Origin of the sequence: Phyllobacterium chamaecytisi, from assembly GCF_020164455.1 — a bacterium.
Lineage (GTDB): Bacteria > Pseudomonadota > Alphaproteobacteria > Rhizobiales > Rhizobiaceae > Phyllobacterium > Phyllobacterium chamaecytisi.
On record NZ_JAIQWW010000021.1, the window covers coordinates 1 to 57,530 of the forward strand.

The 57,530-nt window shown below is 57.1% G+C and carries 50 protein-coding genes, 1 tRNA gene and 2 pseudogenes (1 of these 53 running past the window's edge); 22 read left to right on the forward strand and 31 right to left on the reverse strand.

The features are described from left to right. Positions 1–145, forward strand: a 145-nt coding sequence (locus tag LB462_RS25150; RefSeq protein ID WP_224506381.1) for an NAD(P)(+) transhydrogenase (Re/Si-specific) subunit beta, incomplete at its 5' end; no start/stop codon positions are given. 56 nt (positions 146–201) lie between these two features. Here LB462_RS25150 and LB462_RS25155 read toward each other — a convergent pair. From LB462_RS25155 to rpsU, 3 genes are all read right to left on the reverse strand, one after another. Then, positions 202–807 carry an NAD(P)H-dependent oxidoreductase gene (locus tag LB462_RS25155; protein WP_224513700.1) on the reverse strand — a complete coding sequence of 202 codons (606 nt, stop codon included), beginning with the start codon at positions 805–807 and terminating at the stop codon, positions 202–204. Beyond that, positions 807–1,580, reverse strand: a complete 774-nt coding sequence (locus tag LB462_RS25160; protein ID WP_370637300.1) for a tetratricopeptide repeat protein — start codon at positions 1,578–1,580, stop codon at positions 807–809. The genes LB462_RS25155 and LB462_RS25160 overlap by 1 nt, the downstream gene beginning before the upstream one ends. Positions 1,581–1,807: 227 nt before the next feature. Beyond that, a complete protein-coding gene (gene rpsU / locus LB462_RS25165; RefSeq protein WP_112532314.1) occupies positions 1,808–2,059 on the reverse strand; it encodes a 30S ribosomal protein S21 in 252 nt (83 codons plus the stop codon). Between the two features lie 399 nt (positions 2,060–2,458). Here rpsU and LB462_RS25170 point away from each other — a divergent pair, with 399 nt between their 5' ends. The 5 genes from LB462_RS25170 to LB462_RS25190 all read left to right on the forward strand — a co-directional run bounded on the left by LB462_RS25170 (position 2,459) and on the right by LB462_RS25190 (position 9,882). Further along, positions 2,459–3,712 (forward strand): sarcosine oxidase subunit beta, encoded by a 1,254-nt coding sequence (locus LB462_RS25170; protein WP_224513960.1) that lies wholly within the window; start codon positions 2,459–2,461, stop codon positions 3,710–3,712. Positions 3,713–4,001: 289 nt separating this feature from the next. Next, positions 4,002–4,358 (forward strand): sarcosine oxidase subunit delta, encoded by a 357-nt coding sequence (locus tag LB462_RS25175; protein ID WP_224513704.1) that lies wholly within the window; start codon positions 4,002–4,004, stop codon positions 4,356–4,358. Between the two features lie 4 nt (positions 4,359–4,362). Continuing rightward, entirely contained in the window at positions 4,363–7,341 is a 2,979-nt protein-coding gene (locus LB462_RS25180) for a sarcosine oxidase subunit alpha (RefSeq protein ID WP_224513706.1), read from the forward strand. Beyond that, the gene (locus LB462_RS25185) at positions 7,334–7,888 is read left to right on the forward strand and encodes a sarcosine oxidase subunit gamma (RefSeq protein WP_224513707.1); all 555 of its coding nucleotides are present in this window, start codon (positions 7,334–7,336) and stop codon (positions 7,886–7,888) included. The genes LB462_RS25180 and LB462_RS25185 overlap by 8 nt, the downstream gene beginning before the upstream one ends. Positions 7,889–8,706: 818 nt before the next feature. Continuing rightward, positions 8,707–9,882, forward strand: a complete 1,176-nt coding sequence (locus LB462_RS25190) for an alpha/beta hydrolase (protein ID WP_224513709.1) — start codon at positions 8,707–8,709, stop codon at positions 9,880–9,882. 7 nt (positions 9,883–9,889) lie between these two features. On the opposite strand, the gene LB462_RS25195 is transcribed toward LB462_RS25190, so the two are convergent. From LB462_RS25195 to LB462_RS25205, 3 genes are all read right to left on the reverse strand, one after another. Continuing rightward, the gene (locus LB462_RS25195; protein WP_224513711.1) at positions 9,890–10,369 is read right to left on the reverse strand and encodes a MaoC family dehydratase; all 480 of its coding nucleotides are present in this window, start codon (positions 10,367–10,369) and stop codon (positions 9,890–9,892) included. Between the two features lie 78 nt (positions 10,370–10,447). After that, the gene (locus LB462_RS25200) at positions 10,448–11,737 is read right to left on the reverse strand and encodes an Hsp70 family protein (RefSeq protein ID WP_224513713.1); all 1,290 of its coding nucleotides are present in this window, start codon (positions 11,735–11,737) and stop codon (positions 10,448–10,450) included. Positions 11,738–11,855: 118 nt separating this feature from the next. Continuing rightward, entirely contained in the window at positions 11,856–12,767 is a 912-nt protein-coding gene (locus tag LB462_RS25205) for a LysR family transcriptional regulator (protein WP_224513715.1), read from the reverse strand. A 100-nt stretch (positions 12,768–12,867) separates the two neighbouring features. On the opposite strand from LB462_RS25205, the gene LB462_RS25210 reads away from it, so the two are divergent. After that, positions 12,868–13,872, forward strand: coding sequence for an aldo/keto reductase (locus tag LB462_RS25210; RefSeq protein ID WP_224513716.1), 1,005 nt, complete (start codon positions 12,868–12,870; stop codon positions 13,870–13,872). A gap of 46 nt (positions 13,873–13,918) precedes the next feature. Here the strand turns inward: LB462_RS25210 and LB462_RS25215 are convergent, their stop codons facing one another. After that, complete coding sequence (locus tag LB462_RS25215) at positions 13,919–14,587, reverse strand: hypothetical protein (RefSeq protein WP_370637292.1); 669 nt, start codon at positions 14,585–14,587, stop codon at positions 13,919–13,921. A gap of 41 nt (positions 14,588–14,628) precedes the next feature. Further along, positions 14,629–15,666 carry a phosphogluconate dehydrogenase (NAD(+)-dependent, decarboxylating) gene (gene gnd, locus LB462_RS25220; RefSeq protein WP_224513719.1) on the reverse strand — a complete coding sequence of 346 codons (1,038 nt, stop codon included), beginning with the start codon at positions 15,664–15,666 and terminating at the stop codon, positions 14,629–14,631. A gap of 172 nt (positions 15,667–15,838) precedes the next feature. On the opposite strand from gnd, the pseudogene LB462_RS25225 reads away from it, so the two are divergent. After that, a pseudogene (locus LB462_RS25225) lies at positions 15,839–16,084 on the forward strand (LysR substrate-binding domain-containing protein); the annotation flags it as partial. 40 nt (positions 16,085–16,124) lie between these two features. Here LB462_RS25225 and LB462_RS25230 read toward each other — a convergent pair. Both LB462_RS25230 and cpdR read right to left on the reverse strand, forming a co-directional pair. Beyond that, positions 16,125–16,199: transfer RNA gene (locus LB462_RS25230), tRNA-Val, on the reverse strand. 100 nt (positions 16,200–16,299) lie between these two features. Next, the gene (gene cpdR, locus LB462_RS25235; protein ID WP_008124673.1) at positions 16,300–16,662 is read right to left on the reverse strand and encodes a cell cycle two-component system response regulator CpdR; all 363 of its coding nucleotides are present in this window, start codon (positions 16,660–16,662) and stop codon (positions 16,300–16,302) included. 275 nt (positions 16,663–16,937) lie between these two features. Between cpdR and LB462_RS25240 the strand changes: the two genes are divergently transcribed. Continuing rightward, positions 16,938–17,828, forward strand: a complete 891-nt coding sequence (locus LB462_RS25240; RefSeq protein ID WP_224513723.1) for an N-formylglutamate amidohydrolase — start codon at positions 16,938–16,940, stop codon at positions 17,826–17,828. Between the two features lie 247 nt (positions 17,829–18,075). Then, on the forward strand, positions 18,076–18,849 hold the full coding sequence (gene hisN / locus LB462_RS25245; protein ID WP_224513724.1) for a histidinol-phosphatase: 774 nt from the start codon (positions 18,076–18,078) through the stop codon (positions 18,847–18,849). A gap of 4 nt (positions 18,850–18,853) precedes the next feature. Here hisN and LB462_RS25250 read toward each other — a convergent pair whose 3' ends face one another. Both LB462_RS25250 and LB462_RS25255 read right to left on the reverse strand, forming a co-directional pair. Then, complete coding sequence (locus LB462_RS25250; RefSeq protein WP_224513727.1) at positions 18,854–19,807, reverse strand: alpha/beta fold hydrolase; 954 nt, start codon at positions 19,805–19,807, stop codon at positions 18,854–18,856. 276 nt (positions 19,808–20,083) lie between these two features. Further along, positions 20,084–20,521, reverse strand: coding sequence for an antifreeze protein (locus LB462_RS25255; RefSeq protein WP_112531696.1), 438 nt, complete (start codon positions 20,519–20,521; stop codon positions 20,084–20,086). Positions 20,522–20,784: 263 nt separating this feature from the next. Between LB462_RS25255 and LB462_RS25260 the strand changes: the two genes are divergently transcribed. Beyond that, positions 20,785–21,255, forward strand: coding sequence for an Hsp20 family protein (locus tag LB462_RS25260; protein WP_112531695.1), 471 nt, complete (start codon positions 20,785–20,787; stop codon positions 21,253–21,255). A gap of 51 nt (positions 21,256–21,306) precedes the next feature. Here the strand turns inward: LB462_RS25260 and LB462_RS25265 are convergent, their stop codons facing one another. Further along, entirely contained in the window at positions 21,307–22,350 is a 1,044-nt protein-coding gene (locus LB462_RS25265; RefSeq protein WP_224513729.1) for a threonine aldolase family protein, read from the reverse strand. 530 nt (positions 22,351–22,880) lie between these two features. Between LB462_RS25265 and gltB the strand changes: the two genes are divergently transcribed. Both gltB and LB462_RS25275 read left to right on the forward strand, forming a co-directional pair. Beyond that, a complete protein-coding gene (gene gltB, locus LB462_RS25270; RefSeq protein WP_224513731.1) occupies positions 22,881–27,599 on the forward strand; it encodes a glutamate synthase large subunit in 4,719 nt (1,572 codons plus the stop codon). Positions 27,600–27,657: 58 nt separating this feature from the next. Next, positions 27,658–29,112: a glutamate synthase subunit beta gene (locus LB462_RS25275; protein WP_224513733.1), complete on the forward strand. Its 1,455-nt coding sequence runs from the start codon at positions 27,658–27,660 to the stop codon at positions 29,110–29,112. A 170-nt stretch (positions 29,113–29,282) separates the two neighbouring features. Here LB462_RS25275 and LB462_RS25280 read toward each other — a convergent pair whose 3' ends face one another. After that, complete coding sequence (locus LB462_RS25280) at positions 29,283–30,530, reverse strand: SGNH/GDSL hydrolase family protein (RefSeq protein WP_224513742.1); 1,248 nt, start codon at positions 30,528–30,530, stop codon at positions 29,283–29,285. A 242-nt stretch (positions 30,531–30,772) separates the two neighbouring features. Continuing rightward, positions 30,773–31,912 (reverse strand): annotated as a pseudogene (locus tag LB462_RS25285) (lytic murein transglycosylase); the annotation flags it as partial. A 305-nt stretch (positions 31,913–32,217) separates the two neighbouring features. Between LB462_RS25285 and galU the strand changes: the two are divergent. Together galU and LB462_RS25295 are read left to right on the forward strand one after the other, a co-directional pair. Continuing rightward, entirely contained in the window at positions 32,218–33,120 is a 903-nt protein-coding gene (gene galU / locus LB462_RS25290) for a UTP--glucose-1-phosphate uridylyltransferase GalU (RefSeq protein WP_112531715.1), read from the forward strand. A 115-nt stretch (positions 33,121–33,235) separates the two neighbouring features. Then, positions 33,236–34,789: an acetolactate synthase large subunit gene (locus LB462_RS25295; protein ID WP_224513753.1), complete on the forward strand. Its 1,554-nt coding sequence runs from the start codon at positions 33,236–33,238 to the stop codon at positions 34,787–34,789. Positions 34,790–35,004: 215 nt separating this feature from the next. Here the strand turns inward: LB462_RS25295 and LB462_RS25300 are convergent, their stop codons facing one another. Further along, positions 35,005–36,768 (reverse strand): outer membrane beta-barrel protein, encoded by a 1,764-nt coding sequence (locus LB462_RS25300; RefSeq protein ID WP_224513755.1) that lies wholly within the window; start codon positions 36,766–36,768, stop codon positions 35,005–35,007. A 135-nt stretch (positions 36,769–36,903) separates the two neighbouring features. Between LB462_RS25300 and LB462_RS25305 the strand changes: the two genes are divergently transcribed. Next, positions 36,904–37,899 carry a KpsF/GutQ family sugar-phosphate isomerase gene (locus LB462_RS25305; RefSeq protein ID WP_114430226.1) on the forward strand — a complete coding sequence of 332 codons (996 nt, stop codon included), beginning with the start codon at positions 36,904–36,906 and terminating at the stop codon, positions 37,897–37,899. A gap of 12 nt (positions 37,900–37,911) precedes the next feature. On the opposite strand, the gene LB462_RS25310 is transcribed toward LB462_RS25305, so the two are convergent. The 8 genes from LB462_RS25310 to hemH all read right to left on the reverse strand — a co-directional run bounded on the left by LB462_RS25310 (position 37,912) and on the right by hemH (position 41,977). Further along, positions 37,912–38,109 (reverse strand): type II toxin-antitoxin system HicA family toxin, encoded by a 198-nt coding sequence (locus tag LB462_RS25310; RefSeq protein WP_224513757.1) that lies wholly within the window; start codon positions 38,107–38,109, stop codon positions 37,912–37,914. Positions 38,110–38,112: 3 nt separating this feature from the next. Next, a complete protein-coding gene (locus tag LB462_RS25315) occupies positions 38,113–38,349 on the reverse strand; it encodes a DUF1902 domain-containing protein (protein ID WP_224513759.1) in 237 nt (78 codons plus the stop codon). Between the two features lie 61 nt (positions 38,350–38,410). Continuing rightward, a complete protein-coding gene (locus tag LB462_RS25320; RefSeq protein ID WP_224513761.1) occupies positions 38,411–38,869 on the reverse strand; it encodes an NfeD family protein in 459 nt (152 codons plus the stop codon). Positions 38,870–38,892: 23 nt separating this feature from the next. Further along, positions 38,893–39,885, reverse strand: a complete 993-nt coding sequence (locus tag LB462_RS25325; protein ID WP_224513763.1) for an SPFH domain-containing protein — start codon at positions 39,883–39,885, stop codon at positions 38,893–38,895. A gap of 71 nt (positions 39,886–39,956) precedes the next feature. Next, positions 39,957–40,268, reverse strand: a complete 312-nt coding sequence (locus tag LB462_RS25330; RefSeq protein ID WP_224513765.1) for a HigA family addiction module antitoxin — start codon at positions 40,266–40,268, stop codon at positions 39,957–39,959. Then, positions 40,246–40,584: a type II toxin-antitoxin system RelE/ParE family toxin gene (locus LB462_RS25335; RefSeq protein ID WP_224513766.1), complete on the reverse strand. Its 339-nt coding sequence runs from the start codon at positions 40,582–40,584 to the stop codon at positions 40,246–40,248. The genes LB462_RS25330 and LB462_RS25335 overlap by 23 nt, the downstream gene beginning before the upstream one ends. Before the next feature lie 3 nt (positions 40,585–40,587). Continuing rightward, entirely contained in the window at positions 40,588–40,857 is a 270-nt protein-coding gene (locus tag LB462_RS25340) for a type II toxin-antitoxin system ParD family antitoxin (protein WP_224513767.1), read from the reverse strand. 70 nt (positions 40,858–40,927) lie between these two features. After that, positions 40,928–41,977, reverse strand: coding sequence for a ferrochelatase (hemH, locus tag LB462_RS25345; RefSeq protein WP_224513769.1), 1,050 nt, complete (start codon positions 41,975–41,977; stop codon positions 40,928–40,930). Positions 41,978–42,365: 388 nt separating this feature from the next. Between hemH and LB462_RS25350 the strand changes: the two genes are divergently transcribed. Then, positions 42,366–43,841 (forward strand): NCS1 family nucleobase:cation symporter-1, encoded by a 1,476-nt coding sequence (locus LB462_RS25350; RefSeq protein ID WP_224513771.1) that lies wholly within the window; start codon positions 42,366–42,368, stop codon positions 43,839–43,841. A 91-nt stretch (positions 43,842–43,932) separates the two neighbouring features. On the opposite strand, the gene LB462_RS25355 is transcribed toward LB462_RS25350, so the two are convergent. Further along, a complete protein-coding gene (locus LB462_RS25355) occupies positions 43,933–45,813 on the reverse strand; it encodes a bifunctional metallophosphatase/5'-nucleotidase (protein WP_224513773.1) in 1,881 nt (626 codons plus the stop codon). Between the two features lie 160 nt (positions 45,814–45,973). After that, a complete protein-coding gene (omp10, locus tag LB462_RS25360) occupies positions 45,974–46,363 on the reverse strand; it encodes an outer membrane lipoprotein Omp10 (protein WP_112531683.1) in 390 nt (129 codons plus the stop codon). Between the two features lie 135 nt (positions 46,364–46,498). Here omp10 and LB462_RS25365 point away from each other — a divergent pair, with 135 nt between their 5' ends. Further along, complete coding sequence (locus tag LB462_RS25365) at positions 46,499–46,705, forward strand: hypothetical protein (protein ID WP_224513775.1); 207 nt, start codon at positions 46,499–46,501, stop codon at positions 46,703–46,705. 352 nt (positions 46,706–47,057) lie between these two features. Here LB462_RS25365 and LB462_RS25370 read toward each other — a convergent pair whose 3' ends face one another. The 3 genes from LB462_RS25370 to LB462_RS25380 form a co-directional block, all read right to left on the reverse strand. Further along, positions 47,058–48,503 carry a homospermidine synthase gene (locus LB462_RS25370; protein WP_224513777.1) on the reverse strand — a complete coding sequence of 482 codons (1,446 nt, stop codon included), beginning with the start codon at positions 48,501–48,503 and terminating at the stop codon, positions 47,058–47,060. Between the two features lie 152 nt (positions 48,504–48,655). Then, positions 48,656–49,558 (reverse strand): heme-dependent oxidative N-demethylase family protein, encoded by a 903-nt coding sequence (locus LB462_RS25375; protein WP_224513779.1) that lies wholly within the window; start codon positions 49,556–49,558, stop codon positions 48,656–48,658. Beyond that, positions 49,558–51,435: a M3 family oligoendopeptidase gene (locus tag LB462_RS25380; RefSeq protein WP_224513790.1), complete on the reverse strand. Its 1,878-nt coding sequence runs from the start codon at positions 51,433–51,435 to the stop codon at positions 49,558–49,560. Before LB462_RS25380 ends, LB462_RS25375 begins: the two co-directional genes overlap by 1 nt. A 424-nt stretch (positions 51,436–51,859) precedes the next feature. Here LB462_RS25380 and LB462_RS25385 point away from each other — a divergent pair, with 424 nt between their 5' ends. Continuing rightward, positions 51,860–53,722: a peptidoglycan L,D-endopeptidase MepK gene (locus LB462_RS25385; RefSeq protein ID WP_444359182.1), complete on the forward strand. Its 1,863-nt coding sequence runs from the start codon at positions 51,860–51,862 to the stop codon at positions 53,720–53,722. A gap of 187 nt (positions 53,723–53,909) precedes the next feature. Next, positions 53,910–54,290, forward strand: a complete 381-nt coding sequence (locus tag LB462_RS25390) for an endonuclease domain-containing protein (RefSeq protein ID WP_224513792.1) — start codon at positions 53,910–53,912, stop codon at positions 54,288–54,290. A 6-nt stretch (positions 54,291–54,296) separates the two neighbouring features. On the opposite strand, the gene LB462_RS25395 is transcribed toward LB462_RS25390, so the two are convergent. Further along, entirely contained in the window at positions 54,297–54,935 is a 639-nt protein-coding gene (locus LB462_RS25395; RefSeq protein ID WP_224513794.1) for a 2-dehydro-3-deoxy-phosphogluconate aldolase, read from the reverse strand. 157 nt (positions 54,936–55,092) lie between these two features. Between LB462_RS25395 and trhO the strand changes: the two genes are divergently transcribed. Together trhO and LB462_RS25405 are read left to right on the forward strand one after the other, a co-directional pair. Next, a complete protein-coding gene (gene trhO / locus LB462_RS25400; RefSeq protein WP_224513796.1) occupies positions 55,093–56,022 on the forward strand; it encodes an oxygen-dependent tRNA uridine(34) hydroxylase TrhO in 930 nt (309 codons plus the stop codon). Positions 56,023–56,251: 229 nt separating this feature from the next. Beyond that, positions 56,252–56,965 (forward strand): tellurite resistance TerB family protein, encoded by a 714-nt coding sequence (locus LB462_RS25405; RefSeq protein ID WP_183661662.1) that lies wholly within the window; start codon positions 56,252–56,254, stop codon positions 56,963–56,965. A 79-nt stretch (positions 56,966–57,044) separates the two neighbouring features. Here LB462_RS25405 and LB462_RS25410 read toward each other — a convergent pair whose 3' ends face one another. Next, a protein-coding gene (locus tag LB462_RS25410; protein WP_224513798.1) for a GntR family transcriptional regulator crosses the window boundary here: on the reverse strand, positions 57,045–57,530 show its 3' portion. The gene runs 231 nt beyond the window's last position; the window shows 486 of its 717 coding nt (coding positions 232–717); the start codon falls outside the window, past its right edge; the stop codon is at positions 57,045–57,047.

Sequence of the window (57,530 nt, forward strand, 5' to 3'; positions counted from 1 at the left end):
CGGCACCGTGCTCTTCATCAAGCGCGGCATGGGTTCGGGTTATGCCGGCGTCGAGAACGAACTGTTCTTCCGCGACAACACCATGATGCTCTTCGCCGACGCCAAGAAAATGGTCGAAAATATCGTCAAGGCACTCGATCACTGAAGCGGATCATTCGAGTTAAAAAAGGCCCGCCAGACTTGGCGGGCCTTTTTTTTTGATCAGATCAGTATTTGCAGTTTCTGTGTAAGCAGCCTCTCGAAGGTAGCCAGTCTACCCGCGGCAATCTTCTCTGCATTGTAAAGCGACACCATCGAAAAACGGGCCTTTGGAGCACATGTACCAATGATGGCGCGGGACAGGATTCTCCGAACGGGGCGGAACATGATGAACCAGTCGATCCACCAGGGCGAGCCAAGAGTTGTGATCGCAAAGCAGGACTGCAGCTGTGTGAGCTTCGGGATCATGCGGCCGAAATCAGGCGTGTGATCATAGGCAACGCCGGGCACGAATACCCGATCGATCCAGCCCTTTAGAATGGCGGGAAGCCCGAACCACCATGTGGGGAAGATGAGGACAAGCACATCGGCAGTTCGAAGCGCCTCGGCGTCCTCGGCAACCGCACTCGCATCATGCTCGGCATAATAGCTCCGCCGTTCGCTTGACGTGAGGCGAGGATCGAAATCACGCTCGTACAAATCGACGATCCGTAGATCGTGTCCTGCGTCAGCAATCAAAGAAGCAGTGAGAGATGCAAGATGCGCACAAAGACTATTCTTAAGCGGATGAGCCAGGACAACGACAAAGCGTTTGCCCTTGGCGTGCATCAAGAAGTCTTGCGTGTGCGAGCCAGACCGTCGCGTGCGGGCTTGTAATTGGGATCCAATTGCACGGCCCTGGCGTAGGATTTTGCAGCGCGGGCTTTGTCGCCGCGATGTTCATAGATCAGCGCCTGATTGGCCCAACCCTCTGCGATGTCACCATCAAGTTTGATTGCGGTATTAAAATCATCGAAGGCGTTGTCATCGTCGCCAAGCGCGACGTAGGAGATTCCGCGACCGTTATAGGGCTCGGCGGCATCGGGCTGCAGTGAGATTGCCGTCGAGAAATCCTCGATCGCCTGCTTGTGCTGGTTGCGCGCCTGATAGATCAGGCCGCGGTTGTGATAGGCGCGTGCGTCCGTCGTGCTCAACTGGATGGCTTGGTTGAAGTCATTCAGGGCCTGATCCAGTTGTCCTTGCTGGCGATAAAGGTTGCCCCGGCCAATATAGGCCGCATCATATTGCGGATTGATCTGGATTGCCTTGCTGTAGTCCGCCGCTGCCTGTGCCGTGTTACCCATGTTGCGATAGACGAGCGCGCGATTGGCGTAAGCTTGGTAGAAGTTGGGGTTGAGCTGCAGCGCCGTATTGAAATCCTTGATTGCGTCGCTGTTCTTACCGGCACGACCATAGGCCGATCCGCGGACATTATAGGCTTCCGGGTCTTTCGGATTGTTGCGGATAACGTCGTTGAGCGAGCTGATATTCTCGGTAGAACCCTGCGCCTTGTCGATACCAGTCATGTCGGTAGTCGAGGTGCTCTGGCATCCGGCGATCATGAGCGTGAGAACAGAGGCAATGACGAGTCCCGTGACACGCACTGTTTTAGGGGCCGCCCAGATTGCGCGATGTGAGGCCAGTTCAACCGGATGTGTCATGTCTTATGTGTCCCGTTCAATGAAAAGCCGTAGAGGCTTTATTGTTCCGATGGCACCAAACGAAAAAGGGCGGTGTGACGCGAGCCACTCCACCCCGTAATCGGGTCAAGGCGTCGATGAAACGAAGATCAACGAGCCGCTGAAGCGCGAACCGGTGTCTTTTTCACAGGCATCGGAAGAAGGCCTTCGCGCTGAGCCTGCTTGCGAGCAAGCTTGCGGGCACGGCTGATTGCCTCTGCCTTCTGGCGGGCGCGCTTGATCGAAGGCTTTTCGTAATGATCATGCATCTTCATTTCGCGGAACATGCCTTCGCGCTGCATCTTCTTCTTGAGAACGCGGAGAGCCTGATCAACATTATTTTCGCGTACGAGTACCTGCACGTTTTATCCTGTATCTCTTAGAATTTCGTTGAGCCTGACCTCAATCCCCAATCCTTGATTATGGGACAACAAACCAGACTTCGCGACGGTCATCCATCGCAAACTAGGGTGGCCATTATCAGAAAGCTCGGGGTATGTCCATGGTTCTGTTGCGGGCAATGGCGGATATTCGGATAGAAATGTCCTCGTCCCTCGTAATTTTAGATTAACCGGCATGCAGCGCCAATCTCCGTCGCAAAATGGCAAAAGAGCTTTAAGCGGATACGATACTGATGCATAAAAGCATGATCCTCGCTTTCAAAATCGATGTCGATTTCTGAACAGGCCATGCAAGTAAACTGGTTTGAACAATAGCTGTGCGATGGCTCAATTGCTGGGCCAAGTTGCTGGGAACGAATGATGCGGAAATATTCGGTGTTTGCCTTGGCCCGCGAGGCCATGCGTGCCCATAAAGGCTGGGATCAGCAATGGAGTTCGCCCGAACCCAAGCCGGAATATGACGTCATCATAGTTGGCGCGGGCGGACATGGGCTGGCCACCGCATACTATCTTGCCAAGGAGCACGGCATTACCAATGTCGCCGTTCTTGAAAAGGGATGGCTTGGCGGTGGTAACACCGGCCGCAATACGACAATTATCCGGTCCAACTATCTCTATGACGAATCCGCCGGTATCTACGAGCACGCTGTAAAGCTTTGGGAAGGTCTCAGCCAGGACCTCAATTACAATGTGATGTATTCGGCGCGCGGTGTAATGATGCTGGCCCACAACATCCACGACGTGCAGGTGTTCAAACGCCATATCCACGCCAACCGGCTCAACGGCATAGACAATGAGTGGCTGACCCCGGAACAGGTCAAAGAGTTCTGCCCGCCAATCAATCTTTCATCGGATGCCCGATATCCGATAATCGGCGCAGCGCTGCAACGGCGTGGTGGCACCGCCCGGCACGATGCCGTTGCCTGGGGTTACGCCCGTGCAGCAGCCGATCGCGGCGTGCATATCATCCAGAATTGCGAAGTGACGGGAATTCGCCGCGCACCCAACGGAGCAGTTGTGGGGGTCGATACCAATCGCGGCCCGATCAATGCCAAGAAAGTCGGCGTTGTGGCAGCTGGTCATACCTCCGTCATTATGAACATGGCCGGCGTGCGTATGCCGCTCGAGAGCTATCCGTTGCAGGCGCTGGTATCCGAGCCGGTGAAGCCGCTTATTCCCTGCGTGATCATGTCTAACACGGTTCACGCGTATATTTCGCAGTCAGACAAGGGTGAGATGGTCATCGGTGCGGGAACCGACCAGTACACGTCCTATTCGCAGACCGGTGGTCTCCACATCATCAACCACACGCTCGATGCGATCTGCGAGATGTTCCCGGTTCTTACACGATTGAAAATGCTGCGCTCCTGGGGCGGCATTGTCGATGTGACGCCGGATCGCTCGCCGATCCTGGCCAAGACCCCTGTGTCCGGGCTCTATGTGAATTGCGGCTGGGGCACCGGAGGTTTCAAGGCGACGCCGGGCTCGGGCAACGTGTTTGCCCATACGATCGCTCGCGATGAGCCGCACCGCATCAACGCGCCGTTCACGATCGAGCGGTTTACCACCGGGCGCCTGATCGACGAGGCCGCCGCCGCTGCCGTCGCGCACTGATTTGAGGCCGTGAACTTATGGATATGATCGAAATGGCGCCTGAAACGGCAAGAAGATGCGAGGAGAAGCGTGAGGGGCGGGGTCTTTCCCCCGGCCGAGCGGTTCGACACTGCAGCTTGCAGCCGTTTCGGCGTCTGGAGGATATGGTCTTTTCGGCCGGCTACTTTGTCGCAAAGGCTCGAAAATGGATAAACATTTCCATCGCCTTCGCTCCTCGTATCCGAACGAAAAGCCTCATACCATTTCGACCCTATCCATAAGTTTACGGCCTAAGAAACGAGATAGAACCATGCTTCTCATCAAATGCCCTTATTGCGAAGAAGAGCGCCCGGAACTCGAATTCCGCAATGCCGGGGAAGCGCATCTCGTGCGCGCCAACCCAATCATAGAGCAGTCGGACGACGATTTTGCCGGTTTTCTCTATTTTCGCCAGAATCCCAAGGGACTGCAATTCGAGCGCTGGCGTCATATTCATGGCTGCGGCCGGTTCTTCAATGCGGTGCGCGATTCTGTCTCGGACAAATTCTTGACGGTCTACAAGGCCGGCGAGCCACGCCCGGATCTCAACACCTTGCTGTCACCGGTTGCTGCCGAACCCGAACCGCCTGCGACGAAACGTACCCGTGCCAAGAAAGTGGAGGTTTAGGACCATGAGCACCGCCAACCACTCCGGCAGCAACCGTATCCCGGGCGCAGGCCGTTTGACCCCGGCGAAGACCGTTCGCTTTACATTTGACGGGCAGAGCCTGACCGGCCTCGAAGGCGACACGCTGGCTTCAGCGCTGCTCGCCAACGGTATTCATCTTGTTGGTCGCTCGTTCAAATACCACCGGCCGCGCGGCATTCTTTCTGCCGGCAGCGAGGAGCCGAACGCGCTGGTCGATATCGAGCGCGACAAATCGCGCAAGCAGCCGAACGTGCGTGCAACCGTGCAGGAGATTTACGACGGTCTTAAGGTCAAATCACAGAATCGCTGGCCGTCGCTGACCTTCGATATCGGCGCGATCAACGATGTTTTCTCTCCGATGTTGCCCGCAGGATTTTACTACAAGACCTTCATGTGGCCGAAGTTCGCGTGGAAGACGATCTATGAGCCGAAGATTCGCGCCGCTGCGGGGCTCGGCGTCGTTCCGGGCGAGCCAGACACCGATCGCTATTCCAATCGGTTTGCCCATTGCGACCTGCTGGTCGTCGGTGCGGGTGCCGCTGGTCTGACTGCAGCGCTCAGCGCAGCGTCGACTGGAGCAAACGTGATCATCTGCGACGAGCAAGCCGAGCCAGGCGGTGCACTGCGTTATGAAAGCGATGTGATCATCGACGGTGTCCAGGGCTACGAATGGGCAGCCGCAGCGATTGCGAAATTGCGCGCGATGAACAATGTCACCGTCCTGACCCGTACGACGGCGTTTGGCTACTATGCCCAGAATTTCGTCGGTCTGGTAGAGCGCATCAGCGACCATCTGAGCAATCCGGCGTCCGATATGCCGCGTGAGCGGCTCTGGCAGATTCGGGCGAAGAAGGTCGTGCTGGCCACGGGCGCCATCGAGCGTCAAATGGTCTTTGCCAACAATGATCGGCCGGGTGTCATGCTGGCGTCGGCAGCGCGAATATTCCTCAATCAGTATGGCGTTGCCATCGGCCGGAAGGTCGGTGTCTACACCTCCAACGACTCGGCCTATGCGGCGGCGATCGACCTCAAGCGCGCCGGTATCGACGTCCCCGTTATCGTGGATACGCGCGACAATCCAACACCGGCCGTCGTGGACGCTGCCCGCTCGCTCGATATCGAAGTCCTGACGGGCCACGCCGTTTTCAGTGCCGGTGGCAAGCGGCGCGTGTCATCGATATCCATCCAGCGGACGAGGGGCGGTAGCGAACGCAAGGTCGCCGTCGATGCATTGATCATGTCCGGCGGCTGGACACCATCGGTGCATCTGTTTTCGCAGTCCCGTGGCAAGGTCGCCTGGGATGCGGCAAACGAGCGCTTCCTGCCGGGCACCTACGCGCAGGAATGCGTTTCGATAGGAGCCTGCAATGGAACCGACGGTTTGCAGGCAACGTTAGACGAGGCTTTTGCAGCGGGCGGAGGCAAGGGCAAGGCTATCGTTGCGACTGGTGGCACCAATTGGATTGGCGGCATGATTGGCTCGGCGCCCGGCGCCGGCGCTGACACAACTGTCAAGGCTTTCGTCGATTTCCAGAACGACGTTACGGCCAAGGATGTGCGGCTTGCAGTGCGTGAGGGCATGCACTCGATCGAGCATGTCAAACGCTTTACCACCAATGGCATGGCAACCGATCAGGGCAAAACGTCGAACCTGCACGGCCTCGCGATCGCTGCCGAGGCTCTGAACCGGCCGATCCCCGCAGTTGGCCTGACGACATTCCGCGCTCCGTTCACGCCGGTTACCTTTGGCGCGATTGTCAATCATGCGCGGCATGATCTGTTCGATCCGACCCGCCGCACGCCTGTGCACGGCTGGCACCAGACGCAGGGTGCTGCCTTCGAGGACGTCGGCCAATGGAAACGTGCCTGGTACTACCCGCAGGCGGGCGAAGACATGCACACTGCGGTCAATCGTGAGTGCGTTGCCGTGCGCAATCAGGCTGGCATCTTCGATGCATCAACGCTCGGCAAGATCGAAGTGGTCGGCCCGGATTCTGCGAAATTCCTTGGGCTGCTTTATACCAATCCTTGGGAAAAGCTTGGCGTCGGACGCCTTCGCTATGGAATCATGCTGCGCGAGGACGGCTTCATCTACGATGACGGTGTTGTCGGGCGGCTGGCAGAAGACCGTTTTCATGTGACAACGACGACCGGCGGCGCACCGCGCGTCATGCATCATATGGAAGACTATCTCCAGACCGAATTTCCGCATCTTGATGTCTGGCTGACCTCGACGACCGAGCAATGGGCGGTGATTGCCGTGCAGGGCCCGAAGGCCCGCGAGATCATCGCACCACTGGTCGAAGGCATCGATATGTCGAACGAGGCCATGCCGCATATGAGCGTTCGGGAAGGCAAGATCTGCGGTGTGCCGACACGGTTGTTCCGCATGTCGTTTACCGGCGAAACGGGCTATGAAATCAACGTGCCGTCCGACTATGGCCGGGCCGTCTGGGAGGCCGTCTACGAACGGGGCAAGCCTTTGGGCCTGACGCCCTATGGCACCGAAGCGATGCATATCCTGCGCGCCGAAAAGGGCTACATCATCGTTGGCCAGGATACGGACGGAACCGTTACACCGCAGGATGCGGGGCTGACCTGGGCCATCGGCAAGAACAAGACGGACTATGTTGGCATTCGCGGCCTTTTGCGGCGGGACCTGGTAGCCAATGGCCGCAAACAGCTTGTCGGTCTGAAGACGGTTGATCCGACTACAATTCTGGAAGAGGGGGCGCAGATTGTCGCCAACCCGCACCAGCCGGTACCAATGACCATGATCGGTCACGTAACGTCGTCCTATTGGTCGGAAAATTGCGGCCGCTCCATCGCTTTGGCCCTGGTTATCGACGGATCAAAGCGGCTTGGCGAAACGCTTTACGTACCGATGCCGAATGGCGTGATCGAAGTTGAAGTCACCGGCACCGTATTTTTCGATGAGAAGGGGGAGCGCTTGAATGGTTGAGATCGTCCAGGCAACACGACGTCATCCGCTGCAGGCGGGCCAGCTGGATGTCGCTTCCGTCTCGGTCACCTTGGCGGATAACGCGACCCGTGTTTCGCTTCGCGCCAAGGATAATGCCGTTAGCGCGCTGTCCAAGGCTCTGGGTGTGACACTACCCATGAAGCCGAAGACTACCGCGACCAATGGCGGGCGTGCAGCACTCTGGATTGGCCCGGACGAATGGCTGATCATCGACAATGCCGAGAGTGGTGTTATTGCCGATCTTGCCAAGGCGAAAGTGCTGCATTCGGCGGTCGACATTTCACATCGCAACGTCGGGATCATCGTGAACGGCAGAGGAGCCGCCGCGGTCGTCAACGGCGGTTGCCCGCAGGACTTGTCGCTGAAGGCTTTCCCCATGGGTGCCGCGTCGCGGACAGTACTCGGCAAGATCGAGATTGTCTTGTGGCGGACAGGTGAAGACGCTTTCCGTGTTGAATGCTGGCGGTCATTCTCGAATTACGCCTATGCATTTCTGCAGGAATCCGCGCGAGACGTTGCTATCTAGCGCCTTCTGATTTTTCCTATGTCAAAGAACAGGGTGTGCTTCCCCCTTGCCACGCCCGCTTTCGCGTCTGGCCATTGTTTGGATGTTGGGAAGACGGGCGGTCGTCGAAGCGCGTCTTTGTAGATAAATAATGCGATCCGAAGACCGCCCGCTAACGTTTTCCCCCTGCCGGCCAGCTTCTGCTTGTTCCGCGGGGCGAGTGGATGAACGCCTGGAGTCCGGGCCCATCGTCGCCGTCGGTGCAGTGTCCGCACGATTGGCGTTGGCGTCAACAATGGAGGCAATATCTGCCTGTGGGCGCAGATTGACCTCCGAAGACGAACAGGTCGGCCAGCGCTTGGGTCCGTTGCCCGCCCGCTGACACGCCGTCCTTCCCCACTTTCGAACGGCTCCGGAAGCAGCTCCCCATGGAAAGGACACGGATAGAAGAATAACCGAGGTTTGGAGAGCGTGGATAAATGGCCATGGACTTTCAGCGAACGAAGCGCAGACAGCCGATGCCGATTATCTCTCCCCTTGCGGGAGAGAAAGCGATTTCAGCATCTTAGCCCTTGCTAAGTGCTAGAAATCGCAAGTGAGGGGATTTGCGATAGCGGGCAAACTTATCCCCTCTCTTGGATTTTCTAAGGGTTAGCTGCGCTAACACCAAGAAAATCCTTTCTCCCCCACAGAGGGGGAGATAAGGGAGTACAAACCGTAGCGATTATATGCTAGTGGCGCTCAACTTTGGACGGTCCACCACAATTGCGCCGCCGTTCGCCCCAATGAGATGCCCGGTGGCTGCAGTCTTACGCGGTCTCTTCGCACAGAGAATCGTGATGGCTGTTAGAAAGCGTCTGGTTATCAATTTTACCGGCTATGAAGGGTTGCATCCTGACAGGGTGCGCGGCCGGTATTTGAACAGCTCCGCCGACTTCAGCCGCCTCTGGAATGCGAAGACGAAGACCGGACCGATGCTGGCCGAGGGGTTGAACATCGCTTCGATGCATATCGAGACCACCGGCGCAAATTGGCAGACCGAAACGGAATTCTGCCAATATGGCAGCGCCGATATTTTCGACGCCTACGCTGCGAGAAACGTGGCGACGCGTTTTGCCACGGGGCTCATGGCATTCCTCGATATCATCTTGAGTGGTACGTTCTTTCGCTATCTCTGGACGAGTTGGCGGTTCTGCATCTTCTTCCTGTGGCCGTTTGCCTTCGCCTGCTTCGTCACGCTGGTGACAATCTGCCTTGGCCTGTTGCCATTGTTGGGCGGGTTCAACGCACTACATCTGATCTGGACAATACCACTGGCATTGCTGTTCGGCCGGCTGCTGGTCCGTTGGCCAGGCGACAAGGTGTTCTTCTCCTATCTGCTAGATGATTGGACCGCCGCCTCCGATCGTATTCACCACCGCAATCCGAGACTGTTGCAACGCAGACGCGAGTTTGCGGAGCATCTCGTGCATAAATTGCAAACGAGTGATGCCAATGAGGTTGTAATCGTCGCGCATAGCCTTGGGACGGTTCCTGCCGTGGAGGCCATAGCCGATGTCTGGCGCAGCAACCCGCAACTTCTAAAACAAAAGCCTGTATCTCTGCTGGCCGCAGGCTCATGCCTGCTGATGATCGCCTTTCATCCGCGCGCGACGAGCTTGCGCGAAGATACAAGGGTCGTCTTCGAGGAGACGCCGGTGCTCTGGGCCGAATTTCAGACCATCACCGATATCATTCATTTCTATAAGTCGGATCCCGCAGCTGCTCTTGGAATAACCCCGCTCGACCAGCCGATTATCCGGCAAGTTCGTTTCAAGAATATTCACAGTGCTACGCGTTATGCGCGTGCGAAGGCCAATTTCTTCAAGATGCATTTGTTGTTTCTGAAGGGCGCACAAATCCGCAATCCTTACGATATGGGGATGTTCGTGCAGGGCCCGTTCGCATTCAGGGATCTTGTGACGACCTATCGGGAAAGTGGTGTGCCGCTTGATGCAGCCGGCGCCTTCATTTGACGCCGGTTCAATCCATTTCCGGTGGATGCTCGAGCACCGCGATAGTCAGCCAATTGGCGACGAGCGCGGGCTTGAGCGAGTTTTCGATCTCGAGCGTTACTTCATAATTGTTGAGAACACGGCCCGAAGGGCGGATATCGGCATCCACGAGCTTGAAGCGGGCACGTACGCGCTTGCCGGATTTTACCGGCGCCATGAAGCGCACTTTGTCGAAACCGTAATTGATGCCCATAGTCGCGCCTTCGATCATCGGGAGCGCCTCATAGGCCAATGTCGACAGCAGCGAGATCGTCAGAAAACCATGGGCGATAGTGCCGCCAAAGGGCGTTTCCGCGGCGCGTTCCGGATCGGTGTGAATAAACTGATGATCATCGGTTGCGTCAGCGAACAGATTGATCATCTCCTGGCTGACGACGCGCCACTCCGAGCAGCCGATTTCGGTTCCGATGGCCGCCGTCAGTTGCTTGAGCGTAACCGCTTCTTTCATAATCCCGTTTCCAACTGCATTCTCGAAACTGTTCGATAGACCGTTGCGGCCAGATTGTCATCCCTCAAGAATTTGAGACTAAGCGGTCCACTGCTTGATGTCGTCGCGCTCGCCGATCAGTGCAAGGCCGTGAGCAATCGACAGAAGTTCGCCGCCGCTCTCGATTCGATCGTGGTCGAACCGCTCTGTAAAAATGCGACGGACCGCCGGAACGAAGGATGTACCTCCGGTCAGGAATATCTTGTCGATATGGGCAGGAGAGGTCTTCGTCTTTTCGAGCACATCATCAAGCGCGCCTTCGATACGTGCCAGATCGCTGGCGATCCAGCCTTCGAAGTCGGAGCGGCGGATAGTCTTGTGGCCCCCGCGCCCGAGAGGTGCAAATTCGAACGCCGCTTCGTCTGCCGATGAAAGCGCTATCTTGGTGGCAGACACGGCCTGATAGAGCGGATACCCTTCGTCGTGGTCGACCAGATCAACAAAAATCTCCAGCTTTTCCGGCTCAAGGCTGTCACGCACGAGTTTTTTCAAAGCGGCAAACTCGCGCGAGGTCTTGAAGATAGAAAGCTGGTTCCAGCGGCCGAAATTCGCATACCACGAGGCGGGGACTTCGAGGGTCTTGTCGAAGCTTCGAAACAAGCTGCCTTTGCCTATCTGCGGCGCGACGATCTGGTCGATCATGCGATAATCGAAATGGTCGCCGGCAACGCCTACGCCAGAATGGCCGATCGGTGTCGCGCTGAGCTTTCCGGCCGATGTTTCGAAGCGAATGATCGAATAGTCGGTCGTGCCACCGCCGAAATCGGCGACGAGCACCGTCGCGTCGGATTTGAGATTTTGGGCGAAATAGAATGCTGCTGCAACTGGCTCATAGACGAAGTGGATTTCTGGAAATCCAAAGCGCGTCAAGGCTTCGTTGTAGCGCTCGGTCGCCAGCGTCGGATCTGGATTTGCGCCGGCGAAATGTACGGGGCGTCCGGTGACCACACGCGTGATGTCCGAAGGCCAGTTGTCGTCTGCATAGACTTTGAGGCGCCGCAGGAATATCTCCATCAGGTCCTCGAAAGTCTGGCGCTTGGCGAAGATCAAAGTGCCCTGGAACAGCGCACTTGCGGCAAAAGTCTTGATGGATTGCAGGAAGCGGCATTCGCCGGGATGGTCGATAAACTGCCGGATGGCTGCATGTCCGGCCTCGACTTTCAAAGCGGATGCGCCTGCGAGGGGATCCTTCATAAAGGACAAGGCGGTTCGCATGCTGTCGGCGGTGCCGGCCGCACTGGTGAAGGCCAGCGAGCGGGTCGACGATCCATCGGCCAAGGCCATAACCGTATTTGTCGTGCCAAAGTCGAAACCCAGCGCCTGAGCCATGGCAGCGCTCCTTTTGTACCGGAAATTGAGTGGTCGAGAATCTATGAAGGGCCGCGCAAAACACCGCCTCGAATGGGAGCGCGCGTCATGGCATAGCGGGGCGGTGGATGCAAGAGACCTAGGCTTGAACGTGCGGATGTTCGGTATTTTTGATGAAATCCACAAAAGCCCGAAGCGGTGCAGGCATATGTCTGCGGCTCGGATAGTAGAGACGCGGGCCCGTAAAACTCTGCCACCAAGGGTCAAGCACAGGGACAAGCTCGCCGCTGGCGATGGCCGGGCTCAAATATTCCTCAAATGTATAGATCAGCCCGATACCGGCAATGGCAGCGCCAATGCCGATGTCCGCAGTCGAGGCAATAAGCGGACCTTTGGGCGTGATTTTTAACAGCTTGCCGTTTCGCTCGAATTCCCAGTTTAGAACCACGCCACTGGCAAAGCGGTGACGTATGCAAGCGTGATGGATGAGATCGCGTGGATGCTCGAGCTTGCCGTTGTTTGCGAGGTACGATGGTGCTGCCGCAACCATGAAGCGCTGGGTGCGGGGGCCTATCGGGATTGCGATCATATCGCGCTCGATGCTTTCGTCATAGCGTATCCCCGCATCAAAGCCTGCCGCCAGCACATCGATGAAAGTGTCGATGGCTGAAATCTCCAGCGTGATTCCGGGATGTGAGGCAAGGAAGCGGTTGATGATTGGCGGCAGGATCTTCTGCGCCACGACGATCGGCACATTGAGCTTGAGCGTGCCGGTGGGGCTGTCGCGAAAATTATTGAGAGCATCGAGCGCTCCGGCAATCTCTCCCAGCGCCGGGTCAAGACGTTCGAGCAGCTGCGTTCCGGCCTCGGTTGGTGTGACGCTGCGCGTTGTGCGGTTGAGCAATCGCACGCCAACACGCGCTTCCAGCCGGCGAATGGCTTCGCTCAAAGAGGACGGCGACACACCGCGGATCGCGGCCGCCGCGCGGAAACTGCGCGTATGCGCGACCGCTACCAAAGCACCAAGGTCGGATAGGTCAGGCTCATTCATTGTGCATTTTTCCAAACAACCCGTACACAATAGACGGGATTATCGCACAAACATAGTTGTTTTATATTGATCGGCAACGTTGAAAAACCGGAGTTAGAATATGCAATATCGTCAACTTGGAAAAACCGGACCGCGCGTTTCCGAAATCGGTCTCGGCTGCATGGGCATGTCGGGTATTTATGGACCCTCCGATCGCGCCGAAAGCATCGCGACCATTCATGCCTCGCTTGATGCAGGAATCAATCTTCTCGATACGGGGGATTTCTACGGCCAAGGCCACAATGAGCTGTTGATTGCCGAGGCCTTGAAGGGCAAGAAGCGCGAAGACGTGGTCATCAGCGTCAAATATGGCGGTCTTCGCGATCCCGCGGGCGGTTGGTCCGGCTTTGATGCGAGGCCGCAAGCGACCAAGAATTTCCTCGCTTATTCGTTGCAACGCCTGGATGTCGACTATATCGACATATATCGGCCGGCAAGACTCGATCCCAATGTGCCGATCGAAGATACGATTGGTGCGATCGCCGACATGGTCAAGGCCGGTTATATCAAGCATATTGGCCTGTCCGAGGTTGGTTCGGCAACCATCCGGAAGGCCGCGGCCGTGCATCCGATCGTCGACCTGCAGATCGAGTATTCGCTGATTTCGCGCGGCATCGAGAATGGTATTCTCCAGACCTGCCGCGAACTCGGGATCGGGATCACCGCCTACGGGGTGCTTTCACGCGGTCTGATCAGCGGGCATTGGAAAAAGGGTAACACGAATCCGGGCGATTTCCGCACGCATAGCCCGCGGTTTCAAGGGGACAATGTCGACAAGAACCTGGCGCTGGTCGAGGCCCTGCAGAAAATTGCAGCCAGCAAGGGTGTGACGGTGGCGCAGATCGCCATCGCCTGGGTCGCGGCGCAGGGCGAGGACATCATACCGGTGATCGGTGCGCGACGGCGCGACCGGTTGAGTGAAGCGCTGGGCGCACTCGACATCAAGCTTACGAGAGATGACCTAGGCGCTATCGAGAATGCCGTGCCCAAAGGCGCCGCCGCCGGGACGCGCTACGCCGAAGTGCAGATGGCACATCTCGACAGCGAAGTTGGCGCTCACCATTGAGTGCATATCCCGGAAGCAGCACTGTTTCCGGGATATTTTCTTGTGACTACATGGGTGGAACGACGCCGTTCGTGCCGACGACGACGCGTTTTGAGGTGAGGGTGCCATCGCTGTCCTTCTCGGCAGCGACGAAGACGGTAGCACCGGGCTTCAGATCGTCCTTTGTGGCCTGTGCAAGGGTAACGATCGGCGTGCCGTCAGGAACGGCGATCTTCTTTTCGCCGCCACGATAGGTGACCGTAAGGGTGCGGCCATCGACGTCCTTGACAGCATCTGCGACTGTGGCGTTTGTCATGCTGCTATTCGGCTTCAGATCCCATGGACGGTCGCCTTCACCTGTGCCCTTGAGTGCAGCAGGAAAGATCACCACCTCAAGCGCGCTGTTGCCCCCTTCACTTTTAGGCACGTTGGTTATCCCGACGAAATCGCCCTTCTTGATGTCATCAAGCGACGCCTTGGCGACGCCGCCGACAACCCAGCCATCACTCAAGGTGACGGTTGCATCCGGTCCCTCGCGCGTTTTCACGACAATGGATGTGTCGTCAAAGCTCTCGATTGTTCCACGGACATTGGCCCTGTTGGACGCCTTCGTCGTCATGGTTGACTGACCCTTCTTCATCATGCTTTGAGCGCTGGCCTCCAGCGGCAGCGCCATCGCCACGCCAGCGGCCAGAGCCAGTATCGGAAGGGTCGATCTCAGCATTTTCATATCCATGACTTTGTACTCCTGTATGCACAGGCGTCCGGCGGGCGGGATTACCCAGCCGGTTTCGGCGCCTGTTTTTCCACGTGTCCGCCAAACTCACGTCGCATGGCGGACAGGATCTTGTTGGCGAAGTCGGCATTGCCGCGCGAAGAGAAGCGTTCTTGCAGGGCAGCGCTGAGAACGGGTGTCGGTACGGCCTCGTCGATCGCGGCCATGACGGTCCAGCGGCCTTCACCCGAATCCGAGACGCGCCCCTCATAGCTCGCGAGCGCGGGATCGCCATGCAAGGCATCGGCTGTGAGGTCGAGAAGCCACGAACTGACGACGCTGCCGCGACGCCATACTTCGGCAATGTCGGGCAGGTTGAACTCGTACTGGTAATGCTCGGGGTTCTGCAACGGCGTTGTTTCGGCATCGACCTCATGCGAGCGCAGGCCGATATCCGCATTGCGCAGAATGTTGAGGCCTTCCGCATAGGCAGCCATCAATCCGTATTCGATGCCATTATGGACCATCTTGACGAAATGTCCGGCACCATGCGGCCCGCAATGCAAGTAACCCTGATCGGCCGTGCTGCCGGCGACCGGGTTCTCCAGACGGCTTGGGGTTTCGGGTACATTGCCTTTGCCAGGAGCAAGGGCGGCAAAGATCGGGGAGAGGTGTTGAACGATATCCTTTTCGCCGCCGATCATCAGGCAATAGCCGCGTTCGAAGCCAAATATACCGCCGCTCGTACCAACATCGACATAGTGGATGCCGCTCGCTTTCAACTCGCCGCTGCGGCGGATGTCATCGTGATAGTAGGAATTGCCGCCATCGATGACGATATCGTCCTTGTCGAGCAGCGGCACCAGTTGCGCCAGAACCTTGTCAACGACTGCAGCGGGCAACATCAGCCATACGGCGCGGGGCTTTGTCAGCGTCGAGACAAATTCCTGCAGCGACGTGCTGCCCTTGGCGCCGAGGCTCTGCAACTCCACCATGCTCTCGGCACGCGTATCGTAAACCACACAGTCGTGACCATGCTTCATCAGGCGTTGCGCCATGTTGCTGCCCATACGCCCCAGTCCAATCATACCAAGCTGCATCTCGAATCTCCGCCGAAGGGTTGGAATTGTTCAGGAGGCTACACCTAAACGGCGACAGGGCAATGCCACCGACAACGTAGGTCGGCGTATCTGGCGGCACAAGCGACGCACGTGGTCATAAGATCGTGATGGAAGACCATGGCCGGGGGACAGTGCCCTACGCGGCGCCGGCCTATCTGGACAGGCAGCTGTGGCGCGGGCTGGCATGGGTGTTGCGGCGCTACCCTGCTATCTCGCCGACCCTGATCCGGAACTTCGGCGCGTCGGTTCCCCACTCCCCGACATGGAGGTTTCCTTGTGGCTGCTTACACATCCGGACCTCAGGCGCGTCGCCCGGACCCGAACCGTTCTCGACTTTCTCGCATATCATCTCGGTAAACGGCGCGCGCTGATTGAGGGGCGCGAGCAGAGCAAGTGAAACAGTGTCCAGCGGCCCGATGCAGTGTCTGGGGTTCAGATGGTGGGCGTGACAGGGATTGAACCTGTGACCCCTACGATGTCAACGTAGTGCTCTCCCGCTGAGCTACACGCCCATCTGACGGGCGCATACACCATATTGAATTGGCTCCGTCAATAGCTGTAGGGAGAACTTATCAGGCTTTCTTCACAAGAAGGAACGAATGCCGCAGCCTATCAGGCTGCGACAAGCATTTTCTCGATTTCATTGACAAGATCGCGCAGGTGGAACGGCTTGGAAAGCACCTTGGCGTCTTTCGGAGCCTTCGAATCGGCATTGAGCGCCACGGCAGCAAAGCCAGTAATGAACATGATCTTCAGGTCGGGATCGATTTCCGAAGCGCGGCGCGCCAACTCGATACCGTCCATTTCCGGCATGACGATATCGGTTAAAAGCAGTGAAAACGGCTCTTCGCGCAATCGATCATAGGCGCTGGCGCCATTGTCAAAATGCGTGACGTGATACCCCGCTTTCTCCAGCGCCTTGACCAGAAAGCGCCGCATATCGTTGTCATCTTCCGCAAGAAGGATTCTCTTCATCAGTCCGTCCGAATTGGTTAGCACCCGATCATCCCCAGATCAGCGTCCATCACGATTCAAGAAACGCTTTTTTGGTAAAGATCGCGTGAATGATTTGCTAGAAATAAGCGTGAACGCTGCAAAAGTCGAGGTGCCGTTTCGCGGGAAAAGCACCCCAACAGGTGTAACTTGCATACGTCAGAAAGTTGGTCATGGTGGACCGTTGGTCAATTCCATCTGAAGGAAACTTGATCTAGAGTGGTACCATAAACAGTAGTGAACCTTCGAAGTGAGCGATGACGGCCGAGCGTGATTTTCCTGACAGCCTGCCTTACGAATTGCGGCAACCGTCCGATCAACGCATTCCGTTCGTTTTCAATTCACCCCATAGCGGACGATATTATCCGGCCGCCTTCCTGCAGCAATCGCAACTCGATCCGCACACGATCCGGCGTTCGGAAGATTGCTTTGTCGATCAGCTGTTTGCCTCAGCGGTTATGATCGGCGCACCCTTGGTGGTGGCGCATTTTCCACGGGCCTATCTCGATGTGAACCGCGAGCCTTACGAGCTCGATGCTAAAATGTTTTTTGAACCGCTGCCCTCGTACGCCAATGGGCATTCCGCCCGGGTTGCGGGTGGTCTGGGCACAATTCCGCGCCTTGTCGGCGAAGGGCAGGAAATTTATGCGCATAAGCTCCACATCGATGAGGCGCTGAGCCGTATAGAAACAATCTACAGGCCATATCACGCGCTCCTTGGAGATATTCTCGTTAAAACGCGCGAACGCTTTGGCTATGGCGTCCTTGTCGATTGTCATTCGATGCCGACAGGCATTCGTTTTCCAGAAAGCGGTATGCGCCCGGATTTCATTATCGGCGACCGGTTTGGCACAAGCTGTGCGCCAGAGCTTGCAAACGCAGCGATCCAGCTGCTTCGGGAGATGGGCTATGTGGTCGCCCACAACAAACCTTACGCGGGCGGTTATATCACCGAGCACTACGGGCGGCCACTCAAGCAGTTTCATGCCCTGCAGATCGAGGTCAATCGCGGTCTTTACCTCAACGAACACAGTTACGAAAAAAAGGCAGGCTTCGATCAGCTGCAGCGGGATATTGCACTTTTTCTACGGGATCTCGTGTCGCTACCGGATTTCTACTTCCTGGATACGCCGCTTGCTGCCGAATAGCGTCTTACCAGCAGCAGATTTTTAAACAAAAAAAGACCGCGCGTAAGCGCGGCCCAAGTCTAGGGAGGAAACGCCCAAGGAGGGCATAGACAGGTCGCCCTGTCCGTGTATCAATCTATGCTGCGCCGCACAAATGTCAAGTGTTTTGTATGTTTTTTTGGGCACCATTATTAATTGCCTAAAAAAAATGCAATAAACTGGCCGACACGGCAGGAAAATGAGGATATTTTAATCGTGAGGAGCTATTTTGGTCATTGAGCTTTCCTTTTTGAAGCAAATCGCCGGTGTCGCAGCAGAGCAGACGTTGCCGCGATTCCGCACGATTTCGCTCATCGACAACAAATATCAGACAGGCTTCGACCCTGTTACAGAGGCGGACCGAGAGGCTGAAAAGGCGATTCGCAAACTGATCAACGCCAGTTTCCCGGATCACGGCATTCTCGGCGAAGAGTTCGGCGGCGAGAACCTCGATCATTCGCATGTCTGGGTGATCGACCCGATCGATGGTACCCGCGCGTTCATTTCCGGTATTCCTGTATGGGGAACATTGGCTGGTCTTACCATCGATGGGGATGCAGTGGCGGGGCTCATGGCCCAACCGTTTACCAATGAGCTGTTCATGTGTGACGGTGACGCTTCATGGTACGAGGGTCCGGGCGGTATTCGCCGTCTCGAAACGCGGAAAACGACCGAACTTTCCGAGGCCACACTGTTTACGACCACGCCGGCAATGTTCAAGGATGAGAAGCGCGCTGCCTATGATCGGGTCGAACAAAGCGTGCGGCTCGCGCGCTATGGCACGGATTGTTATGCCTATTCGATGCTGGCTGCGGGGTTCGTCGATCTCGTTGTCGAAACCGGCCTGCATCCCTATGACATCGTGGCGCTTGTTCCGATCATCGAAAAGGCTGGTGGTGTGATCACCACGTGGGATGGAGGTCCGGCGGAGAAGGCCGGCAATATCGTTGCTGCTGCGACGCCCGAACTGCACGCCAAGGCTCTGGAATTGCTCAACCGTTGACGTTCTATTCCGTCTCGCTGCCGGTGCCGGGAATGAAGGCGTCGAACGCGGCAAAGAATTGCTCGCGATAGAAATCCTTCTCCTGAAGGATTTCATGCTTGGCGCCATCTATTGTCAGCAATGTGGAATTGCGCAGTTGCAAGGCATAACGCTCGATCGCCGGAGTGGAGACGACGCTGTCGGCTCCCGCTGCAACCATCAGCATGGGAATCCGGATCGTTTCGATGAATTCCGGCCGACTGATCTTTTTGATCGCTTTGGCGGCTGCGACGATCCAGCTTGCCGTGGGCCCACCGATAGCGAGTTCTGGCGCTTTTTCGAGAATCTCGCAATTGCGCAGGTAACGCGCCGCATCGGACGTTACTTCATTGAAGTCAAAGGGCTTTATCTGATGCGGACCGCCAAGCATATAAGCCCGGCCAAGTCCTGCATAACGAAGTGTGCTCGCGCCAACCCGCGCAATCGTCTTTCTGGCGCGGCTGCCATTGATATCCAATAGCGGCGCGATCAGTACCATCCGGCGGATGCGGTTCGAAAGGGCTGGGGCGGCCAAGAGGGCCGCAAGCGCTCCGGTGGAATGAGCCAGGATGTAGAATGGCCCGCGGCAATCGGGCAAGAGAACGCCTTCGAACAATTGTTCGAAATCGACCGCGTAGTCGTCAAAGCTTTTTACATAGCCTTTTGCGGCATTTTGCAGGAGCCGGCTGGATGCACCTTGGCCGCGCCAGTCGAATGTCGCAACTGTAAAGCGACGGTTAGCGACGTCGCGGACCGTCTCGAAATATTTCTCGATGCACTCATTACGGCCGTGCAGGATGATGACTGTGCCCTGCGCAGGCTGGGCACTGGCCGGGGTGATGGTATAGCGGAGTTCCTTGCCGTCGCGAAGACTCAGCGAATCAACGCGTGTACCGGACGGGATAGGATTGGATGAAGTTTCGACAAGCGGTCTGATCATTTGGTCTGGTCAATTCCTCGCCGCCAATAGTCTCTGCCTGTGATAAAATGTGGCGCTGCAAAGGTCAAACCGCAGTTGGAGCATTTCCGTTTTTCTTCGAATCGCGGAATTGCTCTAACTCTTTGTTTTACGCAATCCCGGACGGTAAATCGGTTCCCACTTTTTCTTGGGATTGCACTAGAAAAAAGAATGACCGGAAACTCTGCCTGAGAGCTTCCGGTCAGTTCATTCCGGATGGAAGGGACGTTACACCCGGAACGAATTCGGCTTTTATACTCAGTAAGCCGGGTTTATCTCGATGCTGAAACCGCTTTCGCGACGATCGCGATAACGATCACCGCCCATCCGGCGGGTTTCCAGAATATCTCCATCGCGCGAAACGACGACAAGGACCGGATCGCCACGACGTGCAGCGCGTACGAAATAGCGCCCACGCTCGAAGTTCACGTCACGGACCCGAAAACCACGGCGTTCAAGCATGCGCGCGACGTCGCGGGGACCAAACCGTTCGCGACGATCATCGCGATAGTAGCGGCGGCTCTCGCCATCATAGTAGCGGCGTTCCTGAACGAAATAGCCATCGGCGCCACCGCTGTCGTCAAGATATTCGGCGGCTGCGTCAGCGCGGTAATAGCGGCTGTCGGCCATTGCCGAAGCAGCAAACCCGGTAACGAGAAGTGCTGCAGCGGTAAGTGCGAGGACGGTTTTCTTCATTATCGTATCCTTTGTAGTATCGGTTCGTTTCCAACCTTGGTGCATTTATAGTCACATCCACGTGAACGTATTCCGAAGATGATGTTCATTTTGCGTTCATCCACAGCCACACTTTGTAACCTCTTGAAATCCGCCGCCGGGCTAACCAGATAATTTCCGTGACCGCCATATCGGGGTCGCTGGTTCGACGGAACTTGCCACAAAGGGAGTTCTACCGAGAGCCAAAACACGCAAACATTGTCGCTCTAAAGGAGGGCTTAAACATGCGTCACGTTGATTTTTCCCCACTCTACCGTTCAACCGTCGGTTTTGACCGGCTTTTCACCATTCTCGACAGTCTGGCCCAGCCAGAAGGTGCCCAGACCTATCCGCCCTATAATATCGAGCGGACTGGCGATAACACCTATCTCATCACCATCGCTGTTGCCGGGTTCTCGGAGGACGAGATCCAGATCGAGGCACATCGCAACCAGCTCAAGGTGACCGGCGAGAAGGCTGTAGAGAAGTCCGATGAAAAGGCCGAAACGCTTTACCGCGGTATCGCCTCGCGCGCTTTCGAGCGCCGCTTCCATCTTGCCGATTTCGTCGAAGTTAGTGGTGCGAGCCTGAAAAACGGCCTTTTGCACATTGAACTCAAGCGCGAAATTCCGGAGGAGATGAAGCCGCGCAAGATCGCCGTCACTTCCTTGTCCGACAAGGAAGCCAAGCAGATCGAGGCTAAAGCCACGCATTAAGCGGTTACTGTAACGTGTGAGAAGAAGCGGCGCAGCAATGCGCCGCTTTTTTCATGCAATCAGGTCGCCAAAGCGATCTATTTCTTCTGTTGAGGTGGCGAAACTGGTCACCAATCGGACGAGCGTTTCATTTTCGCCGATCAGATGTTTTTCGGAGTGGGGCGGGTTTTGGTCGTAGAAGAGTGCACCGTTATCGCGCAACCTCGCTGCAGTCGCCTTTTCCATGACCGCGAAAATCTCGTTGCCGCGGGGCTCCCAGGCTAGTCGAACATTGCCTGATGTAGCAATGTGGTCAGCCATGCGCCGGGCCATGCTGTTGGAATGCCTTGCCAGATCCAACCAGAGGTTGTCTTCGAAATAGGCTTCGAACTGGGCGGCGATGAAGCGTGACTTTGAAAAGAGTTGCGCGGCCCGCTGGCGAATGTAGGGAAAAGCCTCAGCGCGTGCCGGATCCATGAAAATGAGTGCTTCGGCGCACCAGCAGCCATTCTTCGTTCCACCAAACGACAGCATGTCGACGCCCTGCCGCCAGGTCATGTCCGCAGGGGAACAGCCGAGCGAAACCAGCGCGTTGGCAAAACGGGCGCCATCCATATGCATTGGCAGACCGTTTTCGCGGCAAACCGCGGATATCCCAGCGATTTCATTTGATTCGTAAAGCGTGCCGCTCTCGGTGAGTTGCGTGATGGAAACCGCCATTGGCTGACCGGCGCGGACATTGTTATACCCGGTGATCGCCTTTTTGAGATTGTCAACATCGATGCGTCCGAGCGGCCCGTCGACCGGGTGCAGCCGGGCACCGCCGGTCAGATATTCAGGCGCTCCGCCTTCGTCCGCGATCGTGTGTGCTTCGCGATGAGCGAACGTCACACCACCCGGCTTCGCAATAGCTGCCTGCGCCAGTGAATTTGCGGCGGTGCCGGTGGCAACGAAAAAAACCGCAACCTCTCGCTCGAATATCTCGTTGAACGTCTGTGCGACCGCTTTGTCGAGAGCACTTGTGCCATAGGCGGCGGCAAAGCCATCCGTATGTTTGCTCAAACTCTCGGCAATCTTCGGGTGGGCTCCGGCCCAATTATCGGAAGCAAAATGCATAGTCGACCTTACGATTTTCCACTGACGCGGACACGCATACGCCTTTCATCTGCTGGTGAAAAGGGAGCAGCGGGTGCTATCCATGTGGAAGTGGCTATTTCCCCTTTCACTTTTAGGGGAAATCGCATGTTTTGAAACTAATGGCATACTTTTGAAGCATTTTGCGCAATGATATTTCGTTGGACGCAGATATTTTTTGCTTTTCCATCTTGTTTGTTTGGAATAATTCTGGCATACAATAATAAGACAGCATTGCTGTCCTATATGTGCGAACTAAGAACGAGGATGGTGAGCAGGTGCTTCCGTCCTTATAATGGTGACCGCAATCCGCACCGGAAGATATGCCGCATGAAGCGGGACTGGAATTATGGTATTCCGTCTCCTGCGGATAATCCCAAAAACCGAAACGGTTTTTGAAAAGGATTATCCACAAAATTAAAATGCTGCTGCGTCCTTTACGCGTCTAAGAGACGCGTGGCGCAGCAGGAGATATTACCGCCCGCCGAGGGCGCCAAACGGAGGAATTGACGATGTCGGATTTGACGCCATCTGTAACGACTGAACTCGCTCAGGCCGTACAGAATCGTGCGGTCAAAACCAATAAATCGTCAGGCTTTCCTGTCCGGCAAGGCCTATATGATCCGCGCAACGAACATGATGCCTGCGGCGTCGGCTTCATCGCGCATATGAAGGGCGTGAAGTCGCACAAGGTCATCGAGGACGGGCTGTTCATGCTCGAGAACCTCACACATCGCGGTGCTGTGGGCGCGGATCCTCTGATGGGCGATGGTGCCGGGCTGCTCGTACAGATTCCTGATGCGTTCTTCCGTGCCGACTGGGCCGAAAAAGGCGTCGAGCTTCCTCCTGTCAACCACTATGCCGTCGGTTACCTGTTCATGCCGCAGGACCCTGAAGAGCGCGCGCATATCGAGGCGGTGATCACCGAAGTTATCGCGTCCGAAGGACAATTGCTTATCGGCTTCCGCGATGTTCCCGTCGACAACTCGTCCTTATCCAAAGCACCCCACATTGCCGCGACAGAGCCGTTCCACCGGCAGGTCTTCATCGGCCGCAACCCCAACATCGAAACCAACGAGGATTTCGAGGGTCGCCTCTATGTTCTGCGCAAGGTGATTTCGAACCGCATCTATCAGGAGAATGGCGGCAGGGAGAGCGATTTCTACGTCGTTTCCATGTCGGCGCGCACGATCGTCTATAAGGGCATGTTCCTCGCTTATCAGGTCGGCGCCTATTACAAGGACCTGAAGGATCCGCGTTTCGAGAGCGCGGTGGCGCTGGTGCATCAGCGGTTTTCCACGAACACGTTTCCGTCATGGAAGCTCGCGCACCCTTATCGCATGGTGGCGCATAACGGCGAAATCAACACGCTGCGCGGCAACGTCAACTGGATGGCAGCGCGGCAGGCTTCAGTCGACAGCGAGTACTTTGGCAACGATATTTCCAAGCTCTGGCCCATCTCCTATGAAGGCCAGTCGGATACGGCATGCTTCGATAACGCATTGGAGTTCCTGTTCCAGGGCGGGTACTCGCTTGCTCATTCAATGATGATGCTGATTCCGGAAGCATGGTCCGGCAACAAGCTTATGGCCGATGACCGCAAGGCGTTCTACGAGTATCACGCGGCACTCATGGAGCCATGGGATGGTCCTGCAGCGGTTGCCTTCACTGATGGCCGCCAGATCGGCGCAACCCTCGACCGCAACGGACTGCGCCCGGCTCGCTATCTCGTTACCGATGATGATTTTGTGATCATGGCATCGGAAGCCGGGGTTCTGCCCGTACCGGAAGAAAAGATCGTCAAGAAGTGGCGGCTGCAGCCAGGCCGCATGCTGCTGATCGACATGGAAAAGGGCGAGATCGTTTCAGATGATACGATCAAGTCGGAGATCGCCAACCGCCATCCTTACAAGCAGTGGCTGAAGAACACGCAGCTCATTCTGGAAGAACTGAGCCCGGTGGAACCACGCGCGCTGCGCAAGGATGTCAGTCTTCTCGATCGTCAACAGGCTTTCGGCTACACTCAGGAAGACACGCGCATCCTGATGGCGCCCATGGCGACTACGGGCCAGGAAGCCATTGGTTCGATGGGTACGGACACACCGATCTCGGCGATGTCTGACAAGTCGAAGATGCTTTACACCTACTTCAAGCAGAACTTTGCACAGGTCACCAACCCGCCGATAGATCCTATCCGTGAAGAGCTGGTGATGAGCCTTGTGTCCTTCATCGGACCGCGTCCAAACATCTTCGATCTGGTGGGCACATCGCGCCGCAAGCGGCTTGAGGTGCGCCAGCCGATCCTGACCAATGGTGACCTGGAAAAGATTCGTTCGATCGGTCACACGGAAGATCGTTTCGACACAAAGACACTGGATACCGCTTATAACGTGGAAGAGGGCGCGGCCGGCATGGCCGGTGCGGTCGAGCGGCTTTGCGACCGCGCCGAGGCAGCGGTGCATGGCGGTTATAACATCATCATCCTTTCGGATCGTCAGGTGGGACCGGATCGCATCCCGATCCCTGCGCTACTCGCGGTGGCGGCGGTTCATCATCACCTGATCCGCAAAGGCTTGCGCACATCGGTAGGCCTTGTGGTCGAATCCGGTGAGCCGCGCGAAGTGCATCATTTTTGCTGCCTTGCCGGCTATGGTGCGGAAGCGATCAATCCCTATCTGGCATTCGACACGTTGCTCGACATGCACAAGCGCGGCGAGTTCCCGCCGGAAGTCGACTCGCGCGAAATCGTCTCGCGCTACATCAAGTCGATTGGCAAAGGCATTTTGAAGGTTATGTCCAAGATGGGCATTTCCACATACCAGTCCTATTGCGGTGCGCAGATCTTCGATGCGGTGGGCCTTAAATCGGAATTTGTTGACCGGTACTTCTTCGGGACCGCAACCATGATCGAAGGTGTGGGCCTGGAAGAGGTCGCGGAGGAAACTGTTCGCCGGCACCGCGACGCGTTTGGCAATGATCCTGTGCTGATGACCACGCTTGAGGTCGGCGGCGAATATGCCTATCGCATCCGAGGCGAGGCGCATCTGTGGTCGCCCGACGCAGTTGCAAAGCTGCAGCACGCCGTGCGGACTGAGTCGCCGGCGACGTTCAAGGAATATTCCGACATGGTGAACAGCCAGTCGGCGCAGGCACAGACGATCCGCGGCCTGTTCAAGATCAAAATGGCGTCGGATAGCGGCCGCAAGCCCATCCCGATCGATCAGGTTGAGCCTGCCAAAGACATCGTCAAGCGGTTCTCGACAGGGGCCATGTCCTTCGGTTCAATCAGCCGCGAGGCGCATACGACGCTGGCCATTGCCATGAACCGGATCGGCGGCAAGTCGAACACCGGCGAGGGCGGCGAGGAGCCGGATCGCTTCTATCCGCTCCCCGATGGCAAGCCAAATCCCGAGCGCTCGGCGATCAAGCAGGTAGCATCCGGCCGTTTTGGTGTGACGACGGAATATCTCGTCAATTCCGACATGATGCAGATCAAGGTCGCGCAGGGTGCCAAGCCCGGCGAGGGCGGTCAGCTGCCTGGTCACAAGGTCGATGCGACTGTCGCCAAGACCCGGCATTCCACCCCTGGTGTCGGTCTGATTTCGCCGCCGCCTCACCATGACATCTATTCCATCGAGGATCTGGCGCAGCTCATCTACGATCTGAAAAATGTCAATCCGGAAGCGGATGTCTCGGTCAAGCTCGTCTCGGAAGTCGGCGTCGGAACTGTCGCGGCCGGTGTTGCCAAGGCGCGTGCCGATCACATCACGATTTCCGGTTACGACGGCGGAACGGGCGCTTCGCCGCTAACATCGCTCAAGCATGCGGGCAGCCCATGGGAAATGGGGCTGGCCGAAACACAGCAAACGCTGGTGCTCAATGGTCTTCGCTCGCGGATCGCCCTTCAGGTGGACGGTGGTTTGCGGACTGGCCGCGACGTCATCATCGGTGCGCTGCTTGGCGCCGACGAGTTCGGCTTCTCCACGGCTCCTTTGATTGCGACGGGTTGTATCCTTATGCGCAAGTGCCATCTCAACACCTGTCCGGTCGGCGTGGCGACGCAGGATCCGGTTTTGCGCAAGCGTTTCAAGGGCACGCCGGAACATGTCATCAATTTCTTCTTCTATATGGCGGAAGAGGTGCGGCAGTTCCTTGCAGAGATGGGCTACACCAAGCTTGAAGAGATTGTCGGCAAGGCCGAACTTCTCGAAAAGCGCGAGATGATCGACCACTGGAAGGCCAAGGGTCTTGATTTCACACGCATTTTCCACAAGCCGGAGGCGCCCGAGGAGAAGACACGCTGGACCGAACGGCAGAACCACCCGATCGTCGATATTCTCGACCGCAAGCTGATCGAGCAGGCGAAGACCGCGCTCGAAACCAAGATTCCGGTCAAGATCGAGATGGGTATCAAGAACGTCGATCGTTCCGCCGGCGCGATGCTGTCGGGTGAAGTCGCCAAGCGTTATCGCCATAAGGGTCTGAAAGAAGATACGATCTCCGTCAAGTTCACCGGCACTGCTGGGCAATCCTTCGGGGCGTTCCTCGCGCGCGGCATTTCGTTCGAACTGATCGGCGACGGCAACGACTATGTCGGCAAGGGCCTTTGCGGCGGCCGCATCGTCATCCGTCCGCCGGAGAACACGAAAATCGTGCCGGAAGACTCGATCATTGTCGGCAATACCGTGCTTTACGGCGCTATCGAGGGCGAGGCCTATTTCCGCGGCGTGGCCGGCGAGCGTTTTGCTGTCCGCAACTCCGGCGCTATCGCAGTCGTCGAAGGTACAGGCGATCATGGCTGCGAGTACATGACCGGCGGCGTCGTGGTGGTTATCGGCCAGACTGGGCGCAACTTTGCGGCAGGCATGTCGGGCGGTGTCGCCTATGTGCTTGATGAAGCAGGCGATTTCGCCCAGCGCTGCAATATGGCGATGGTCGAACTGGAGCCGGTTCCAGAGGAGGACGACATCCTCGAGAAGCTGCATCATCACGGCGGTGATCTTATGCACAAGGGGCGCGTCGACGTTTCGGGCAATATGACCCGTCACGATGAAGAGCGTCTGGTGCAGCTGATCTCGAACCACATGCATTATACGGGTTCGGGCCGCGCCAAGGAAATTCTCGACAATTGGGAAACCTTCCGGCCGAAATTCGTGAAAGTCATGCCGGTCGAATATCGCCGCGCGCTCGAAGACATGGAGCGCATGCGGATGGGTGTCGCAGCCGAATAATATCAATGCTTTACGCTTGGAGCGTTGCCGCGGCGACGCTCAGCATGGGAACAGTTTTATGGGTAAGGTTACAGGTTTTCTCGAGATCGACCGGCAGGTCGGCAAGTATCAGCCCGCGTCGGATCGTATACGGCACTTCAGGGAATTCACCATTCCCATGTCGGACGGCGAGGTCAAAAAGCAGGCTGCACGCTGCATGGATTGCGGAATTCCGTTTTGCCATGGCCCGACGGGCTGCCCGATCCACAACCAGATTCCTGACTGGAATGATCTCGTTTACAACGACAATTGGGATGAGGCGATCAGAAACCTGCATTCCACCAACAATTTCCCGGAATTTACCGGAAGAATCTGTCCGGCGCCGTGTGAGGAGGCCTGCACGCTCAACCTTGAAGATGTGCCGGTCTCGATCAAGACGATAGAACAGGCGATCGCCGACAAGGCCTATGAAAAGGGCTTTATCATTCCGCAGCCGGCTGTTTCGAAGACCGGAAGGACCGTCGCGGTTATCGGTTCGGGGCCGGCTGGGTTAGCGGCGGCGCAGCAGCTTGGGCGGGCAGGACACGAGGTTCATGTCTATGAACGCGAGAGCCGGCCGGGCGGTTTGCTTCGCTACGGGATCCCTGATTTCAAGATGGAGAAGCACTTCATCGATCGCCGTGTCACCCAGATGGAGGGCGAAGGCGTTACGTTCTTCTGCGGGGTCAATGTCGGAATAGACAAGCCAATTCAAGAGCTTATAGACACCTATGACGCGGTGCTCTATTGCGGCGGAGCGGAAACACCGCGTCCTGCGGGTATCCCTGGCGGCGAGTTCGAAGGCGTTCATGACGCCATGCATTATCTCGTCCAGCAGAACCGCCGCATTGGCCGCGAGAACATTGAATCTGTCGCCTGGCCGAGCGACCCGATCGTTGCCTCCGGAAAGCACGTGGTGGTTGTCGGCGGTGGCGATACGGCATCCGACTGCGTCGGCACAGCGTTCCGTCAGGGTGCGGTGAAGGTCACGCAGCTCGACATTCGTCCACAGCCTCCGGAGAAGGAAGACAAGCTCAGCGTCTGGCCGTATTGGGCGACAAAGATGCGCACATCTTCCTCTCAGGCCGAAGGCGCCGACCGCGAATTCCAGGTGGCAACGCTTGAATTCATCGGCGAAAATGGCACGTTAACCCACGTCAAGTGCTGCGAAGTCGACGAAGCGCGCAAGCCGATCGCCGGCACAGACTTTTTCATCAAGGCCGACCTGGCGTTCATCGCCATCGGTTTTTCCGGTCCGTTCGAGGATGGGATCGTCAAGGAGCTGGCAGGTTCGCTCGACATGCGAGCCGATCGCCGTGGTAACCGTTCGGTTGCAGCGGATGACAAGAATTACCGCACCAGCGTCGACAAGCTCTACACGGCTGGCGACGTGCGTCGCGGGCAATCACTGGTGGTCTGGGCGATCCGCGAGGGCCGTCAGGCGGCGCAATCCATTGATGCGGCATTGATGGGCGCTTCGGTGCTGCCGCGATAAGAGTTTTCAACCCGGAACAACGAAAATTCACGTTCCGGTTGAAATTCTTGCGCCAGATTCGATGATTCTTGCATCAGTTTCGACGATTCATGCGTAGGAATCGCACCGTTCCACGCAAGAACTCTGCAGGAAACGATGGGCACTGTCGAACTCGTCGCACGAGGCTCTAATCAACGTACGGCACCGGTGGTCGGAGTTGCATCCGGTTGCTTCGGCCAGGAAAAATCATTGACCCGACCCGGCTGACTTTCCGGTGCTACTCCATCAATGACCAGCCGGTCTCGCGCGGATTTTTCCGGCACTGGCGCACGCGGCGCGGCGCCGAGAAGTTCGGTGCCGCCATCGAGTTCGGGATCGTTAAGGCTGATCGGGGCAAGCCGGTCGACCTTCACAGGAGCCTGCGGCGTCCCTGGAAGCGCCTGCACCGGTGCACCCGGTTTGATTGCAGCGATGTTGGGTGAGGTTGCATTGCCCAGCATCTGCCGCAAGGGCTTCTCCACGTAGAAAGCGAGCTTGCGTTTGCCGGCGGGCGTCAGGCCGATACCGTCATTATTGCGCAGCCGCGCCGTCTGGCCGGACATGTCAAAACCCGACAGGGTGAAACTGCCGCTCTGGTCAACGAATCCGTCCCAGACATCGACAAATGTGCCATCGGCCTTCTCGGCCGCATTGCGATAGATTTCGTTGAAGGCCAGCACATCATTGGTCATGCTCTTGGTCTTGTAGGAGGGTTGGCCGACCCACACGACCGGACGGCCTGTCTTCTTGACGGCTTCGAGAAAGGCGTTGATCCTCGCCTGATATTCCTTGTCCCACTCATCGCTCAACAGGGTCTGGCCGTCGGCAAATTGCTGGCGATCATTTGCACCCGCCATCATGATAACGACCGAGGGCTTCTCCGCTTCGATCATTGCGCCGATCGTCGCCGGCCAATCGCGATGATCATCGCGGACAAAGCCAGAGGAACCATCGCTTTTATCAACGACGCGAACGCCGGGCGAATCGATGAATGCTTCATCGAGACCCTCCGCAAGGCCCTTTGCCATGAAGTCGCCGACAATGAGGACTGTCTTGGCGTCCGGCAATTTCTCCGGGATACCGGCTTCTTTCACTGTGGTGCTCGGCCGGGCAGAGGCTTGCGGGGCCGCGGAACGCGGGCGTGCGCGCTTGATCGGGCGGTTCCGGGCGGGCGGGCGAACCCTCCTGCCGTTGCCATCTTCAATGAGCCGGTCCGTATTTTCGCGATATATCTGGCGCGGTCCGAACAGCATGTCGAGGATTGTGCGGGCAGAGGCGGTTTCGGTGAAGACGAGGGTGGCCGCAAGGGCGAGAACCAATGAAAGCAACAGGGGTGCGCGGCGGATCGGCCTAAAACGCTCCCCTCTGTCCTGCCGGACACCGAATTGATTGCAATCCATAAGTCTATCCTGCGGCCTTCGAGATTTGCACCGACCACGCCGGAGCTTATCTCCCTCCTTGTGGGGGAGAAAGGATTTTCTTGGATTTAGCCTCTTTGCTAAATCCTTAGAAAATCCAAGAGAGGGGATAATGTTCTGAGTTAAAAATCCCCTCTCTTGCGATTTCTAGCACTTAGCAAGGGCTAAGATGCTGAAATCGCTTTCTCTCCCACAAGGGGAGAGATAATCTGCACGCGCTGTTGCTACTTCTTCCTTATCACCGTCAGCACTTCCATGCTCGGGTGGCCGTCGGGATCCAGGCCCATCTGCTTCTGGAACGCCTGGATCGCATTGCGCGAGCCGTCACCGATCTTGCCGTCGACCTTTCCGTCATAATAGCCGAGTTCGCGCAGATGGTTTTGCAATTCTTCGCGCTCCTTCATGGTAATGGGCGTGAAGGGACGATTCCATTCTTGACGCAACCCCGAAGAGCCACCGATCTGATCGGCCAGAAGGCCGACACCAAGCGCATATTTATCTGCGTTGTTGTAGTTCTTCAGAACGTAGAAATTGCGTGTCATCAGGAACGCAGGGCCTCCGCGCCCATCCGGCACCTTCAACGTTGCCTTTTCGCCACCACGCGGAAAGGCCTTGCCGTTGGCGCGAACGACACCAATGCTTTGCCATTCCGCAATGGTGCGTGAACCGGCCGGGAATTTGCGGCCAGCCGGCAGAACAACTTCATAACCCCACGTCTGACCTGGCTGCCAGCCATTCTTGTGCAAGAGATTGGCGGCGGTGGCCAAGGCGTCAGGCACAGAGTTCCAGATGTCGCGCTTGCCATTACCATCCATATCGACGGCATAAGCCAGATAGCTTGTCGGAATGAACTGGGTGTGCCCGAGCGCGCCCGCCCATGAACCGGTCAGATGGCTGCGATCGATATCGCCTTTCTGCAGGATCTTCATCGCGGCGATCAACTGCGTACGGGCATATTTGGCCCGGCGCGGATCGGCATAGGCAAGGGTGGCGAGCGAGCGGACGGCGTCCCGCATCACATCGTCGCGCTTCATGATCTCGCCGAAATTGGTTTCCATCGACCAGATCGCAAGAAGGATATTGCGATCGACGCCAAACGACTTTTCGATAGCGCCGAGCCAGCGGCTGTATTTGCGCGACATCTCGCGACCGGTCGCGATGGATTGTTCGTTGACGCGATTGTCGAGATAGCCCCACACAGGCTCGGTGAATTCCGGTTGGGACTGGGCTTTCTGCAGGACTTCCGGATCGATTTCGGTGACGCCGGCAAAGGCACGGTTAAACGTGGACGCCGAAACGCCGCTGTTCAGTGCAGTGCCGCGGAAATCCGCGATCCAGCTCTGGAACTTTGCATCGGCAGCCGCATTATTGATCGCACCTGCAAAAGCGATGCCTGCTGCGGCGGCAACGATCAGCGCGTTTTTCGAAAACGTTGCTAAACCTCCAATCATGTCTTTCCTCATTTCCGTCATTTTGGGTCAAAGGATAAATTACGCACGTCAAAGTTAGGAATTGGTTTACCATGCATGGGCAAACGCACCGCCATTGCCTACATTAACACCGGCAACGATTATTTATTTTACAGACCTGTGCATTTTGGGTCTTTGGGACAAAAAAGTCTATCGAGGAAATTCCCGCAATATCAATCGTAATCAGTAACGAGGTAATGATGTCCGAAGCCAAGAAGATACGTAAGGCCGTCTTTCCAGTTGCGGGCTTTGGCACCCGTGTTCTTCCAGCAACAAAATCCATTCCGAAAGAAATGCTGACGGTCGTCGACAAGCCGGTCATTCAGTATGTGGTGGACGAAGCACGTGAGGCCGGTATCGAGCATTTCATTTTCGTAACCGGCCGCAACAAGGCGGTCATCGAAGATTATTTCGATGTTCAGTACGAGCTCTATCAAACCCTGTCGGAACGCGGCAAGACCGCTCTGCTGGATGAGTTGCAGGGAATCCAGCCTGGTCCCGGAACGACGAGTTTTACCCGCCAGCAGGTGCCGATGGGTCTCGGCCACGCGGTCTGGTGCGCGCGTGACATTGTCGGTGACGAACCTTTCGCGCTGCTTTTGCCGGACATGATCATGCAGCCGGAAAAAAATGGCTGTCTCGCGGATATGGTGGAGCTCTATAATCAATCGGGCGGCAATATCGTCGCGGTGCAGGAATGCGATCCGGCAGAGACGCACAAATATGGCATCGTTGGTCAGGGCAAACCTGTCGGCAACGGCTTTGAGCTGACTCAGATGGTGGAAAAGCCCGCCAAAGGCACAGCTCCCTCCAATCTCTATATCAATGGCCGCTATATCCTGCAGCCGGAGATTTTCAGCATCCTCGAAAATCAGGAACGCGGCGCCGGCAATGAAATCCAGCTGACCGACGCCATGCTGAAGCTGACCAAAGAGCAGGATTTCTTCGGCTATCATTTCAAAGGCCGCACTTATGATACCGGCTCCAAGGAAGGCTTTGTCGAGGCCAACGTCGCATTTGCACTGTGGCGGGAGGATATCCGCAATGGTGTCATCGACAATATCGGCAATATGCTGAAGACGATCCAGCCAAAGAAGGGCTGATCGAGGCCCGAGGGGAGGGATATCAAATATCGCTCCCCTGACGGCTTGCTGAGGCGCCTACCCGCGTCTATTCTGCACAGCGCATCGTATTGCAAGGGCTTGGGGGAGCATGGCAATGAATGGGGCAGATGCGCTTTGCGACACACTTCTGGCCAATGATGTAAGGGTGTGTTTCGCCAATCCTGGCACGTCGGAAATGCATTTCGTCGCTGCGCTCGATCGCAAGCCCGAGATGCGTTGTGTACTTGGCCTGTTCGAGGGTGTGGTCACGGGGGCGGCCGATGGCTACGCCCGAATGACTGGCCGTCCTGCCGCAACATTGCTCCACACCGGACCAGGTCTGGCGAACGGACTTGCCAATCTCCACAACGCCCGCCGCGCCCGTGTACCGATGATAAATGTCGTGGGCGATCATGCCTCCTATCATCTTCCATTCGATGCACCGCTCACCACGGACATCGACGGCCTGGCGGCGCCAATGTCAAACTGGGTTTATCGCATCAGTGGTCCAGCCGATGTTGGTCCTGCGACCGAGGCAGCCTACCGCGCCTCGCTCGTGCCACCAGGCATTGCAACGTTGATCCTGCCCGCCGATGCCGCGTGGGGTGACGCTGAAGCTGTGCCACGGAACAAGGTCGTGCTTCCGGCCCTGTCTGGCGTTCCGACTGACAGGGTGCGGGGAATTGCGGATGCCATCCGAAGTGCACCCGGCCGAGTCGGGATTCTGGTCGGCGGTACCGCTGCACAGCCCGACGCCCTCGAGATTGCCGGGCAGATCGCTGCGGCGAGAAATGTTCGCCTTTTCGGGGAGGTTGGCATCGCGCGAATGGCGCGCGGCGCCGGCCGTGTCGCTCCGACCCGTATCCCTTATCCGATCGATGCAGCAATCGAAACTCTGAGCGATATTGAGGTGCTGATCCTTGTTGGAGCCGTGGAACCGGTGGCCTTTTTCGCCTATCCCGGCAAGCCCAGCCGCCTTGTACACAACGATTGCCAAGTTCTTGCTCTGGCGAAGCACGGTGAGGATTTAGAAGGCGCGCTGGAAGCTCTTCGTGATGAACTGGGCGTGAAACGGACGCAGTCACCGCTGCGGTCAAGCGCGATGCCGGACGAGTCCGTTCCAAACGGACAACTGACCGACGATGCAATCGCTGTGATGGTGGCGCGAAAGCTGCCCGAGAATGCGATCGTTTGTGATGAAGCAATCACGTCTGCACGGCGTTTGTTTGCGCTGTCTGAATTTGCGGCGCCGCATGATTTCCTCATGACGACAGGCGGGGCGATTGGCAACGGTATTCCCATGGCGACTGGCGCCGCAATAGCGTGTCCGGACAGGAAGGTCTTCAACCTGCAGGCGGATGGAAGCGCCATGTACACCTTGCAGGGACTTTGGACACAGGCCCGTGAAAATCTTGACGTCGTCACGATCATTTTTTCCAATCGCACATATGCCGTCCTGCATATGGAAATGCAGAAGGTGGGAGTTGCAAAAATTGAGGAGAATGCGCGGCGGATGCTTGATCTCGATCAACCGTCGCTGGATTGGGTATCGATCGCAAAAGGGATGGGGGTAGAGGCCGCTCGCGTCGATACCTGCGAACAGTTTGACGACCTTCTGGATGGCGTCTTGAAGCGCCGCGGCCCGTTTCTCATCGAAGCCGTTATCTAGAGCAGATTTTGTCTATTCAGTGGTCCCAATAAACTCTTGGACAGTTTCCCCTGTGCGTGGTTCGACAAGCTCACCATGAGGGAGGTGGGTTGATTGTTGGGAGCCAAGAGACGCAACGTTGGCGACTATCGTCGCAATCCTCAACCTCCCTCATGGTGAGCTTGTCGAACCGCGCACAGCGCCTTCCTAAACTTAATTTCAAGAGCGGATCGATCCTACCGCTGCAGCGTCACACCCATGAAAATGCTGGTTTCATCGGTCTGGCGCGATTCAACTTCGCTGCGGGTGAATTCATGCCGGGCGCTGATATCAAAGCCGAAGAAACGATTGAACCAGTAGGTCGCGCCGATTTCAGCGCCAAAGCCCTTGTCCCAGCCCGATCCGTCCTTGTTGTCGCGCAGCGATGCAATCAGCGTTGCCTTGAGATCGAGATTGGCGCGCGCCTGCCGCTTGATGCCGACCGTGCCCTCGTAGAAAATCGAGCCGCTGTCGCCGGGTGCCGTGGCTCCTTCGACGCGGGTGAGCAGACCTATATCCACATCGGTTCCACGCTGCGGTGACCATTTGAGGGCGCCGTCGATGCTGAGCCCATCCACCGGCGAAAGCCGGTCGTCGTCTATGCCTTGGCGCAGGTAGCCAAGCGCGAACTCCCCCGCCAGCTTTTCGGCAAAATCGACCTCGACACCGCCGCGCAGGCCCGTGCGAACGCCGGAACGCTGGAAGCCATTCGAATCTTCCTTCTCGTCATACATCAACTTGCCGATTTCAACCTCGGCGAAAGGCTTGATGGCCGGAGACATTTCGAAGCCACCCCGCAGTGCAATGCTGGCAAAGGTGTTGTTGCGGTCCTTCTGGCTGACGACGGAGCCATCGGAGAATTCCGCATTGCCATAGACGGTGCGATCGACATTGCCCTTCACATCCGCGAAGAATTTGCCGAATTCCTTGCGCACACCGAGACTGCCATCGAGCTCCTGGACGGCGGGCCGGTTCGACGTTCCGATAATGGTTGTCGGTGCGCTCGGGTCTTCCTGCCGGTACCGATAGCCCATCTCGCCCTCTACGGTGGTGCGTTCGCCAAGGTCGAGCTGCATCCCGCCGCGCAGGCCGACATTCGGGGCGGAATACTCCTCGCCTGAAATCGTCCTGTCATAGGTGCCATCGAAATCGAGCCAGGCCGAGTGGCGCGCCCAATCCGTGGTGGCGCGGGCGCGCAGGCGCGTCTCCGACAAGAGTGCGGCGCTGCCGTCCGAGCTGCCATCGGCATTGGTGGTGGCGCGCAGTCCGGTGCTGATGGAGGGGCGGAGCGTCACGATACCCGCCCTGATACCGAGCGGCGCGAAGGGCTCCGGATCTGGCCGGATGATGCGGCGTTCGAGCGCTGGTTCCGGAAGATTGTCGCGATCGGTGCGACTTGCGGGCGGGTTGGCTTCCCTGTTTTGCTCGATCGGGCCGTTATCGAATGTGTCGGCGCGTTCTTCGTCCAGCAGCGATCGCTCACCGGGACGCAAGCGGAGCGGGCGCGCGGCGGGTACAGGTGCGGTCTCGGCGCCGGGCAGGGCGGCAGAGTCCGGGTTCAGGCCGCCGCTATTGTCGGTGGGACCGGCGGGCGGCGAACCATCATCCAGCGGAACGCCCAGCAGGCCGAGATTGCCATTGTCATCATCAGGCGGCAGCGCACCCGGACTGACGGGCTCGTAGCGTCGTGACGGTATGCCGCTATCCGTTGGCGAAGGAGGGGCATTTGGTGGATTGGTCGTTGGCGAGCCGTTGGAATCATTGTTATTTTGCGCCTGAACCTGCACAGAATTGTCCTGCAGGGTGCCGCGTAGCGGCGTTGCTTGCTGGGCATGAGCCAGGGGGAGAAAAGCAAACACGCTGCTGCTGAGCAACGCTGCCATCAGGCAGACATTGATTGCAGTCCTGAAGTCGCCGCCTGATGGCGGTGCTTCCAAGCGTGGTTGAGAAATGTGCGTCAATAGGTTTGCCAACGGGTTCGAACGTTAAGGATGGTAAAGAGCCATGGTTAACGACTGGCTAACTGATGCAGCTGTATGGTGCTGCGGCGAACAAATATTGGACAGCGGCGAGCAGAGGCGCTAACGGTTGCGGCCATGCAGGCAATAAACGATACCGAACTGGACAAAACCGCAGCCGTCGATTCGGCCAGGCGGACAATTTCAACCGAGAAAGACGGACTGGCCGCGCTGAGCAGTGCGCTGGAAGGTCCTCTGGCCGAGGCGTTTTGCAAGGCGATCGAAATGATTGCCGGAGTGCGCGGACGCATCATCGTCACCGGCGTCGGCAAGAGCGGCCATATCGGCTCGAAAATAGCAGCGACCTTCGCTTCAACGGGTACGCCGGCTTTCTTCGTGCATCCCTCCGAGGCCAATCACGGTGATCTCGGCATGATTGCCGTCGACGATGCCATTCTCGCCATTTCCTGGTCTGGAGACACGGCGGAGCTCAAGGGTATCGTCAGCTATTCGAGGCGCTTTCGTATTCCCCTGATCGCCGTGACCGCGGGCGAGAATTCGGCGCTGGCAACGGCCGCCGACGTGGTGCTTTTGATGCCGCGGGTGACGGAAGCCTGTCCACACGGCCTGGCGCCTACGACTTCGACGCTGATGCAGCTCGCCATGGGTGATGCGGTTGCAGTGGCGCTGCTGGAAGCGCGGGGCTTCACCGCGGGCGATTTCAAGACCTTCCACCCGGGCGGATCGCTCGGCGCAAGTCTCACCCATGTGCGCGAGATCATGCATCGCGGCGACCAGCTTCCGCTGGTGCCGCTCGGCATGCCGATGCCCGAGGCGATGAAGGTGCTGGCAGACAAGCGCTTTGGCTGCGTGGCCGTGCTCGATGACGAGGGGACACTCGCCGGGATCATCACCGATGGCGACCTTTCACGCAATCTGCATCGCAATCTGGCGACGATGACCGTCGATGAGATCATGACGCGGCAACCCAAGACCGTGCCTCCGACGATGCTGGCAAGCGCGGCGCTGGCGCTGCTCAACGATCACAATATCGGCGCGCTGATCGTGACCGAAAAGAATGTCCCGGTCGGGATCGTGCATTTCCATGATTTGCTCAGGATAGGGGCAGCGTGACTCTGTTAGTGCTCAGAATGCTTTAGGTAGGCCAGCTTGTTTTAAAACAGCGTTGGCTGTGTGGCGTTTTTCGATGTTTGAGGGAACGACAAAGAACCGGTTTGTGATCGGACTGCTCCAGTATTCGTGGCTACCCTTAGCCTGGCGTACGAATTTGCATCCGGATTTGCTCAGTAGATCGGTGAGTTCCCGATAAAGACTTGCACCCACGTATTAGAGTGCCTTTGCTATGGGATTATCCTTTTCAATATAAAAGCGGAGGCGAAGCTTCTTTGGATCGCTCACCCAGCCATTCAGAACGGCTATCTCCGGCGCGATCTCCCAGACCCTTTCGAGCAGCTCACCATAGCTTGGTGCTTCCGTGGCTATTGGCAGGTCATCGTTGACGCCGATCCAGACGCCATCTTCCTCGAAAACAGAGACAACAAAGCTTGGTGTTTTGTTCTTCATTGCTTGAGCATATCACAGGCGCGAGCGGTGCAGCAAACAAGACAATAGTCTTATAGCGAGCCTAGACCGCCTCAACCACGAGCGTTCCACGATCGATACCGGTGATACGCACGCGCGTTCCCGCTGCAAGATCGGGTCCCGTCACGCGCCACAGACTATCGCCGACGCGGGCCCGGCCACGGCCGTTGACCGTTGCCTCTTCCAGCGTCACCACCTGTCCAATCAGCTGTTCGCCACGCCTGTTGAGCAGCGGTTCGTCCGATTCGACATCCGTTGCGCCGATCAGCCTGCGGCCGATAAAGACGGCGATGACGGAGAGGATCAGGAACAGGATGACCTGAATCTGCCAATGCATCCAGGAGGTATCGCCAAACAGGATGGCGATTCCGCCAACGATGAGCGCTGCGATACCGAACCACAGGAAGAATATCCCCGGCGCTGCTACTTCAAGGATCATCAGGACCAGCCCGAGAACCACCCAGTTCCAGGGTCCAAGCTCGGAAAACAGGCGTTCCAGCATCTAAGCGCCTCCTCTCGCCAGGATCATGAATTTGACCCGGTGCCCGGAACGCTGCGGCCGCGTGCGGGTGGTGTCGACGGGGTGGTGGGGCTTGTCGCAGCATTGTCGCCAAACACCTCACGGGCAATCGCGCCGATACCGCCGAGCGAGCCGATGAGAGCGGACGCTTCCATCGGCATCAGGATGACCTTCTGGTTGGGGCTGGTGGCAAACTTGCCAAATGCCTCGGTGTATTTCTGTGCCACGAAATAGTTGAGCGCCTGCACGTTGCCGCCGCTGATTGCGGCAGAAACAAATTCCGTCGCCTTGGCTTCGGCCTCGGCCAGACGCTCACGGCCTTCGGCTTCGCGGAAGGCGGCCTCGCGCCTGCCCTCGGCTTCGAGGATCTGCGCCTGCTTGAGACCTTCGGCACGCAGGATCTGCGCTGCCCTTGTGCCTTCCGCTTCAAGCACGACGGCGCGTTTATCGCGCTCCGCCTTCATCTGGCGTCCCATCGAGTCGAGGAGGTCCTGCGGTGGATTGATATCCTTGATCTCGACGCGCGTCATCTTGATGCCCCATGAATGCGCAGCTTCGTCGACGACCCGTAACAGGCGATCATTGATCGTATCGCGATTGGACAGGAGCTCGTCGAGAACCATGGAGCCCATGACGGTACGAATATTGGTCATAGTCAGGTTGAGTATGGCATTCTGCAGCCCGCTGACTTGATAGGCCGCCTGTGGCGCATTGAGGATCTGGTAGAAGGCGATGCCATCGACGGCGATGTTGGCATTGTCCTTGGTGATGACTTCCTGGGTCGGAACGTTCAGCACCTGCTCCATCATGTTCAGCTTGGCGCCGATACGATCGAAGAACGGCACGATGAGGTTGAGGCCGGGCGCAAGGGTGCGCGTGTATTTGCCGAAGCGTTCGATCGTATAGTTGTAGCCTTGCGGCACTGTCTTGACGCCCGCAAACAGAACCACAAGTACGAGAACGACAAGTACTGGTATCGTGAAGTCAAAACCGCTCATTTATGGCCTCCCCTGGCTGACCTCATGGGCAGCGTCAATAAGATATGGATCGTTATGCCGGTAGCTCACAACTACGCTGCAGATTTATGCGGCGCGATCACCTCGATGTCCTGCTCGAGCCGCTCCTTGGCGATGTCGAGATCGTATTTCATCTGGAGGTTCAGCCACAACTCTGCGGAGGTTCCGAAATAACGGGCGAGTCTTAGTGCTGTTTCCGGTGTGATGGCCCGCTTGCCATGCACAATTTCGTTGATGCGCGGGCGGGTAACGCCGATAGCCTTGGCCAATGCATAAACGGAAAGATTCATGGGAATCAGAAAATCCTCGCGCAGAATCTCACCGGGGTGGGGAAGTGTAAGGTCAAATCGTTCTTTCGCCATCATAATTGCCTCCTCCATTCATGATGGCCGCATAGTCACGGCCCCCCGCGAAGACATTTACGATCCATACCGTATCATTTTCTACGCGATAGAGAATGACAGCGCTCCTTTCGAATGGCACGAGCCTTATGCCGACAGACAGATCGTCTCGCTTAACGCCACCCAATGGAGCATTCCCTACTTTTTCGCATCGATTGTAGATGCGGTCAGTGAACCGAATTGCGGTTACTACGTCGCCACTTTTATGGAGAACATATTCGAATATTCCGTCAAGATCAGCTATCGCTTCTGGGCGATACTCGACCGGAAAACGCCTCACGTGCTATTTGACTGTCTGATGTTTTGCGTAAAGATCGTCAAGATGATGTCGAGCTTGTTTGCTCGACAGATTTGGTCGCGGATCGTTCAATGATCGTTGAATCCTTGCGCGAATCGCAGCCATGCGCTCGGAATGTTCTTCCTCTTGCCGCAACAACAAGCGCATGGCCTCCCGCAATACCTCACTTGTAGACGCATAGGAGCCTGCCTCAACGCGGCTCTTAATAGCGTTCACCATTTCCGACGGTAATGTAATGCTGAGTTTTTCGACCATAGCCAATGTCCGATGCGTTTCCTCTTTATGGTAGGATGAAATCCCACCAATGCCAAGGCAAACTTTCGTATCAGACCCAGCCCTGCAATTCGCGGCGGACAAGCGTCTCGATGACCTTCATGCCTTCGTCACTATCGTTGAGGCAGGGGATATGGGTGAAGTTGACGCCGCCATTGTGATGGAAGATTTCGGCGCCTGCGACCGCGATTTCCTCTAGCGTTTCGAGACAATCCGAAACGAAACCCGGGTTGAAGACAGCAACGGATTTGACGCCTTCCCTGGCGAGTTTCTCCAATGTCTTGTCCGCGTAGGGTTGCATCCATTCTTCAGGGCCGAAACGCGACTGGAAACAGGTGATCAGCTTGTCCTCGCTCCAGCCGAGCCGCTCGCGCAGTAGCCGCGTCGTCTTCCAGCAATGGCAGGGGTAGGGGTCGCCGCGCTTGAAATAGCTCTGCGGTATGCCGTGATAGGAGGCGATCAGCACCTCCGGTTCGAAATCAAGCGTCGCGTAGTGCTTTTCAATGGAAGTCGCGAGGGCATCGATATAGACGGCTTCGTCCTGATAGGAGGGAACAGTGCGCGTTGCGGGCATGAAGCGCATCTTGATCAGCGCTTCGAAAAACTTGTCGTTGACCGTCGCGGTCGTCGTTGCCGAATATTGCGGATAGAGCGGAAACATCAGGATGCGCTTGCAACCCTGCTTGTCCAGCCGCTCCAGCGCCTGCTCAATCGACGGCTGACCATAGCGCATACCCCAATCGACGACGATCTCAGAATGCGAGGCAAGCGCCGCGCCGAGCTTTTCACTCTGCGAACGCGTGTAGGTGCGCAAGGGAGATTCGTTGCGCTCGCGGTTCCAGATCTTGTCATAAAGTGCGCCGGATTTCTTCGGGCGGGTGTTGAGCACAATGCCGTAGAGAACCGGCAGCCAGATGGCACGAGGCCACTCGATGACGCGCTTGTCCGAAAGAAATTCCTTCAGATAGCGCCGCATTGACGTTTTGTCGGTGCCGTCCGGCGTGCCCAGATTGACGAGGAGAACGCCGATCTTCGATGTTTCGATGTGCGGATGGTCTTCCGGCTTTTTTACCGCCGACAGATCACCTCCCGAAATTGCCATATGCAACACTCCACTTCTGGGCGTGGAACCCAGGTTCTGTTGATATTCGCGCCATGACGGCCTGCAAATGGCGCTTTTCTACGATCCGGTGCTTATGAACCCAAAAGTTCACTCCGCTCCGGTTCTCGAAAATCACCATTTTCGGCGCGTCCTGACCTCGAATCTCAACAGAACCTAATCAGGACGAGGCTGATTGCAAGAGTGCGAAAGGCCACATGTCGAGTAGTCTTTTTCAAGAATAAGTCATCAAAACAGCAACATGCTGATTTCGCAGGCACAAGGACAGCATTTTTGCCTTCTTTGCCGGCTCACGGACAGCGCTTTCAACTGGCACAGAACTTGCGTTGAATTATTCGTTCTTGTTCATCAGACGAAGGAAGCGATTTCCATGGCCAGCAATTCGCATGCGACACCCCCCACCCTCGTCATTACAGGCGCTCACCCGCAGCTCTACAGCCTGGATCTGGCACCCACAGCACCGGAAGGGCGCACCTGGGGCGCGTTCAGCCTGTTCGCGATGTGGATGTCGGACGTCCATTCCGTTGGTGGTTACACGTTTGCAGCAAGCTTGTTCTTCCTCGGCTTGACTGGTTGGGAAGTGCTCATCTCCATGATTGTCGGCATTACCGCAGTTTATTTCCTGATGAACCTCATAGGACGGCCATCGCTGAAATACGGAATCCCGTTCCCGGTCGCCGCGCGCATGTCCTTTGGCGTCATGGGTGCAAATCTTGCTGCCGTCTTGCGCGGCATCGTCGGGATCGTCTGGTACGGTGTACAGACCTATTTTGCCTCCAAGGCGGTCCAGGCGTTGGCGATAACGCTTTACCCCGCGGCTGCGGATTATACGCACAACGACATATTCGGCCTATCAACACTCGGTTGGCTCAGCTTCCTTTTCATGTGGATATTCCAGCTTCTGATCTTTCTGCGAGGCATGGAATCAATTCGCAGATTCATCGATTTCTGCGGACCTGTCGTCTATGTTGTGATGTTCGCGCTCGCACTCTGGATCCTCTCACAAACCGGTTTTTCCAGTCTTTCGCTGCAGCTCGCGCCTCCAGCCGAGGGCTCATCGCTGACCCATATGGCGAATGCGTCGATGCTGATCGTGGCATATTTTGCGGCACTCTTGCTTAACTTCGGTGACTTTTCGCGGTTCTCGCGGGACGAAAGAGCCATGAAGGTCGGCAATTTCCTTGGACTTCCGGTCAACTTTATCGTGTTCGCCATCATCGTCGTGATTGTCACTGCAGGAACGGTGCAGGTCTTCGGCGAAGCGATCCTCGATCCAGTGGCGATTGTCGAGCGAATCAACAATCCGTGGGTTGTCATTCTTGGCTCGATTACCTTCATCGTGGCAACAATGGGCATCAATATCGTCGCCAATTTTGTCTCGCCTGCCTATGATATCGCCAATCTCTTTCCCGAGAAGATCAACTTTCGTCTCGGAGGACTGATCACATCGATCCTTTCGGTGCTGGTCTGCCCCTGGTTGTTCGTATCCAGTCCCCACGCGATCACCATTTTCGTCAGCATTTTCGGCGCGGTGCTTGGCCCGATCTTCGGCATCATGATTGCCGATTATTACCTGGTGAAGCGGCAGCAGGTCGTGCTCGAGGACCTCTATACCATGTCTCCGGAAGGCTCGCTCTATTTCGACGGCGGCTGGAACAGCAGGGCGCTGATCGCTTTGGCGATCTCCAGTGTATTCTCGATCGGGCTTTCGGTGCTTGGTGCGACCGGCATGATTCCCAATGGTGGCGATTGGGGCTGGCTGCTCGGTGCTGTGGCGGGTGGTGCCGTGCACTATGTGCTGATGCGCAAGGTGCTTGGCGCGGTGCCGGTCGCAGCCAACGCCTGAGCAAAGGGTGAGGGGGCGAGCCACGGGTCTCGCCCGCCTTCGGCCCCCCACAAGGGGGAGATAGGCGGCATGGCTGTGCGAACTTCTGGCTCTAAATGGCCGGGACTTTCATTTGGGCGCCGATCGGCAGCTTCATTACCTTCATGTCCGGATTGGCTTCGGCGAGCTTCTTCCATTCGTTACCTTTGCCGTAGACCTCTTCGGCAATATCCCAGAAATTGTCCCCGCGCTTGATCGTATAGGAATCAGGATGGTGGTTGGCTGCTGAAGCAGCAGCCGCTGTTTCAGCAGGCTTGGTGACTTCTGGAGTCTTTGGAACCGTTGCGGGTTCCGAAGATTTGGCTTCAGCGGAAGCGCCGGGAGCCAGAACGGAAATGCGACCGTCCGTGTATGGCTTGTACGGTGTATGCTTTGCCAGATAATCGGCGAGAACCAACTCGAGTCCGGGACCGTAGTCATAGGCGTTGACGGCGTTCGTCGAGAAGATCTTGTAGCCGTCGCCGCCAGCACGCATGTAATTGTTGGAGACCACGCCATAGGTGGCCTCGACGTCGATCGGCCGCCAGTTTTCACCCTGCTTCACCTGAACATCGGATATGCGGCTGCCCACCGGTTTCGATACGTCGAAGGCATATTTCAACCCTGCAACCTGCGGGAAGCGCCCGGCGCCCTGATCGATCTGGCTCACGCCATTTTCCAGCGCCGCGACGACATCGGAACCGCGCAGCTGGAAGGTCGCGAGTGTGTTCTGGAACGGCAGTACCGTCAGCACTTCGCCCATGGTGACGTCGCCCGCATCGATGGAAGCGCGCAGACCGCCGCCATTGATGATGGCGATGGTGACGCCCTGTCCCCTGACGCGGTCCAGCATGGCATCGGCCACAGCGTCGCCCATGCTGCACTCCTTGAAGCGGCAAACCTCACGCGCCGCTTCGATGACGCCGGTGGATTCGCCTACTTTGCGTGACTTCAGTTCTTCGAGAGGCTTGGCAAGTTCCTTGACGCGGGCAACAAAGGCCGGGTCCGGTGTGACGGAGGAATCGAGCAGGATCGGCGCGCCCTCGCTCTTCGTCACATTGCCATCATCGTCGAAGGTCACTTTGAGTTCGCCGAGGTATTTCGAATAGGATTTCGCCTGGACGATAGATACATCGCGGCCGGAAGGATTTTTGACAAGTGTCGGGTAGGGGCCAAGCGCTTCCGGATCCGTGTTGGACAACAGGGTATGGCTGTGGCCGCCGACGATCACATCGATGCCGTCGACCTTGGCTGCGATTTCCTTGTCCTTCAGATAGCCATCATGGTTGAGCGCGATGATCTTGTTGACGCCTTCGGCCTTCAGTGTCTCAACGAGCTTTTTCAACGTCTCGACTTCGTCGGCAAATTTGACATCGGGCCCCGGGCTGGAGATTTCTGCCGTGTCGGTGGTGAGGGCGGAGATGATGCCGATCTTCTGGCCGCCGATTTCCTTGATGATATAGGGCTTGAATTTGCCGGCGATGGGCGAATCCGGCGCAGCTTCGGTGTTACTGGAAATGACCGGGAATTTCACCTTGTCGAGGAACTTGGCCAGCGTGACCGGCGTATCGTCGAACTCGTGATTGCCGAGTGCCATGACATCGAAGCCGATGCCGTTCATAAACTCGGCCGTGTCATCACCCTTGTAGGTCGTATAGAACAGCGAACCCTGGAACTCGTCGCCCGCATCGAGCACGATGACATTGCCGCCATCCTTGGACAGGGCGGCGCGACGCTCATCGATCTTGGCCCTGACGCGGGCAATGCCGCCGAAGCACTCGTTCTTGCTCTCTTCTTCGGCCGAGCAGGTGGAATCATATTTGTTGATCGACTCGATGCGCGAATGCTGATCGTTGATGTGCAGGATATTCAGCGTGTAATCCGCCATCGCCACGCCCGCTGTCATGCCAAGGGCTGAGGTGGCTAGCAGAATTGTGGATATTATTCTTGGCATGGAGAGCTCCGTCGTTTTGAGCGTGATGCTGTCATGGCTACTTGGCGCCATTGTGACAAGGCAATGGGTTCATCACTTCACGGAGTGCTGCCTTCCGAGTCAAGCCTAAGGCTGTCGAAGAAGGAGGCACTCGACATGTGGAGACTGCGACTGCCTGGATTTAACCCACTTGCGGGGAGCGGCGCGTCAGCGAGAATTGCTGGCCCGATGACGACGTGCAATTCAGCTGGGCGGCGTTGACAAGGGCGCAATTGACCTTGGACTGGGTTCCACGGGCGAGCGAACGCAGGTTGATCTCGATCAGGTTTGCAGAGGCGAAACGATAATTGCCCTCGGCCAGCTTTTCCTTGGTATCGTTGGCGCGCGTTTCGAACGCCCCGTTATTGAAATTGGAGAAAGCAACCCCCGACGTGTCGAACCATTGACCCTGCACGGCGTCAGTTGGACGCGTCGTCTGCGCAGGACCACCCTCCTGAACGCCGCCGCTCATGCAGCCGGAGAGGATCAGGGCCAGTGTTGCTGTGCCGGTGGCAACCGAAAAGCGTTTCATCCAGACAATCTCCCAATGGATCTCGTTCTTTAAATGCCGTGAAAATCAAGCAAAAACAAGACCTAAGTTTAATTGTAAATTCGAAGGATCGGTGGTTTTTCGTGATTGCGGGTGGCGAGATACGCGGGGGCCAGTATGAATGATGAGTTCAATGACCATGAACTGGTCGAGCAACTGCGGAAAATGTCGGAAGAGCGGATCAAGGACGAGATTAGTCTGGAAAAGATGCACGCCAACGAACTGGCCAAATATAAAGCAGCCGCTGCCGATCGTATGTCCACTGCAGCAATCGCCGTCGGTTTTTTGGTCCAAGTGCCGCGATCGTCCTCAACCCGGATATAATGATAAAGATCGACATTGGTCGCAGCCTATTGCTGGTGTTTGCCACGTGCATTTGGTTCGTGCTATTTTCGGCACTGCATAATTTGGGCAGATTGATATTGAGGAAGGAGTTGGAGTAATGCTGACCTACGCCATTTTCTCCTTTGTCATATGCTTGACTGTCGGCGTAGGATCATGGGCTTACAGTGAGTGGGATTATAAAAGATCATTGCCACGCCGTGCCAAATTGAAGCTCATGCAGGCGGAACTGGAAAAACGGCGTACCGCACGTCCTACGCCCGCTGAATAACTTCCAAACATTGTTCTGTTTTCGGCCGAAGTCCCTCCCGCAAGAAGGAGGGACTTGATCAACTTACCGCACCAGGATGTTGCGGAACTGCCAGGGGTCCTCAAGATCGAGGTTTTCCTTGAACAGGCCCGGCCGGTTCTCCAGGGGAGTCCAGTCTGTGTAGTGACCCTTGAGCGGACCGAGATAGGGTGTCTGGACTTGAAGGCAGCGGCGGAAATCCATCTCGTCGGTTTCGACGATACCGGCGTCGGGATTTTCCAACGCCCAGACCATGCCGGCCATGACCGCAGACGAGACCTGGAGACCTGTCGCGTTCTGATAGGGAGCAAGCTTGCGTGCTTCCTCGATCGTCAGCTGCGAACCATACCAGTAGGCATTCTTGTCGTGGCCATAGAGCAGCACGCCTAGTTCATCGGCACCGTCGACGATCTCGGATTCGTCGAGCACGTGCTGGATCGCCTGCGGTTGACCGGCTGCGCCGAACATTTCGTCGAGCGATAGTGTCGCGACATTGGCAGGGTGGTAGGCGTAGTGGCATGTGGGCCGGTAGGCGGCCTTGCCCTTCTTGTCCAACACCGTGAAGAAATCCGCGATCGAGATCGCCTCATTGTGCGTGACCAGCAGGCCAAATTGTGCGCCTTCTGTCGGGCACCAGGTGCGGATGCGGGTATCGGCGCCGGGCTGTTCAAGGAAGATCGCGGCCTTGCTGCCTTTCTTCTGCTTGCGGGCATTCTTCGGCATCCACTTTTCGTGAGTGCCCCAGCCAAGCTCGGCCGGTTGCAGGCCTTCGGAGATAAAGCCTTCGACCGACCACGTGTTCCAGAAGGCACCGAAAGGCTTCGGCTCGCCTGCGCGCTGCGTATCGCGCTCGGCAATATGGATACCCTTGACGCCGACCTTGTCCATCAGGCGGGCCCAGCTCTCGCGATCCGTGCGGGCGGGCTCGTTGTGGTCGACGTTCAGGTCTCTGGCAAGGTCAAGCACAGCCTGCTTGACAAACCACGAGACCATGCCCGGATTGGCGCCGCAGCACGAAACCGCAGTCGGACCACCGGGCTTCTTCTTCTTTTCTGCGAGCAGCGTCTGGCGCAGCGCATAATTGGTGCGGTCGGCATTGTCGAGGTCGTTTGCATAATAGAAGCCCGGCCAAGGCTCTATAACCGTATCGATATAGAGCGCGCCGACTTTGCGGCACTGGCGCAGAATATCAACCGACGATGTATCGACAGAAAGATTGACGCAGAAGCCTTGTCCGCCGCCTTCGGTGAGAAGCGGCTTGAGCAGCGTCTTGTAATTTTCTTTTGTGACGGCTTCCTGAATGAAGCGTATGCCGCGCTCGTCGAGCAGTTTCTTGTTGGCATCGCTGGGATCGACAACGATCAGGCGGGATTTATCGTATTTGAAGTGGCGTTCGATGAGGGGCAGGGTACCCCGTCCGATGGACCCGAAACCAATCATCACGATCGGACCGGTAATTTCTCCATGTACAGGCCATTGAGCCTTCGCCATTTTTTTGTTGCTCCTAATTTTGATCTCCATCAATGAGGGCGGCGGACTAAATACCCGCCTCAAAGAAACCATAGAGCATAGACGTGACAAAGAGCAAACAACCAGTTGCTCTTTTATGGTGAAATTCCGAACTACTGTTAATTAAAACGCGGCTATAGGCGTTTCAGCGCGTCGATAAGCCGGTCGCGGATTGTCATAATACCTTTGTAGTGCAATTGCGCAGGATTTAGCGCTTCGAGCTGGCGCGCAAAAGCTTCCGCTAAATTACGGCATTCGGGGTGTTTCTTAAGGGCACTTATAGGATCGAGATAAATGCGGATAGTGAAAAGAATATCGCCCGATACGGGCAGTTTGCGCAGCGTCTGCCGCTCGACGCGAACATAGCTTTGGGCTGCAATATCCTCGTCGGCGTAGCGCGCGCCCTTCTGGTGGCTGGCGAGCGGATGATAGAGATTGCCGTCGGGCTGCAGCGACCAGTTCATCCGCTGAACCGAGCGATCCGGACGCAGATTATCGAACATGCGGGTGATCAGCCCGGCATTGCGGGTGCCTGCGCCAAAATCGGGTACGGGGGCATGGATATCTTCCATCGAGCGGCCGAACTTTTCCAGAAGCGTCCAGGAGGACGGAAACGATAGCGAGGCGGCGGCGAGATGCCAGCCGCGTGTCTCGTCCTTGCGCATCAACACAAGGTCTTCCTGAACAAGGCTGGCGGCGCGATGCAGGCGGGGGATATCCGTTTCGCCGAGCGATACGGGTTCGTTCCAACCCGCAATTTTGATGTTCCCGCCGTCGCTGTAATAGACTTCAGGATAGTGCTCGACGAGATGGGTGCCGAGGAGTTCCAGCACTTCCTGCTGGGCAGCTTCTGTTCCGGACTCCTCGACTAAAATCCTGTCGCCGTAGAGCGCAAAAAGCCGTTTTTTCTCAGAGAGATAGGCGAGAAGATTGTCATCGATCTCGATCCAGTCTTTCAGATCGAGCTGCTGCAACCCTATGGTGAAGGGTTGCACCGAGCCATCATAGGGCGTGTGCACGGGAGCTGGGGTCGTCATTATGCGGCGTCCATCGCCTCCAGCTCGTCAATGATCCCCTCGATAACGGAAAGGCCCTTTTGCCAGAAGGCGGGGTCCGTCGCATCGAGGCCGAAAGGCGCAAGCAATTCGGAATGATGCTTGGTGCCGCCGGCTTTCAGCATGTCGAAGTATTTCTCCTGGAATCCAGCTTCGGCGTTTTGATAGACCGCGTAGAGCGAGTTCACCAGGCAATCGCCGAAGGCATAGGCGTAGACATAGAAGGGCGAGTGGATGAAATGCGGGATATAGGTCCAGAAGGTCTCGTATCCCGCACCGAAATGCACCGCCGGTCCGAGGCTTTCCTTCTGCACATCCAGCCATATCTCGCCGATACGGTCCGAGGTTAGTTCGCCGTTGTTGCGCTCGGCGTGAACCCGGCGCTCGAACTGGTAGAATGCGATCTGCCGTACGACCGTGTTGATCATGTCTTCGGCCTTTTGCGCCAGCATGGCCTTGCGTTCGCGCTTGTCGCGGGTCTTTTCAAGCAGCGAGCGGAAAGTGAGCATTTCGCCGAAGACGGAAGCAGTTTCGGCGAGAGTCAGTGGCGTTGAAGCCATGAGTGCGCCCTGATCGCCGGCAAGCACCTGATGCACGCCGTGGCCAAGTTCGTGCGCGAGGGTCATCACATCGCGCGGCTTGCCCATGTAGTTCAGGAGCACATAGGGATGCACCGAGGGAACCGTCGGATGGGCGAAGGCGCCGGGCGATTTGCCAGGGCGGGTCGGCGCATCGATCCAGTTTTTGTCGAAGAAAGCCTTGGCGATTTCGGCCATTTCCGGCGCAAAGCCACTATAGGCGGAAAGCACGGTTTCGCGCGCGTCCGTCCATGAAATGATCGCCTGCGGCGTTTCCGGCAACGGAGCATTGCGGTCCCAATTGTTCAGGTATTCAAGGCCGAGCCATTTGGCCTTGAGCGCATAATATCGATGCGACAGGCGCGGATAGGCGGCCTGCACGGCTTCGGAGAGTGCGTCGACCACCTCACGCTCGACCCGGTTGGCCAAGTGGCGGCTGTCGGCGATGTCCTCAAAGCCACGCCAGCGATCGGAGATTTCCTTGTCCTTGGCCAGCGTATTGGTGATCAGCGTGAAAACACGGAGGTTTTCCTTGAAGGTCTTGGCCAGTGCTTCAAAACCGGCTTTGCGCAGGGAGGCATCTGCATCCTGCAAGAGGTTCAAGGTCGGTTCGAGCGGCAATTCCTCGCCATTCACTTCAAAGCGCAGCGCCGTCATGGTTTCGTCGAACAGGCGGTTCCAGGCGCCGCGCCCGGTAATCGACTTTTCGTGGAAAAGCTGCTCGATCTTGTCGTCGAGCTGGTAGGGCTTGTCCTTGCGCAGGTCTACCAGCCATGGGCGATAGTGGGCGATGGCCGGGTTTTCAGCCATGGCTTTTTCAATGATCGCATCATCGATGCGGTTGAGTTCGAGGCTGTAGAAGATCAAATGCGTGCTCGCATCGGTCATCTTCTGCTGGATATCGCCGTAAAGCTTAGCGCGCTTCGGATCGGACGTATCGCCGGCATAGACCAGCCCGGCGAAGGAGACAATCTTGCCGATAAGTTCTTCCAGGGCTTCGAATTCCTGGATCGATTGGGCAAACTCTCCGCCTTTCGGTTTGGCCGCCTCGGCGGCGAGTCTACCCTTCCAGCGGTTCTCGAATTCGACGGCGAGTTCGTCAGCCTTTTTGAGATCGGCCTTGAGCTCGCTGCTTTCCGTGGATGGGTAGAGATCGGCAAGGTTCCATTCAGGCAGCAGACCAAGTGATGCCTGATCAGCTTTCACGGCAGCAGTGCTGCCCGATTTGGAGGGAGCCGTGACCACGGTATCAAGCGAGTATTTATTGATTTTTGAACACATTTTGGCACCAGAATATTGAAGTTTGGAGGGCGAATCAGAGGCCCTCGATAAAGGAGCTAAACCTTAAGAGTCGGTTGGCAATTGATCCAGTTCCGTCTTGCTTGTCCCACTTTGTAGCAACTTTTAGACTTTTGAGGGGTGGATTCATTTGAAAAAAAGCCTTAATCCTGCTGTTAACAACCCGTTGACCATGTCACAAAACACTGGATTCGATATGCGTTTTCGCCATGCTCTCAACGTATTTGTTGTTCAGTAAAGCGACCATTAACCATTAAATCGGACAATCCAGCTATTCGGGGGTTGGAAAAGACGGTCAAGGTTGGGGACGAAATTGTCAAACATGATTCATGCACAGAACAACAGATCGTGGGCGAGTTCTCTTATGCGCGCCGGCTGGTTTGTGTTCCTCATGGTCTTTGTGCCGATGTTGTTCGCATCCGCACAGGCTTCCGCCGAGACGAGGACTCTCAAGCTTTATTTCATCCATACCAAGGAACGTGCCGAGATCACCTTCAAGAGAAATGGCCGTTATCAGCAGGATGGGCTGAACAAGCTCAACAAGTTTCTGCGTGACTGGCGCCGCAACGAGCCGACGAAGATGGACCCCCGCCTCTTCGATCTGGTCTGGCAGATTTATCAGAATGTCGGCGGCAGGGACTACATCAATGTGGTATCTGCCTATCGCTCTCCTACCACAAATTCCATGCTGCGTTCCCGTTCGCGCGGTGTGGCGAAGACAAGCCAGCACATGCTGGGCAAGGCCATGGACTGGTATCTGCCGGGTGTAAAGCTTTCCACACTTCGCGTTACAGCAATGAAATTCCAGGCTGGCGGCGTTGGCTACTATCCGACCTCCGGCTCTCCTTTCGTCCATACGGATGTCGGCAATGTCCGTCACTGGCCGCGCATGAGCCGCAGGGAACTGCTGGCCGTGTTCCCGGATGGCAAGACCATGCATATTCCTTCCGATGGCAAGCCATTACCCGGCTATGACCAGGCAGTCGCCGCCTACGAATCGCGCAAGCGCAATGGTGGCAGCGCAATTCAGGTCGCGAGTGCTTCGGGTTCGAGCCGCAGTGGCAAGACGCTGTTTGGCATGATCTTTGGCGGTGGCGCCGATGAGGAAGAGGATACCAGTGAGAGCACAACTGCTGTCGCTACTGCTTCCAAGCCTTCGAAGACGCTTTCGACCAAGCCAGCCGCGATAGCCGAAGACGCGGATGGAGGAGAGACCGCTGCACCGGCCGCGCCGGCTGTCGCAACGCGTGCCCAGCCTCAACCCGCAGAGCAGCAGATCGCTCCGGACCTGCCAGTGCGCGGTGCACCTGCGCCTTTGACCGCGCCGCGACCTGATGCGCCACTTGCGACATCGCCGGAAGACAACCGGGCCTTGGCCTTTGCGATTCCCGTACCGCTGCGTCGTCCTGACTATTCGCCGACACCGGCGCCAGAAGAACCGTCAACGCTCAATGCGCTCGCTGAAGATCAGTCGACTGTCATCGCCGCCCTGCCGATGCCACGACCGCAGCCGCAGGATAGCGCCAGCGCTATTCGTGAGATGATTGCGGCCAATCCCAACAACGCGAGCGCAGATACGGCGCAGCCCGAAATGGCCAATGCGCTCGTTCCGGTACCCTTCGACAAGCCCAAGCGCAATGACATGATGGTTGCGTCGCTTGTGCCTGATCAGCGTCCCGTCACCGAAGCAATTCAGGCCACTGCGGCGGCCGAAGAAGAGGTTATTCCGGCTCCGGAGGATGATCTGCAGGCGCTTATCAAGCAGGCCGACAGCGAGCATGGAAATGTCGTTTCCGCTTCGCAGCCGACGCCAGAGATGCCGACATTGCCGGGAACAACTGGTGGTCGTGTGAAACCGGCTGCACAGCAGAATACACAAATGGCGTCGATTGAAACGCAGCCATCACTGCGCCGGACGATGCTCGATGCTCAAGGCTCCGGTGATCCGGTTGCCGCGCTCAACAATGGCGTGATCACGACGGCCAAGGGCGCCAAGCCGCGCAAGCAGGCCGCACAGAATCAGACTCCGAAAGCGATCCAGGTTTCCTCGGACGTTCCTGACCGCGCCCTTTCGACCGAGCAGGTCGCGCAGACGGCACCGGCAGTGACACCGGCAGTCCTGCGCAATGCAGAAATGCGAACGGCGCCGACAACGGTCTATACGGCCGGGTTCCAGCAGAGCCTGCCCGTCGCCAACGCCAACAAGTTTACGGGCAAGGCGGTTACATTCCTGCAGATCGCCAAGTTCAACCCGACGCACGGATCGTAACGGCGGCAAGAAAAACCCCTCCCTGCTGCTACGCAGCCTCCCTCCCCACAAGGGGGAGGGCAAGACCGTCGCGCCTGTCGTTACGCTAAAGTCCTATATTCCGGCGTTTGAAAATACTGCAGAATTGAGCGCCTGACCCTCCCCTTGTGGGGAGGGACGGAGCGAAGCGACGGGGAGGGGTCTCTTCATGCCACATAGCAACGTTCAGCCAAAAACCAGGATGCGGGCGAAAACGCTCCGCCGCGAGTTGACCATGGCGGAACGGCGTATGTGGGACATACTGCGGTGTTTCCGCGGCCGCGGGGCCCGATTTCGCCGGGAGACACCAATCGGGCCATATATCGCTGATTTTGCCTGGTTATCCGCACGCATCATCATTGAGGTGGACGGCGATACGCATGCAACCGCCAGTGGTATCCGGCACGATCAGGACCGTGATACATTTTTGCGCGGTCAGGGCTTCCACGTAATTCGCTTCGATAACAGCGATGTCATTTTTTCTGAAGAGGCAGTCTACCTCGAAATCGAGGCAGCGCTGCAAACGCGCCTCATACCGGCACTCTCATAACCAGGGTCAGCCTGCGAGCTTGACTGCCTCGGCTGCGAGCTTGGTGATCTCGTCCCACTTTCCGGCCTTTACCAATTCTTCCGGGGCAACCCACGATCCACCCACGCAGACGACATTCGGCAGGTTGAGATAAGTTTTGGCGTTGGCGATGCTGACGCCGCCGGTTGGGCAGAACAGCGTGCCGGCCAGTGGCGACGACAAGGATTTCAGAAAGGCCGCGCCGCCAGCCTGTTCGGCGGGGAAAAACTTCAGCATCGTGTAGCCTTCTTCGCGCAAGGACATGATCTCGCCTGGCGTGATGGCGCCCGGAAGCAGCGGTACCTTGCTGTCGCGCGCGGCTTCGATGAGCTGCGGTGTCGCTCCGGGGCTGACGATGAAACGGGAACCTGCGTTGACGGCCTCGACATACTGACGGGCATTGAGAATGGTTCCGGCGCCGACGATGGCCTCCGGCACCTCATTGGCGACGGCACGGATGGCGTCGAGTGCGGCAGCAGTGCGCAGCGTGATCTCGATTGCCGGCAAGCCGCCCTTGGCAAGCGCCCGCGCCAACGGAACGGCATCGGCGAGATTCTGGATGAGAATGACCGGAATAACCGGCTGGCCCTTGAGGACGGGTAAGAGCAAATCGGTCTTCTGTGTCATCTCAATTCTCCGCTGACTGGAACTTCAATCGATTTAGTAGTGTGCATCCGGTTTGTCTACCTTGGATTTCCTGGATCGGGCATAATGGAGGTGCCACTTACTGTCTCCTCGCAAAACCCTTGAATTTGACGCTTTAGCGCAGTAGTTGGATGCGATCATGACAGACCATACCTCAAATATGCCCTTTACGGTGGCAGCACTCTATCGCTTTGCCCGGCTGGATCACTACCAGTCGCTGCAGGAGCCGCTGGCGAAGCTTTGCTGCGGGAAGGGGATCAAGGGTACACTGCTTTTGGCCGCGGAGGGTATCAACGGGACTGTCGCCGGAACGCCTGCGGCGATCAAGAAGCTCATTGATTTCCTTGAGGCCGAGCCGGCCATTGCCGGGATGGAGCTGAAGTATTCATACGCGAGCGAGATGCCTTTCAAACGCATGAAGGTGCGGCTGAAAAAGGAAATCGTCACCATGGGTGTCGATGATATCGACCCGCTGCAAAGCGTTGGGACCTATGTGCCCGCGACCGACTGGAACGCGCTGATCTCCGATCCGGGCACGATCGTCATCGACACGCGTAACGATTACGAGACGGCTATCGGGACGTTTCAAGGCGCCGTCGATCCGCAGACCAAGACGTTTCGCGAGTTTCCGCAGTGGGTGGAAAGCCACCGCGAGGAACTGGAAGGCAAGAAGATCGCCATGTTCTGCACTGGCGGTATTCGTTGCGAGAAGGCGACGGCCTATGTCAAAGGCCTCGGCTTCGATGACGTGTTTCATCTGAAGGGCGGGATTCTCAAATATCTCGAGGACGTACCAGCGGAGGAAAGCCGTTGGGAAGGCGAATGCTTCGTCTTCGACGAGCGGGTATCTGTCGGGCACGGTCTCATCGAGGGTGAGGCGGAACTTTGCCACGCCTGTCGCAATCCGATTGCGCCGGAGGACAAACTCTCGCCGTTGTTTCAGGAGGGTGTCTCTTGTCCGAATTGCTGCCACGAGCGCACGGACGAAGATCGTGCCCGTTTTGCCGAGCGGCAGAAGCAGGTGAGGCTGGCCAGGGAGCGGGGCGAGAAGAGCCACATCGGTTCCTAAAGAATCCACCCTGACGGACATCTGATGCGGCTTTCTGCGCTTCCGGTGCTCACGTACTTTATGTACGCTGCGCTCCGGTTCTCGAAACCCACACCAGCTGCCTCGTCAGGCTGAATTCTCAAGCCGCGATTGCCTCCAAATTTGCTACAATCGCCCCGCTGTCATTGCAATGCCATGAACCGGGTCCTAACTAAGCGGAGCCAATTCATGCAGCCATGAGGAGAGACGCATGCTTGATCCGAAGAAGATTCTCGATGATTTCCTGGGAAGCAATGTTCCCGGAGTTGGAACATCGGTTCGCGACACGGCCGGCAAGGCGACGCAACTTGCCAAGGACAATCCGCTCGCTACTGGCGCGCTCGCTGCGATTCTTCTCGGCACCGGCACTGGCCGTGAGGTGGCTGGCAGTGCCCTGAAACTTGGCGGTCTCGCCGCCGTCGCCGGGCTCGCCTACAAGGCTTATCAGAACTACCAGTCGGGCAAGGCTCCCGCTGAAGCAACACAAGCTTCCACTGGCGAACTTGCTCCGCCGCCGGACGATTCCAGCTTCCGTCCCGAAACCGCGCCGCAGGGTGAACATGAGTTTGCACTGGTGCTGGTGCGCGCCATGATCGCAGCTGCCCGTGCCGATGGCATGGTGGACGAGACCGAAAAGGCGCGCATCATCGAAAAACTGTCACTCTCCGGCATCAACAGCGATACGCAGGAGTTTCTCAAAAACGAGCTGTCCTCGCCTGTCGATGTGGACGGACTGGTCGCGGCTGCGGTTACCGACGCGCAGAAGGTCGAACTCTATACCGCTTCGCGTCTGGCTATCGATCCGCAAACGCGGGCCGAGCGAGGCTATCTCGACCTGCTTGCCGGGCGTCTGAAACTGCCGGACAATCTCATCGATCATATCGAAGCGACTGTGGCTGACGTGAAGGTTACATCGCCCGCCTGAGACCTTTCGGAAGCGGTTCCGGGCGATTGTGGAGGCCATTTCTGGCCGACCACACGTCCGGGGTCGGTCCGCGCTGCGGCTAAAGGATTGCCAGTGCGCTGGCGTAATTAGGCTCCATCGCCAGGATATGTGCTTGAAGCAGCTCGCGTAAAGTCGAGATATCCTGCCGTTTGACCGCCGCCGCCATCTGCTGATGCTCTTCGAAGGTTTTCTGCCGATGCAGTCCAAGCTGCTCGGAGAGATGGGCGCGAAGTGCCGCGATGCGACCAGCGGCGATTTCGAAAGCTTCGGCGAACAGGGGGTTGCCGCAGTGTTCGAATATGGCGTCGTGGAAGCGGGTATCGGCTTCAGCATAGGCCAACGCATCGTCGGCTGCGCGGGCTTTCCCCATCACGGCGATCGCATCCATCATTGCGCCGTACAGCGCCTTGGGTGCCCGTTCAACGGCCAGGCCGGCCGCCAACATCTCGAGATGGAGGCGATATTCCACGAGTGAATGAAGTTCATCGCGGTTCGGCTTGAAGACGAAGCTGCCGCGGCGGGCCAGGATGACAATCAGTCCTTG

What these genes read in the sequence shown, in the direction of transcription:
- LB462_RS25155 (WP_224513700.1), bottom strand. Translation starts at nt 807, where the DNA reads ATGCACGCCAAGGGCAAACGCTTTGTCGTTGTCCTGGCTCATCCGCTT.
- LB462_RS25160 (WP_370637300.1), bottom strand. Translation starts at nt 1,580, where the DNA reads ATGATCGCCGGATGCCAGAGCACCTCGACTACCGACATGACTGGTATC.
- LB462_RS25170 (WP_224513960.1), top strand. Translation starts at nt 2,459, where the DNA reads ATGCGGAAATATTCGGTGTTTGCCTTGGCCCGCGAGGCCATGCGTGCC.
- LB462_RS25175 (WP_224513704.1), top strand. Translation starts at nt 4,002, where the DNA reads ATGCTTCTCATCAAATGCCCTTATTGCGAAGAAGAGCGCCCGGAACTC.
- LB462_RS25180 (WP_224513706.1), top strand. Translation starts at nt 4,363, where the DNA reads ATGAGCACCGCCAACCACTCCGGCAGCAACCGTATCCCGGGCGCAGGC.
- LB462_RS25185 (WP_224513707.1), top strand. Translation starts at nt 7,334, where the DNA reads ATGGTTGAGATCGTCCAGGCAACACGACGTCATCCGCTGCAGGCGGGC.
- LB462_RS25190 (WP_224513709.1), top strand. Translation starts at nt 8,707, where the DNA reads ATGGCTGTTAGAAAGCGTCTGGTTATCAATTTTACCGGCTATGAAGGG.
- LB462_RS25195 (WP_224513711.1), bottom strand. Translation starts at nt 10,369, where the DNA reads ATGAAAGAAGCGGTTACGCTCAAGCAACTGACGGCGGCCATCGGAACC.
- LB462_RS25200 (WP_224513713.1), bottom strand. Translation starts at nt 11,737, where the DNA reads ATGGCTCAGGCGCTGGGTTTCGACTTTGGCACGACAAATACGGTTATG.
- LB462_RS25205 (WP_224513715.1), bottom strand. Translation starts at nt 12,767, where the DNA reads ATGAATGAGCCTGACCTATCCGACCTTGGTGCTTTGGTAGCGGTCGCG.
- LB462_RS25210 (WP_224513716.1), top strand. Translation starts at nt 12,868, where the DNA reads ATGCAATATCGTCAACTTGGAAAAACCGGACCGCGCGTTTCCGAAATC.
- LB462_RS25215 (WP_370637292.1), bottom strand. Translation starts at nt 14,587, where the DNA reads ATGGATATGAAAATGCTGAGATCGACCCTTCCGATACTGGCTCTGGCC.
- gnd (WP_224513719.1), bottom strand. Translation starts at nt 15,666, where the DNA reads ATGCAGCTTGGTATGATTGGACTGGGGCGTATGGGCAGCAACATGGCG.
- cpdR (WP_008124673.1), bottom strand. Translation starts at nt 16,662, where the DNA reads ATGAAGAGAATCCTTCTTGCGGAAGATGACAACGATATGCGGCGCTTT.
- LB462_RS25240 (WP_224513723.1), top strand. Translation starts at nt 16,938, where the DNA reads ATGACGGCCGAGCGTGATTTTCCTGACAGCCTGCCTTACGAATTGCGG.
- LB462_RS25250 (WP_224513727.1), bottom strand. Translation starts at nt 19,807, where the DNA reads ATGATCAGACCGCTTGTCGAAACTTCATCCAATCCTATCCCGTCCGGT.
- LB462_RS25255 (WP_112531696.1), bottom strand. Translation starts at nt 20,521, where the DNA reads ATGAAGAAAACCGTCCTCGCACTTACCGCTGCAGCACTTCTCGTTACC.
- LB462_RS25260 (WP_112531695.1), top strand. Translation starts at nt 20,785, where the DNA reads ATGCGTCACGTTGATTTTTCCCCACTCTACCGTTCAACCGTCGGTTTT.
- LB462_RS25265 (WP_224513729.1), bottom strand. Translation starts at nt 22,350, where the DNA reads ATGCATTTTGCTTCCGATAATTGGGCCGGAGCCCACCCGAAGATTGCC.
- gltB (WP_224513731.1), top strand. Translation starts at nt 22,881, where the DNA reads ATGTCGGATTTGACGCCATCTGTAACGACTGAACTCGCTCAGGCCGTA.
- LB462_RS25275 (WP_224513733.1), top strand. Translation starts at nt 27,658, where the DNA reads ATGGGTAAGGTTACAGGTTTTCTCGAGATCGACCGGCAGGTCGGCAAG.
- LB462_RS25280 (WP_224513742.1), bottom strand. Translation starts at nt 30,530, where the DNA reads ATGGATTGCAATCAATTCGGTGTCCGGCAGGACAGAGGGGAGCGTTTT.
- galU (WP_112531715.1), top strand. Translation starts at nt 32,218, where the DNA reads ATGTCCGAAGCCAAGAAGATACGTAAGGCCGTCTTTCCAGTTGCGGGC.
- LB462_RS25295 (WP_224513753.1), top strand. Translation starts at nt 33,236, where the DNA reads ATGAATGGGGCAGATGCGCTTTGCGACACACTTCTGGCCAATGATGTA.
- LB462_RS25305 (WP_114430226.1), top strand. Translation starts at nt 36,904, where the DNA reads ATGCAGGCAATAAACGATACCGAACTGGACAAAACCGCAGCCGTCGAT.
- LB462_RS25315 (WP_224513759.1), bottom strand. Translation starts at nt 38,349, where the DNA reads ATGAAGAACAAAACACCAAGCTTTGTTGTCTCTGTTTTCGAGGAAGAT.
- LB462_RS25320 (WP_224513761.1), bottom strand. Translation starts at nt 38,869, where the DNA reads ATGCTGGAACGCCTGTTTTCCGAGCTTGGACCCTGGAACTGGGTGGTT.
- LB462_RS25325 (WP_224513763.1), bottom strand. Translation starts at nt 39,885, where the DNA reads ATGAGCGGTTTTGACTTCACGATACCAGTACTTGTCGTTCTCGTACTT.
- LB462_RS25330 (WP_224513765.1), bottom strand. Translation starts at nt 40,268, where the DNA reads ATGATGGCGAAAGAACGATTTGACCTTACACTTCCCCACCCCGGTGAG.
- LB462_RS25340 (WP_224513767.1), bottom strand. Translation starts at nt 40,857, where the DNA reads ATGGTCGAAAAACTCAGCATTACATTACCGTCGGAAATGGTGAACGCT.
- hemH (WP_224513769.1), bottom strand. Translation starts at nt 41,977, where the DNA reads ATGGCAATTTCGGGAGGTGATCTGTCGGCGGTAAAAAAGCCGGAAGAC.
- LB462_RS25350 (WP_224513771.1), top strand. Translation starts at nt 42,366, where the DNA reads ATGGCCAGCAATTCGCATGCGACACCCCCCACCCTCGTCATTACAGGC.
- LB462_RS25355 (WP_224513773.1), bottom strand. Translation starts at nt 45,813, where the DNA reads ATGCCAAGAATAATATCCACAATTCTGCTAGCCACCTCAGCCCTTGGC.
- omp10 (WP_112531683.1), bottom strand. Translation starts at nt 46,363, where the DNA reads ATGAAACGCTTTTCGGTTGCCACCGGCACAGCAACACTGGCCCTGATC.
- LB462_RS25365 (WP_224513775.1), top strand. Translation starts at nt 46,499, where the DNA reads ATGAATGATGAGTTCAATGACCATGAACTGGTCGAGCAACTGCGGAAA.
- LB462_RS25370 (WP_224513777.1), bottom strand. Translation starts at nt 48,503, where the DNA reads ATGGCGAAGGCTCAATGGCCTGTACATGGAGAAATTACCGGTCCGATC.
- LB462_RS25375 (WP_224513779.1), bottom strand. Translation starts at nt 49,558, where the DNA reads ATGACGACCCCAGCTCCCGTGCACACGCCCTATGATGGCTCGGTGCAA.
- LB462_RS25380 (WP_224513790.1), bottom strand. Translation starts at nt 51,435, where the DNA reads ATGTGTTCAAAAATCAATAAATACTCGCTTGATACCGTGGTCACGGCT.
- LB462_RS25385 (WP_444359182.1), top strand. Translation starts at nt 51,860, where the DNA reads ATGTTGTTCGCATCCGCACAGGCTTCCGCCGAGACGAGGACTCTCAAG.
- LB462_RS25390 (WP_224513792.1), top strand. Translation starts at nt 53,910, where the DNA reads ATGCCACATAGCAACGTTCAGCCAAAAACCAGGATGCGGGCGAAAACG.
- LB462_RS25395 (WP_224513794.1), bottom strand. Translation starts at nt 54,935, where the DNA reads ATGACACAGAAGACCGATTTGCTCTTACCCGTCCTCAAGGGCCAGCCG.
- trhO (WP_224513796.1), top strand. Translation starts at nt 55,093, where the DNA reads ATGACAGACCATACCTCAAATATGCCCTTTACGGTGGCAGCACTCTAT.
- LB462_RS25405 (WP_183661662.1), top strand. Translation starts at nt 56,252, where the DNA reads ATGCTTGATCCGAAGAAGATTCTCGATGATTTCCTGGGAAGCAATGTT.